Annotated in this window: 57 protein-coding genes and 1 riboswitch (1 of these 58 only partly in view); of the genes, 27 read left to right on the plus strand and 30 right to left on the minus strand. The window is 49.4% G+C overall.

Features of this window, described 5'->3' with window-relative positions; translation table 11 throughout:
- The first annotated feature begins 607 nt into the window (after positions 1–607).
- The 3 genes from MAQ5080_RS15570 (at position 608) to MAQ5080_RS15580 (ending at position 2,153) form a co-directional block, all read left to right on the plus strand.
- The gene (locus MAQ5080_RS15570) at positions 608–1,156 is read left to right on the plus strand and encodes a hypothetical protein (protein WP_067212865.1); all 549 of its coding nucleotides are present in this window, start codon (positions 608–610) and stop codon (positions 1,154–1,156) included.
- A 98-nt stretch (positions 1,157–1,254) separates the two neighbouring features.
- Positions 1,255–1,686 (plus strand): GNAT family N-acetyltransferase, encoded by a 432-nt coding sequence (locus tag MAQ5080_RS15575; RefSeq protein WP_067212862.1) that lies wholly within the window; start codon positions 1,255–1,257, stop codon positions 1,684–1,686.
- A gap of 248 nt (positions 1,687–1,934) precedes the next feature.
- A complete protein-coding gene (locus MAQ5080_RS15580) occupies positions 1,935–2,153 on the plus strand; it encodes a DUF6500 family protein (RefSeq protein WP_067212859.1) in 219 nt (72 codons plus the stop codon).
- A gap of 502 nt (positions 2,154–2,655) precedes the next feature.
- On the opposite strand, the gene thiE is transcribed toward MAQ5080_RS15580, so the two are convergent.
- From thiE to thiD, 7 genes are read right to left on the minus strand one after another with little or no spacing between them, the layout of a single operon-like run.
- Positions 2,656–3,279: a thiamine phosphate synthase gene (gene thiE, locus MAQ5080_RS15585; RefSeq protein WP_067212856.1), complete on the minus strand. Its 624-nt coding sequence runs from the start codon at positions 3,277–3,279 to the stop codon at positions 2,656–2,658.
- Positions 3,280–3,298: 19 nt separating this feature from the next.
- A complete protein-coding gene (gene thiM, locus MAQ5080_RS15590) occupies positions 3,299–4,093 on the minus strand; it encodes a hydroxyethylthiazole kinase (RefSeq protein WP_067212853.1) in 795 nt (264 codons plus the stop codon).
- Positions 4,090–4,764 carry a thiaminase II gene (gene tenA, locus MAQ5080_RS15595; RefSeq protein ID WP_067212849.1) on the minus strand — a complete coding sequence of 225 codons (675 nt, stop codon included), beginning with the start codon at positions 4,762–4,764 and terminating at the stop codon, positions 4,090–4,092. Before tenA ends, thiM begins: the two co-directional genes overlap by 4 nt.
- A 9-nt stretch (positions 4,765–4,773) precedes the next feature.
- On the minus strand, positions 4,774–5,724 hold the full coding sequence (locus MAQ5080_RS15600; protein WP_067212846.1) for an ABC transporter substrate-binding protein: 951 nt from the start codon (positions 5,722–5,724) through the stop codon (positions 4,774–4,776).
- 15 nt (positions 5,725–5,739) lie between these two features.
- Entirely contained in the window at positions 5,740–6,480 is a 741-nt protein-coding gene (locus tag MAQ5080_RS15605; protein ID WP_067212843.1) for an ABC transporter permease, read from the minus strand.
- Positions 6,473–7,222 (minus strand): ABC transporter ATP-binding protein, encoded by a 750-nt coding sequence (locus MAQ5080_RS15610; protein WP_067212841.1) that lies wholly within the window; start codon positions 7,220–7,222, stop codon positions 6,473–6,475. The genes MAQ5080_RS15605 and MAQ5080_RS15610 overlap by 8 nt, the downstream gene beginning before the upstream one ends.
- Before the next feature lie 4 nt (positions 7,223–7,226).
- Entirely contained in the window at positions 7,227–8,036 is an 810-nt protein-coding gene (thiD, locus tag MAQ5080_RS15615) for a bifunctional hydroxymethylpyrimidine kinase/phosphomethylpyrimidine kinase (RefSeq protein ID WP_067212837.1), read from the minus strand.
- A 71-nt stretch (positions 8,037–8,107) separates the two neighbouring features.
- A riboswitch (TPP riboswitch) is annotated at positions 8,108–8,206 on the minus strand.
- A gap of 1,379 nt (positions 8,207–9,585) precedes the next feature.
- On the opposite strand from thiD, the gene MAQ5080_RS15620 reads away from it, so the two are divergent.
- Complete coding sequence (locus tag MAQ5080_RS15620; protein ID WP_067212834.1) at positions 9,586–10,122, plus strand: GNAT family N-acetyltransferase; 537 nt, start codon at positions 9,586–9,588, stop codon at positions 10,120–10,122.
- 415 nt (positions 10,123–10,537) lie between these two features.
- Here the strand turns inward: MAQ5080_RS15620 and secB are convergent, their stop codons facing one another.
- Genes secB through MAQ5080_RS15635 form a run of 3 tightly spaced genes read right to left on the minus strand, consistent with a single transcriptional unit; the run spans position 10,538 to position 11,706 of the window.
- Positions 10,538–10,999 (minus strand): protein-export chaperone SecB, encoded by a 462-nt coding sequence (gene secB / locus MAQ5080_RS15625; protein WP_067212831.1) that lies wholly within the window; start codon positions 10,997–10,999, stop codon positions 10,538–10,540.
- Positions 11,000–11,016: 17 nt separating this feature from the next.
- Complete coding sequence (gene grxC / locus MAQ5080_RS15630) at positions 11,017–11,274, minus strand: glutaredoxin 3 (RefSeq protein ID WP_067212828.1); 258 nt, start codon at positions 11,272–11,274, stop codon at positions 11,017–11,019.
- Positions 11,275–11,289: 15 nt separating this feature from the next.
- Positions 11,290–11,706, minus strand: coding sequence for a rhodanese-like domain-containing protein (locus MAQ5080_RS15635; protein ID WP_067212825.1), 417 nt, complete (start codon positions 11,704–11,706; stop codon positions 11,290–11,292).
- A gap of 98 nt (positions 11,707–11,804) precedes the next feature.
- Here MAQ5080_RS15635 and MAQ5080_RS15640 point away from each other — a divergent pair, with 98 nt between their 5' ends.
- A complete protein-coding gene (locus tag MAQ5080_RS15640) occupies positions 11,805–12,434 on the plus strand; it encodes a hypothetical protein (protein ID WP_067212822.1) in 630 nt (209 codons plus the stop codon).
- A gap of 39 nt (positions 12,435–12,473) precedes the next feature.
- Here the strand turns inward: MAQ5080_RS15640 and MAQ5080_RS15645 are convergent, their stop codons facing one another.
- Entirely contained in the window at positions 12,474–13,280 is an 807-nt protein-coding gene (locus MAQ5080_RS15645) for a DUF1338 domain-containing protein (RefSeq protein ID WP_067212819.1), read from the minus strand.
- A gap of 202 nt (positions 13,281–13,482) precedes the next feature.
- Here MAQ5080_RS15645 and MAQ5080_RS15650 point away from each other — a divergent pair, with 202 nt between their 5' ends.
- From MAQ5080_RS15650 to MAQ5080_RS15670, 5 genes are all read left to right on the plus strand, one after another.
- Positions 13,483–14,469 carry a LysR substrate-binding domain-containing protein gene (locus MAQ5080_RS15650; protein WP_231870863.1) on the plus strand — a complete coding sequence of 329 codons (987 nt, stop codon included), beginning with the start codon at positions 13,483–13,485 and terminating at the stop codon, positions 14,467–14,469.
- A 91-nt stretch (positions 14,470–14,560) separates the two neighbouring features.
- Positions 14,561–16,090 carry a 2,3-bisphosphoglycerate-independent phosphoglycerate mutase gene (gene gpmI, locus MAQ5080_RS15655; RefSeq protein WP_067212816.1) on the plus strand — a complete coding sequence of 510 codons (1,530 nt, stop codon included), beginning with the start codon at positions 14,561–14,563 and terminating at the stop codon, positions 16,088–16,090.
- A 15-nt stretch (positions 16,091–16,105) separates the two neighbouring features.
- Positions 16,106–17,239, plus strand: a complete 1,134-nt coding sequence (locus tag MAQ5080_RS15660) for a murein hydrolase activator EnvC family protein (RefSeq protein ID WP_067212813.1) — start codon at positions 16,106–16,108, stop codon at positions 17,237–17,239.
- A 25-nt stretch (positions 17,240–17,264) separates the two neighbouring features.
- Entirely contained in the window at positions 17,265–18,542 is a 1,278-nt protein-coding gene (locus tag MAQ5080_RS15665; protein WP_067212810.1) for a S41 family peptidase, read from the plus strand.
- Positions 18,542–19,474 (plus strand): divergent polysaccharide deacetylase family protein, encoded by a 933-nt coding sequence (locus MAQ5080_RS15670; RefSeq protein WP_082861153.1) that lies wholly within the window; start codon positions 18,542–18,544, stop codon positions 19,472–19,474. Before MAQ5080_RS15665 ends, MAQ5080_RS15670 begins: the two co-directional genes overlap by 1 nt.
- Before the next feature lie 95 nt (positions 19,475–19,569).
- On the opposite strand, the gene tsaC is transcribed toward MAQ5080_RS15670, so the two are convergent.
- The 5 genes from tsaC to glnA form a co-directional block, all read right to left on the minus strand.
- Positions 19,570–20,127 carry an L-threonylcarbamoyladenylate synthase type 1 TsaC gene (gene tsaC / locus MAQ5080_RS15675; protein WP_197464642.1) on the minus strand — a complete coding sequence of 186 codons (558 nt, stop codon included), beginning with the start codon at positions 20,125–20,127 and terminating at the stop codon, positions 19,570–19,572.
- Positions 20,128–20,212: 85 nt separating this feature from the next.
- Complete coding sequence (locus tag MAQ5080_RS15680) at positions 20,213–20,593, minus strand: DUF3461 family protein (protein WP_067212807.1); 381 nt, start codon at positions 20,591–20,593, stop codon at positions 20,213–20,215.
- 145 nt (positions 20,594–20,738) lie between these two features.
- Positions 20,739–22,166, minus strand: a complete 1,428-nt coding sequence (gene ntrC, locus MAQ5080_RS15685) for a nitrogen regulation protein NR(I) (protein WP_067212804.1) — start codon at positions 22,164–22,166, stop codon at positions 20,739–20,741.
- Positions 22,167–22,175: 9 nt separating this feature from the next.
- Positions 22,176–23,282, minus strand: coding sequence for a nitrogen regulation protein NR(II) (glnL, locus tag MAQ5080_RS15690; RefSeq protein ID WP_067212801.1), 1,107 nt, complete (start codon positions 23,280–23,282; stop codon positions 22,176–22,178).
- A 235-nt stretch (positions 23,283–23,517) separates the two neighbouring features.
- Positions 23,518–24,924: a glutamate--ammonia ligase gene (glnA, locus tag MAQ5080_RS15695; protein ID WP_067212798.1), complete on the minus strand. Its 1,407-nt coding sequence runs from the start codon at positions 24,922–24,924 to the stop codon at positions 23,518–23,520.
- A 332-nt stretch (positions 24,925–25,256) separates the two neighbouring features.
- Between glnA and thiI the strand changes: the two genes are divergently transcribed.
- The 4 genes from thiI (at position 25,257) to dtd (ending at position 31,135) form a co-directional block, all read left to right on the plus strand.
- Positions 25,257–26,708: a tRNA uracil 4-sulfurtransferase ThiI gene (gene thiI, locus MAQ5080_RS15700; protein ID WP_067212794.1), complete on the plus strand. Its 1,452-nt coding sequence runs from the start codon at positions 25,257–25,259 to the stop codon at positions 26,706–26,708.
- A 266-nt stretch (positions 26,709–26,974) separates the two neighbouring features.
- Positions 26,975–28,561 (plus strand): methyl-accepting chemotaxis protein, encoded by a 1,587-nt coding sequence (locus MAQ5080_RS15705; protein ID WP_067212791.1) that lies wholly within the window; start codon positions 26,975–26,977, stop codon positions 28,559–28,561.
- Between the two features lie 196 nt (positions 28,562–28,757).
- Complete coding sequence (gene typA / locus MAQ5080_RS15710; protein ID WP_067212788.1) at positions 28,758–30,575, plus strand: translational GTPase TypA; 1,818 nt, start codon at positions 28,758–28,760, stop codon at positions 30,573–30,575.
- A gap of 125 nt (positions 30,576–30,700) precedes the next feature.
- The gene (gene dtd, locus MAQ5080_RS15715; protein ID WP_067212785.1) at positions 30,701–31,135 is read left to right on the plus strand and encodes a D-aminoacyl-tRNA deacylase; all 435 of its coding nucleotides are present in this window, start codon (positions 30,701–30,703) and stop codon (positions 31,133–31,135) included.
- A gap of 520 nt (positions 31,136–31,655) precedes the next feature.
- Here the strand turns inward: dtd and tatC are convergent.
- From tatC to MAQ5080_RS15760, 9 genes are all read right to left on the minus strand, one after another.
- The gene (gene tatC, locus MAQ5080_RS15720) at positions 31,656–32,420 is read right to left on the minus strand and encodes a twin-arginine translocase subunit TatC (protein WP_067212783.1); all 765 of its coding nucleotides are present in this window, start codon (positions 32,418–32,420) and stop codon (positions 31,656–31,658) included.
- Between the two features lie 21 nt (positions 32,421–32,441).
- Positions 32,442–32,822, minus strand: coding sequence for a Sec-independent protein translocase protein TatB (tatB, locus tag MAQ5080_RS15725; RefSeq protein ID WP_067212781.1), 381 nt, complete (start codon positions 32,820–32,822; stop codon positions 32,442–32,444).
- Between the two features lie 3 nt (positions 32,823–32,825).
- Positions 32,826–33,044 (minus strand): Sec-independent protein translocase subunit TatA, encoded by a 219-nt coding sequence (gene tatA, locus MAQ5080_RS15730; RefSeq protein ID WP_067212778.1) that lies wholly within the window; start codon positions 33,042–33,044, stop codon positions 32,826–32,828.
- Positions 33,045–33,055: 11 nt separating this feature from the next.
- On the minus strand, positions 33,056–33,388 hold the full coding sequence (locus tag MAQ5080_RS15735; protein ID WP_067212777.1) for a phosphoribosyl-ATP diphosphatase: 333 nt from the start codon (positions 33,386–33,388) through the stop codon (positions 33,056–33,058).
- A 16-nt stretch (positions 33,389–33,404) separates the two neighbouring features.
- Positions 33,405–35,048, minus strand: coding sequence for a ubiquinone biosynthesis regulatory protein kinase UbiB (ubiB, locus tag MAQ5080_RS15740; RefSeq protein ID WP_067212775.1), 1,644 nt, complete (start codon positions 35,046–35,048; stop codon positions 33,405–33,407).
- A 2-nt stretch (positions 35,049–35,050) separates the two neighbouring features.
- Positions 35,051–35,803, minus strand: coding sequence for a bifunctional demethylmenaquinone methyltransferase/2-methoxy-6-polyprenyl-1,4-benzoquinol methylase UbiE (ubiE, locus tag MAQ5080_RS15745; RefSeq protein ID WP_067212773.1), 753 nt, complete (start codon positions 35,801–35,803; stop codon positions 35,051–35,053).
- A 100-nt stretch (positions 35,804–35,903) separates the two neighbouring features.
- Positions 35,904–37,430 (minus strand): GGDEF domain-containing protein, encoded by a 1,527-nt coding sequence (locus tag MAQ5080_RS15750; RefSeq protein ID WP_067212772.1) that lies wholly within the window; start codon positions 37,428–37,430, stop codon positions 35,904–35,906.
- A gap of 20 nt (positions 37,431–37,450) precedes the next feature.
- Positions 37,451–38,080: a thiol:disulfide interchange protein DsbA/DsbL gene (locus MAQ5080_RS15755; protein ID WP_067212769.1), complete on the minus strand. Its 630-nt coding sequence runs from the start codon at positions 38,078–38,080 to the stop codon at positions 37,451–37,453.
- A 165-nt stretch (positions 38,081–38,245) separates the two neighbouring features.
- Positions 38,246–38,848 carry a c-type cytochrome gene (locus MAQ5080_RS15760; protein ID WP_067212765.1) on the minus strand — a complete coding sequence of 201 codons (603 nt, stop codon included), beginning with the start codon at positions 38,846–38,848 and terminating at the stop codon, positions 38,246–38,248.
- A gap of 197 nt (positions 38,849–39,045) precedes the next feature.
- Between MAQ5080_RS15760 and yihA the strand changes: the two genes are divergently transcribed.
- On the plus strand, positions 39,046–39,684 hold the full coding sequence (gene yihA / locus MAQ5080_RS15765) for a ribosome biogenesis GTP-binding protein YihA/YsxC (protein WP_067212762.1): 639 nt from the start codon (positions 39,046–39,048) through the stop codon (positions 39,682–39,684).
- A 76-nt stretch (positions 39,685–39,760) separates the two neighbouring features.
- Here the strand turns inward: yihA and gshA are convergent, their stop codons facing one another.
- Entirely contained in the window at positions 39,761–41,311 is a 1,551-nt protein-coding gene (gene gshA, locus MAQ5080_RS15770; RefSeq protein ID WP_067212759.1) for a glutamate--cysteine ligase, read from the minus strand.
- 199 nt (positions 41,312–41,510) lie between these two features.
- Between gshA and MAQ5080_RS15775 the strand changes: the two genes are divergently transcribed.
- The 3 genes from MAQ5080_RS15775 to MAQ5080_RS15785 all read left to right on the plus strand — a co-directional run bounded on the left by MAQ5080_RS15775 (position 41,511) and on the right by MAQ5080_RS15785 (position 45,143).
- The gene (locus MAQ5080_RS15775; protein ID WP_156496597.1) at positions 41,511–41,954 is read left to right on the plus strand and encodes a hypothetical protein; all 444 of its coding nucleotides are present in this window, start codon (positions 41,511–41,513) and stop codon (positions 41,952–41,954) included.
- A 9-nt stretch (positions 41,955–41,963) separates the two neighbouring features.
- Positions 41,964–42,551, plus strand: a complete 588-nt coding sequence (locus tag MAQ5080_RS15780) for an SCO family protein (RefSeq protein WP_067212753.1) — start codon at positions 41,964–41,966, stop codon at positions 42,549–42,551.
- A 324-nt stretch (positions 42,552–42,875) separates the two neighbouring features.
- Positions 42,876–45,143, plus strand: a complete 2,268-nt coding sequence (locus MAQ5080_RS15785) for a TonB-dependent receptor domain-containing protein (RefSeq protein ID WP_067212749.1) — start codon at positions 42,876–42,878, stop codon at positions 45,141–45,143.
- Positions 45,144–45,218: 75 nt separating this feature from the next.
- Here the strand turns inward: MAQ5080_RS15785 and hisF are convergent, their stop codons facing one another.
- The 3 genes from hisF to hisB are packed head-to-tail and all read right to left on the minus strand — an operon-like array spanning position 45,219 to position 47,287.
- Positions 45,219–45,992: an imidazole glycerol phosphate synthase subunit HisF gene (hisF, locus tag MAQ5080_RS15790; protein ID WP_067212746.1), complete on the minus strand. Its 774-nt coding sequence runs from the start codon at positions 45,990–45,992 to the stop codon at positions 45,219–45,221.
- A gap of 21 nt (positions 45,993–46,013) precedes the next feature.
- Positions 46,014–46,676, minus strand: a complete 663-nt coding sequence (hisH, locus tag MAQ5080_RS15795) for an imidazole glycerol phosphate synthase subunit HisH (RefSeq protein ID WP_067212742.1) — start codon at positions 46,674–46,676, stop codon at positions 46,014–46,016.
- Positions 46,677–46,693: 17 nt separating this feature from the next.
- Complete coding sequence (hisB, locus tag MAQ5080_RS15800; protein WP_067212739.1) at positions 46,694–47,287, minus strand: imidazoleglycerol-phosphate dehydratase HisB; 594 nt, start codon at positions 47,285–47,287, stop codon at positions 46,694–46,696.
- Positions 47,288–47,473: 186 nt separating this feature from the next.
- Here hisB and MAQ5080_RS15805 point away from each other — a divergent pair, with 186 nt between their 5' ends.
- The 4 genes from MAQ5080_RS15805 (at position 47,474) to MAQ5080_RS15820 (ending at position 52,301) form a co-directional block, all read left to right on the plus strand.
- Positions 47,474–49,681 (plus strand): AsmA family protein, encoded by a 2,208-nt coding sequence (locus MAQ5080_RS15805; RefSeq protein WP_067212736.1) that lies wholly within the window; start codon positions 47,474–47,476, stop codon positions 49,679–49,681.
- Between the two features lie 9 nt (positions 49,682–49,690).
- The gene (mutY, locus tag MAQ5080_RS15810; RefSeq protein WP_067212733.1) at positions 49,691–50,755 is read left to right on the plus strand and encodes an A/G-specific adenine glycosylase; all 1,065 of its coding nucleotides are present in this window, start codon (positions 49,691–49,693) and stop codon (positions 50,753–50,755) included.
- Between the two features lie 41 nt (positions 50,756–50,796).
- On the plus strand, positions 50,797–51,951 hold the full coding sequence (gene chrA / locus MAQ5080_RS15815; protein ID WP_067212730.1) for a chromate efflux transporter: 1,155 nt from the start codon (positions 50,797–50,799) through the stop codon (positions 51,949–51,951).
- 65 nt (positions 51,952–52,016) lie between these two features.
- Positions 52,017–52,301, plus strand: coding sequence for an oxidative damage protection protein (locus MAQ5080_RS15820; protein WP_067212726.1), 285 nt, complete (start codon positions 52,017–52,019; stop codon positions 52,299–52,301).
- A gap of 822 nt (positions 52,302–53,123) precedes the next feature.
- Here MAQ5080_RS15820 and MAQ5080_RS15830 read toward each other — a convergent pair.
- Complete coding sequence (locus MAQ5080_RS15830; RefSeq protein WP_067213452.1) at positions 53,124–53,552, minus strand: flagellar basal body-associated FliL family protein; 429 nt, start codon at positions 53,550–53,552, stop codon at positions 53,124–53,126.
- Positions 53,553–53,697: 145 nt separating this feature from the next.
- Here MAQ5080_RS15830 and MAQ5080_RS15835 point away from each other — a divergent pair, with 145 nt between their 5' ends.
- The 5 genes from MAQ5080_RS15835 to trmB all read left to right on the plus strand — a co-directional run.
- On the plus strand, positions 53,698–54,189 hold the full coding sequence (locus MAQ5080_RS15835) for a disulfide bond formation protein B (RefSeq protein WP_067213449.1): 492 nt from the start codon (positions 53,698–53,700) through the stop codon (positions 54,187–54,189).
- Between the two features lie 199 nt (positions 54,190–54,388).
- Complete coding sequence (locus tag MAQ5080_RS15840) at positions 54,389–54,859, plus strand: Rsd/AlgQ family anti-sigma factor (RefSeq protein ID WP_067213445.1); 471 nt, start codon at positions 54,389–54,391, stop codon at positions 54,857–54,859.
- Positions 54,831–55,820 (plus strand): WD40 repeat domain-containing protein, encoded by a 990-nt coding sequence (locus MAQ5080_RS15845; protein WP_067213442.1) that lies wholly within the window; start codon positions 54,831–54,833, stop codon positions 55,818–55,820. Before MAQ5080_RS15840 ends, MAQ5080_RS15845 begins: the two co-directional genes overlap by 29 nt.
- A gap of 14 nt (positions 55,821–55,834) precedes the next feature.
- A complete protein-coding gene (locus tag MAQ5080_RS15850; protein ID WP_067213439.1) occupies positions 55,835–56,230 on the plus strand; it encodes a DUF423 domain-containing protein in 396 nt (131 codons plus the stop codon).
- An 80-nt stretch (positions 56,231–56,310) separates the two neighbouring features.
- A protein-coding gene (gene trmB / locus MAQ5080_RS15855; protein WP_067213435.1) for a tRNA (guanosine(46)-N7)-methyltransferase TrmB crosses the window boundary here: on the plus strand, positions 56,311–56,421 show its 5' end (the start). Its footprint extends 603 nt past the window's final position; 111 of the gene's 714 nt are visible here — the first part of the coding sequence; the start codon lies at positions 56,311–56,313; its stop codon lies off the right edge, out of view.

A 56,421-nucleotide genomic window follows, 5' to 3' on the forward strand; every position in this document is an offset into this window, starting at 1 on the left:
TTCTTTGATGACAGATAGATGTTCGATAAGAGTCACGGAATGAAGCCTGTTTGATGAACTAATAAGCGCTACAATACAGGTTTTGGCAGGTTTGAAGCTAGTTCTTCAAAGTATGCTCGCGCCCTGAGTTCTAATCATCTTAAAGGGGCAGTTATTAATAGAGAGGCTGGTTAGAAAGTTTATTCTATCTCGTTTTCCAAACCCTGAAGCATTTGAGAAAACTCCATTTACAGCTGCTCATTGCATCGCAATAGGCGAGAGCATGTGCCTCAAAAACAAAGAACCAGAGTGGCTTTGGAGGCAAGTAAAAGAACTTAATAGCATCCGAAATAAACTTGCACACAATCTTGACTATGGAAGTGTAGAGCCTCGCGTTAAGAGCTTTATTTCTACGATTGCCAATGCTCAGAATCTAGAAAATCGGACTATAACTAGTGCGATAGCGAGGCTGTATGGCATGCTTAAAGGGCTCTGCGATTTATCTCAGAGCGATGATTTCCGAGCATTCAAAATGTAACAAGCGCATGTTGTCGGACAGGTTTTCAGTTGTGCTCTAAAGCAGCCGCAAATTCGGGCGTTAGTTGCTTTAAGAATAATAGGTAAATGCATGGATGAGAAGTTGGTATCTTTTGACCTCGAAACAGATCTAGTTACATCGTTGCGGTGCTTACTTGAGGCTTTGTCTCAAATTGAAAGAGGGCGAAACACATATTTCAAATGGGCAGTGGTCTACGGGCATAACTCACTTCAATCGGCAATGTGCTTAGCTCTCATTACATCGGACTCACGCCTCGTTAGGAAAAGAGATAAGGGTGATTTAGATAATATCGAATGGCTTTACGAAAAACTGCTGAAAGAAGACTTTCTTCCTTACATGGGTAGCCACGTCATTGATAGTCAGCGATTTGAAAAAGAAAAAATTAGTCGTTTGCAGACAGTTAGGAATACATTCATACATCAACATCCATCACTCTACATTTTTACGTTCAATGAATTAGTAGAGTTAATCCATATTTCTATTGACCTAGTTGGTTTCCTAGTCAATGAAAGTGAACGTCTAGCGATAAATTGGCACATACAATCTCAAATAAAGGATTTAGTGAGTGAGTTGAGCACGCAATTAACAAACTGTTCAAGAGAGGGACGCAACGCATAGCATTTTCACTATGCGTTGGTTTTAGTGTTCAGGGTAGTATGCGGCTTCGGTATTGTGTCGCCCACCAGTTAAACAGGCATTACCAATCCGGTTTAGTAATGAATATTGAGATTGTACAAAAAGCAGATCACCTTAAGCTGCTAGAAGTCTGGGAAGCGTCGGTTAGGGCTACGCATGATTTTCTGGCTGAAGAGGATCTACAGGAGTTAAAGCCGTTAATTCTGGACCAGTGTTTTGACGCAGTTGATTTAAGGTGCGTTAAAAACGGTGATGGTGAGATTCAGGGATTCTGCGGAGTGCATGACGGTAATATAGAGATGTTGTTCATCTCACCTGATGCGCGTGGCAAAGGAATTGGCTCCAAGTTGGTGGCCTACGCGATCAAAGAGCAGGAGGCATCAAGGGTTGATGTAAACGGGCAGAATCATCAGGCGCTAGGTTTTTACCTGCATATTGGCTTTAAAGTTACAGGACGTTCACCTCTTGATGGTCAGGGAAAGCCTTATCCGCTGCTACATATGACGCTATAGCGCAGCATTTAAGACGGATTAGCAATGTTTGGTGAGGCCTATCCCAGTTCCCGCGCACAGCGCGGTCCTACAAGAGGCAGCGTTAACTTGATTGCTTCCAAGCCTGATAGATTGCTTCCCCGAACGGAGTCGGGTCGTACAGGAGGCAAAAAAACCATAAAAAATCCGATTAAGCTACTCTAATCTGATTCTGAGCCTCAAGCTCCCGTTTCTATTCCTTATTCACCCACCAACAGGCCAACAGCACCATGACCCCAACCCTCAAAACCAAAATCCTTGAAGTCTGTGACAAAAAGATTGCCGCTAAAGGTGAGAACGTTGGCATTTCGTTCTACGCGTTTTTCAAAAACAAAAACGACGATCCTGAGCTGCTGATGGAAGCCGCGGAGTGGTGGATTAGAACCCATCAGTTAGATCATTTTGAAAAGGCGGTAAAGATCAAAGCTCTAGTTCAAGCTGGCAGATAAGCAGTTCCCGCACAGCGCGGTCCGACAAGAGGTTGCGTTAAATTGATTACCTCGAGGCCTGGTAGACAGCTTCCCCGAGCGGAGTCGGGTCGTACGGGACTTTATCCCTTCAATATTTCCAGTGACCATAGACTTGATCACGGTTCCATGCGTTTGATTCGCGCTGACGGTCGAGGGAGGTACGACCGAAGATGTGCGCAAGCGAATTGAATTGCATGGATGTTCTTGGCCAACAAATGCAGGCGCTAATACTGATTGTTGCAGAGATAGCTAGATTATTCCCGCGCGCAGCGCGGTCCTACAAGAAGCGGCGTTAATACTGATTGCCTTCAAGCCTGATAGATCGCTTCCCCGAACGGAGTCGGGTCGTACAGGACTTTATCCCTTCAATATTTCCAGCTTCCAACCTACAAAAGTTGGAGTCAAAATGACCGCTGCCGATGATGCTAGGCTAGGCGTTCCCGTGCGAAGCGCAGCTGGATAGCTTGATCACTTAGGATTATCAACGACTGCTTTGAATAATCTCCCGCAACATTTTACTGGCCTTTGTCACATCGTCTGCATGGCTAATCGCTGATACCAGCGCAATACCGTGCACGCCGGTGGCGGCGATGTCAGCAAGGTTGTCGTGACGAAGACCACCAATGGCGACGATGGGCTTATCGTAAAACGCTAAGGCATCGTTGAGGCCTTCTAGGCCCCAGTGATACTGGGTGTTGGTTTTCGTAGGTGTCGGGTAGATGGCGCTTAAGCCAATGTAATCAATCGGCAGTTGCTTGGCTTCTTCAAGCTGCTGCCAGCTTTCAATCGACAGTCCTAAGATTTTCTCTGGTCCTAGCAGGCGTCTAGCGTCCAGCGCTGGCATATCCGTTTGTCCAAGGTGCACGCCATCGGCGTTTACGGCTAAGGCAACATCGACCCGGTCATTGATGATCAGGGGCACTTTGGCGGCTTGTAAAATGGGCTGAATGGCGCGTGCACGGCGAATAAAGTCGCGCACGTCGTGATGCTTTTCCCGCAGTTGCACCATGGTCACCCCGCCAGCAACGGCTTGTGTGACGACCCGTACCAAGGTGTCGATATCTTGGTTGTCGTCGGTAACGAGATAGAGTTCGTAGGGTGACATGGTGTTTCCTTTTAAAGTATTAAGACAGTTGCGACAGCTTTAAACGCTTGCTCAGGGTCTCGGCATCGAGATTATACAAGGCATCGAGCAAGGCGGCCTGTAAGCTACCTGGGCCGTTTGCCTGTTCGGCGGCGATTTCGCCTGCCACACTCATCACTGCGGCCGCGGCCAAACCACTGGTTTCGCCAATCGCGGCAAACGCCCCTGTGATGGCACTGAGAGAACAACCTGTACCGGTTACTCTCGTCATCATCGGATGACCATTGTTAAGGGTGTAAATACCCTCAGCATTGACTATGTAATCGGTCGCGCCCGAAATGACGACTTGAGCTTGGTATTGCTCAACCAGCTGTTTGGCCGCGTCCAAGGCGGCATCGCTGGCGTCTTGTGAATCGACGCCTTTGCCCTGCGATGTCTGTCCCGCTAAGGCAATGATTTCCGAGGAATTACCGCGAATAATCAAACGCTCAGCCAGTGCGGCCAAGTGGCGGGCGCTATTGGTGCGAAGGCTGGTTGCGCCACAACCGACTGGGTCGAGCACGACCACTTTACCCGTGTCATTGGCTTGCTCCACGGCAAAGGTCATACGCTCAATCCAAGTACGATCTAAAGTACCGATATTGATCACCAAGGCTCCGGCAAAGGCCATCATTTCGGCCATTTCTTCACGGGAGTGGGCCATGATCGGCGAGGCGCCAATAGCGAGTAACGCATTGGCTGAGTTATTCATCACCACATAGTTAGTGATGTTGACCACTAAAGGCGCTTGCTCACGCAGTTGCGCCAGTGCTGTACCAATATCCTTTACATTCATAGCTGGGCTCCCGATTGGTTAAGGCCTTGCTGCCAGAAGGCGATTTCCATACGTGTGGCGGTGCGGAACGTGTCAATCAGCTGCTGACCCTTTTGGCTGTTTAGATCGATATCCGCAAGCAGTTTATTAAAGTGCGCTGCGCCATGAGCCACGTGCGTTTGAAAGTCATCACTGCTGTAGAGCTTGAGCCAAGTTTGGTAAGGGTTACCTTCCCAAACGGTGGTAGACTGATGTGCCAACTGGCGACCAATCGCAGCGTAGCCGATGGAGCAAGGGGCGAGGGCAGAATAGAGGCTAACCAAGTCACCACTCATGCCAGCGTCCAAGACAAAACGTGTGTAGGCCACGGTGCCGAAGTCCTCTGGTTCTTGCTCCATGTCCTGTTCGCTAATACCCCATTGCTCGCACCATGCCACATGGTGGGCGATCTCGCTGTTAAGCAGGGCATGAACCGTCGGTAGGGCTTGGCGCATATCCTCTAGGCTGTTGGCTTTATAAATAGCCAAGGCATAGGCTCGCACATAATGCTTTAGAAACAAGAAATCCTGTTTCAGATAATGTAGGAAGCTTTGCTTGTCTAAGGTTCCAGTTGCTAGCTGCTGCACAAAGTCGTGTTCAGTGTAGGTGTGCCATTCCTGCTGGCAAGCATCGATCAGATCTTGATACTGCATAACAGGCTCCTAGTTTAGGCTTGGCACGTAGTCTTTGGCTTTTGGTAACGACTCGATAATGCCATGCTCAAACATAAACTCGGCGTAGTCATCGTAGCGCGCCAGATCAATGGCCGCTGGGCGCAAGGCAAAGCGCGTTAGGGTGTCTTTCCAAGCGAGAGCATTCAGCTCGTTATCTAGGGTGTCTGGCGCGTAGGCGATAAATTCTTCCCAAGCGGCTTCTGGATGGTTAACGATGTAGGTGGTGGCTTTTTCTAGGGCGCGGTTAAAGGCTTGAATAGATTCCTTGTCATAGGTTTCGCTGTTCGCCACAAACACCAACTCATCGTAGGCTGGCACGCCGTGTTCCTCTGGGAAGAATGCTGTCGCGGCGTAGTTTTCAAGTTTTAGCTGATTGGTTTCAAAGTTACGCAAACCACCCCAAATCGCATCCACCTTGCCAGACGCTAGTGACGCCGATAACGACCAACCCACGTTAATGATGTCGACTTCGTCCCACATCACACCATGGTGTTTTAACATGGTGCCGACCGTGGCTTCTTCGGTGCCAGCAATGGCGATGCCGATTTTTTTGCCTTTTAAATCGGCTGGCGACTCAATCTGGCTGTCATCCATCACCATCAAAGTATTCAGCGGCGTGGCGATCAAGGTTGCAGAACGAATCAAGGGCAAGCCCGCTGCCACATCAATGGTCAACGTTGGCTGGTAAGAAATCGCCATATCCACTTTGCCCGCTGCAACCAACTTAGGCGGCATGCTTGGGTCAGCAGGCTCTTGGATGGTGACTTCTAAGCCTTGCTCAGCAAAGTAGCCTTTTTCTTGGGCAATCACGATTGGGCCGTGGTTTGGATTCACAAACCAATCGAGCATCAACGACAGTTCATGATCGGCTGCGAACAAGGAAGAGCTGGCTGAAAGGCCGAGCAGAGCGGTAGTACTGAAACGAGTAAAGGTGTTCATAGAAGTCATCCATCCTTATTGAGAATGCCAAGGTAAAGAGCGTTTTAATAACCAGTCGACGCTGAAGTACAGGGCGACTGAAAACAGAGAAAGAATAAACAGCGCGGCGAACATTTCATCGATGCGCATGCGCGCGTTGGCTTGCAGCATCAAGTAACCAAGGCCCGCGCTAGAGCCGACCCATTCACCGACCACCGCCCCAATGGGGGCAACCACAACAGCGACGCGCAGCCCTGAGCCTAAGGCTGGTAAGGCGGCAGGTAATTGAATATGCCAAAGGGTGCGCCAGCGATTGGCGTTAAGGGTTCGTGCTAAATCCAGATAGCCAGCTGGGGTACTGCGCAGGCCGTCGAAGCAGCAGGTGGTCACAGGGAAGAAAATAATAATCGCCGCCATGGCGACTTTTGAGGCGATGCCATAGTCGAGCCAGAGCATTAAGATGGGCGCAATAGCAAACACCGGAATCGCTTGGCTGGCGATCAGGATCGGCAGCAGCCATTGCTTAACCGGGCGAAACAACAGCATCAGCAAGGCAAAGCACAAACCAATGCTGACCCCAAGGGCCAAGCCGATCAGAATCTCTTGGGCGGTCACCCAAGTATGTGACCAGAGCATTGGCCAGCGCGTTAACAGCACATCCAATACCGCTAGCGGTGAGGGCAGGATAAAGCTGGGCAGCGACCAAAGACTGATAGCCCCTTGCCATAAACCGAGGATAACAAGCGTCGCCGTGATGCCCCGTAGCCAGTTAGCCATGCTCACCTCCAAGACGACGTAAGATATAGGTTTGTAGTTCGGCGCTGCGCTCATCCAATTGGCGCGGGGGATCTGTGTGTAAATCCGGCAATAGATGCGCGCTCGCCGGTGTCCCTTCCATCACATAAATCTGATGACCTAGGCGCACCGCCTCTTGTGGATCATGGGTCACCAGCAACACGGTTTTGCCTTTTAGTAGATCAAATGACAGACTTTGTAGTTTATGGCGCGTGACCGCATCTAAGGCAGAAAACGGCTCGTCCATTAACACAATCGGCCGCTCTTGCAGCAGGGTTCTGGCTAAGGCGACCCGTTGGCGCATACCACCAGAAAGGGCATGGGGGTATCGCTCGGCGTGCTCCCTAAGGCCGACTTTTTGTAGCAGTGACAGGGCTTTAGCGCGAGTGTCCTGGGACAATGAGCGCCCCTGTAAACGCTCGGCGATGCAAACGTTATCGAGCACCGATAACCAAGGCAGCAAGAGATCTTGCTGCGCCATATAGGCGATATTGCCAGACAACCCTTGGCCGTCGGCCTGGATGTCCCCTCGCCACTCGGCATCCTCTAAAAGCCCAGCGAGCTTTCTTAAAATGGAAGTTTTGCCACAACCACTTCGTCCTAATAGACAGGTCCATTGCTGCGCTGGCAGCTGCATCACCAAGTCCTGCAAAACAGGTTGCGCTTGTTTGGTGGGGTAGCGCAGGGCATTTACTTGAATGGAAATCGCGAAGCCTTGGCTCATAGGCTTAACGCTGCCATTGGTAAAAGTGGTTTACAGGGCCGTGACCTTGACCCACTGGCAATTGATCCGCGGCGGCAATGGCACCGGTTAAATAGTCTTTTGCCTGTTGCACCGCCGCTGTCAGATCCGCCCCTTGGGCGAGGTAAGAGGCAATCGCTGACGACAGGGTACAGCCCGTGCCGTGGGTGTTCTGAGTGGAAATACGAGCCGTGGTGAAGGTCTGCACATCGCTGTTGCTTAATAGCCAATCCGTGCTGTCTGGCAATTCGGCAAGGTGACCGCCTTTTAACAGCACTGCCGCAGTGGGCAATTGTTGTAAAGCTGGAATCAGATCCAGTACCGCTTGTTCAGTGTGGGGCACTTCGCTATTTAACAGTGTCGCCGCTTCAGGAAGGTTAGGCGTGATCAAGGTCGCCAAAGGCAGTAGCTCTTCGATCAGGGTTTGAATAGCCGTTTGCTGCAGCAATAAATCACCACTGGTCGCCACCATCACAGGGTCGAGCACAATCTGCTTCGGCTGGTACTGGCGCAGTTTGCGCGCCACTAACTGAATGATCTCAGAGTTGGCCAACATGCCGATTTTGACCGCTTGCACATCCAAATCAGAGAACACAGCGTCTAATTGAGCTTCAATATGAGGCAAAGGAATGGCATGGACATCGGTGACCCCAAGGGTATTCTGCGCCGTGGTTGCGGTGATCACTGTGCAGGCATAACCGCCTGTGGCAGAGATGGCTTTAATATCGGCTTGGATGCCAGCACCACCGCCACTGTCTGAGCCTGCGATGCTGAGTGTAATAGGAGTGTGAGTCATATGGTTTCCCTTAGAGCGCAAGGGAAACAGGGGCAAGATGCACAGGGCATAGACGTACTGCAGTACGCAATAAAGCTGTCCCCATAGTTCCCTACGCCAGTGCTAACTGAATCAGGTTCAACGGGTCTCGCTTAAGCGATCTCAGCATTACTGCTCCCCGACTATGTAGTCACGATGGTATCAGCTCTTCGCCCCCGACACTAGCAACCTCATTAGCTCTCGATTTCTGTAGGACCGCGCTGCGCGCGGGAACCCCTTTGCATCCTCATCGGTAGTAAGTATTCACCCCAGCTTTTGTAAGCTATGGAGCTTCCATGCAATTCAATTCGCTTGCGCACATCTTCGGTCGTGCCTCCCTCGACCGTCAGCGCGAATCAAACGCATGGAATCTCTATCAAGTCTGAAGTTATGGGAAACACTGTAGGGATACAGCCCTGTACGACCCGACTCCGTTCGGGGAAGCGATCTCGAATTCTGTAGGACTGCGCTGTGCGCGGGAACCTTTAACGCCAGCTTGTGTAGGGAGTGAGCTTCCATGCAATTCAATTCGCTTGCGCACATCTTCGGTCGTGCCTCCCTTCGACCGTCAGCGCGAATCAAACGCATGGAATCTCTATCAAGTCTAAAGTTATGGGAAACACTGTAGGGATAAAACCCTGTACGACCCGACTCCGCTCGGGGGAGTGATCTCGCATTCTCTGCAATAATCATCATTAGCTCCGGTCCTTGTAGGACCGCGCTGTGCGCGGGAACTTTTAGCGCTAGCTTACGTAGGGAATGAGCCTCCATGCAATTTAATTCGCTTGCGCACATCTTCGGTCGTGCTTCCCTCGATCGTCAGCGCGAATCAAACGCATGGAATCTCTGTTATGTTCGAAGTAATTAAAAGCATTGAAGGGATACAGCCCTGTACGACCCGACTCCGTACGGGGAAGTGATCTCGCATTCTCTGCAATAATCATCATTAGCTCTCGATTCCTGTAGGACCGCGCTGTGCGCGGGAACCTTTAATGCCAGCTTTTGTAGGCTATGGAGCTTCCATGCAATTCAATTCGCTTGCGCACATCTTCGGTCGTGCCTCCCTTCGACCGTCAGCGCGAATCAAACGCATGGAATCTCTATCAAGTCTGAAGTCGTTGGAAACATTGAAGGGATAAAGCCCTGTACGACCCGACTCCGTTCGGGGAAGCGACCTATCAACCTCAGCAATAATCATTAGCTCCGGTCCTTGTAGGACCGCGCTGTGCGCGGGAACCTTTACCCCAGCTTTTGTAAGCTATGGAGCTTCCATGCAATTCAATTCGCTTGCGCACATCTTCGGTCGTGCCTCCCTCGACCGTCAGCGCGAATCAAACGCATGGAACCTCTGTTATGTTCGAAGTGATTAGAAGTATTGAAGGGACAAAGTCCTGTACGATCCGACTCCGTTCGGGGAAGCGATCTTGAGTTCTGTAGGACCGCGCTGTGCGCGGGAACCGATAAAGTCAGTGCTTGTTGGGCTAAGATATAATGACTCTTCAATAAGGCTATGTGGTGTAAAAGGTGTCCTATGATGTATCAAGCTCTTAGTACCTCTAACCAAGCAGAGTTGGTCGAGCTCTTTTCGTCAGTGTTTAATGCCTCAGAAGGCGAACAGGAAGGGGCGATGTTGCGGCAACTGACGTCGCAGTTAGCGGCGCTGATTGATCATGATGCGGTGATGGCTTTCGGGGCGTATGAAGAGGGGACGCTTATTGGAGCAATTTTCTTTTCTCGTCTGCAGTTTGAGTCTCCTGTTTCTGTGTATATGTTATCGCCAGTGGCGGTGGCGACGGAGCAACAAGGTCAAGGGGTTGGGCAGGCCTTAATTCAGCATGGCTTGGAGATACTGAAAGAGCGCGCTGTCGAGGTCGCTATCACTTATGGTGATCCCGCTTTTTACAGCAAAGTAGGCTTTGCGCCACTGTCAGAGGAGCTAATTCAAGCCCCTGTGAAATTGTCTATGCCATTTGGTTGGCTGGGGCAATCCTTGTCTGAAAAGCCGCTTCCTAAGCTAAGTGGCCGTCCACTATGTGTGGAGCCATTCAATGATCCAAACTTATGGTGAGCTTTCCTATGTACGACCCGATTCCAATCGGGGAAAACGATCTCACATCCTCAGCGATAATCTCAATTAACCCTGATCTCTGTAGGGCTGCGCGGTGCGCGGGAATTTACCTGCAGTTTCAGCGACAGTCAGTATTAACGCCTGCATCTGTAGGCAAATGAGCTTCCATGCAATTCAATTCGCTTGCGCACATCTTTGGTCGTGCCTCCCTTCGACCATCAGCGCGAATCAAACGCATGGAAGCTTTATCAAGACTGAAGTCATTGGAAACACCTCATGAAAGGCATTTGTGGGAGTTGATAGTTCGCTTCCCCGAGCGGAGTCGGGTCGTACATGAGGCAAAACACAGCCCACAAAAAAATCCGATTGAGTTACCCCAATCGGATTTTTTATTGAAACCTTAAAGCCGTCGCGATTATTGAGTCGCTTCAGCCGTCTCGTTTTGTTGTTTCTGTAGGTTTTCTAGGTACAGCGCATCGAAGTTGATCGGAGCAAGCATCACTGGGTTGAAGCTGCCTTTAGTGATCACTGAGTCTATAGTTTCACGGGCGTATGGGAACAGTGTACCTGGGCAGAATGCGCCTAGTGCGTGGTGTAGTTGGCGCTCTTCGAAGCCAGAGATAGTGAATAGGCCACCTTGCTGAACCTGTACAAGGTAAGCAGCTTCGCCGTTGTTTTTCACGTTCACTGTGATGTCTAGTACCACTTCGTATAGGTTTTCACCTACTTGACGGCTTTTAGTGTTCAACTCAAGGCCTACTTCAGGCTTCCACTCTTCTTGGAATACAAGCGGAGAGCGTGGTGATTCAAATGACACGTCTTTTAGGAAGATACGTTGAATTTGTAGTTGTGGTTGAGCTTGGTTTTCTTCAGCCATGATAGTTCCTTGGTGTTTTAATTAGAGGCCAGCAGAGCATCAAGCTCGCCAGCATTTTCGAGCGCAAATAGGTCGTCGCAACCACCTACATGACGGTCTCCAATCCAGATCTGAGGTACCGTGTGACGGCCGCTTTTTTCCATCATTTCTTGGCGTAAAGCGTGGTTGCCGTCAACTAGAATCTCGCTGAAGTCCGCTTGCTTATATTGCAATAACTGCTTTGCTCGAAAGCAAAATGGGCAGTAGTTGCTAGAGTAAATTGTGATGTTAGCCATTGCGGACCCCTTAAATTATTTCTTCACTAGCGGTAGGCCAGCATTTTGCCATTCTGTGATGCCGCCTTGCAGCTTGTAGACATCAAAGCCTGACTTGATCAGCTCTTTCGCGCTAGAGCCGGCTGTCATACCCGTTTTACATACTAGGATGATGGGGGATGATTTGTATTTTTCTAGGGTACCTGCCGAATCTTTCAGTTTTGCTGAAGGAATGTTGATCGAACCGGTTAGGTGGCCTGTGCGAAATTCGTTCGCTGGACGGATATCGACGACTACGGCGTCTTTATCGTTGATCAAGTTCGTTGCAGCATTGGTCGACAACGCGCGTGCACCACCACGTGTTTCCACGAAAATCAGTGTTGCTGCGATGAAAACGAAGACCGCGACCATTTCCCAATGGTTTAAAGAAAATTCAATTAGTTGGTTCATCATTTGGATTCAAGCCTATAAAAAAACTGCGAAGCATTATACACGGTGAGGGAAAAGGGTACATACTAGCAAACCAGCACAGTAGAAATGGAGTGGTAGCGGTGTTTCACAAGAGTATAAAGGGCTTTTGTTGCATTCTTTTGATCGCAAGCTTGGTTGCCTGCAGTGGCGCGCCCTCGAAAAAGGAATTTAAAGCCGCTCGCAATCAGCAACAGTATGAGTTAGCGAGCTTATTAGAGACGCTGTGGCAGCGGGCACATGTTATTCCTACCTTGCAACAGGGCGCACCACTGATCAGTACTGCAAAAGCTGGGCAAGACGCCATTAATCAACAGAATCAACATAACATCGCCTTGGTGCGCACCGAGTTGGCCAAGCTCGACGCGGAACTTAAGGAGCGCAAGCGTCAACCAGAAACGGGGGATATGGCGCAGTTGATGGCCCTGTCGATTCAGGACGGTGGCCAAACGACCTACAGGGCAGAACCTTTGATCCTCTATCGTGGCGAGCAAAGCCGCTGGCGCTTGCTGTCCGAGCAAGGGGCTGAAGTATGGCTGAATGTGATCTGGAACGAACAGGGAACGTTGTATATGGAAGGGCAAGATATTGAGGACCTTAGTCCGAGCAGTCCGGATACGCCAAGAGTCTTTCAGGTGTTCTATTACGGCGGTAAGGTGCTGGCACAAGCGGCCTTGACCATCGAACTACAAACCAAAGTGCCGCGTTTATAGCGCGGCACTGTGTTCTGCTACTCCCGTCAAATAGTGCTATCAGCTCGCCGTGTTGGTGGAATCAAAAATCTTGTCGGCATTGCCTTCAATAAAGCTGTCAAACAGTTCGCCGTTAGGCTGTTGGTGGCGCAGGGCAAACTCATAGAAACAACTTGGAATAATACGCGTTTCAGCGCCTGCAAAGGTAAATTCGATCTTATCCGCCATGGTTGAAGATTGTTCCAAGTACAACTCAGGGGAGCCTTTAATCAAGCCTCCGGTTTGGTTCAAGGTGTAGCCTTCATCCAATAACAGCTGATTCACTGCTTCGATGGTGGGCGTTTGTGTCAGGTGGTTAATACTCACAGTAAAGTGGTTCGCTTGCATGCCCATGGTGCTGAGCCAAGCCGCGTACTCACTGTGTTTTTGCAGGGTCAGGTAGTCTTGCTCGGCGATCGGTTGCCAGAGGCATTTTGACCAGAATATTTCCGGCCCTTGCACCACATCGTCTGGGATCTGTGCGACCAGTTTATTAATGATGGCTTGGCAGTCTTCAGGTAGCTCTTCTGATAGCAGCTCAGATAAGAAAATCTTTGGTGCATCCGCTTGGCTTTGATGTTGGTAGCAACGGGCTTTCAAGTGCTTGTTTTCAAAACGAAACGCGCCGTAAGCAGAGTAGCCGAGGCTCGCCAGTACGGGCTCTAATTTCTCTAACGCAATCGGCGAATGGGCAAAGGTACGAAAGGCGATGTGATCGTTGATCACAGTTTCTCCGCGCTGTTTGAATAACGCTTGAATGCGCTGAGCTTGTGGGGTAACGCGAGTGTAGACCTCCCACAGGGAAGCAAAAAACTGATCGACTGACATGGCAAGTCACTCCTACTGATGGCTCCTCGTATTCTTTCAATGTAAGTGCTCTGTGCCGACTTGGCAAAAGTTTAAAACGCATCGATTGATGCGAAAAAGTCATGCTTGGTCGGTTTGACAGGCTGGGGGCATGGCGTCAGGTGAGGGCGGAATGGCATGGGAAAGTTTGGAGGTTTTCGACATAAAAAGCGAGGAACCCAGAATGACAGCAGCTTGCTTTCGCGTCACAATGGCTGAGTATTTCAATTTTATGTACAGTCATTTTTCCAATAAGTATAACTACGGTCGCCCGATGCGGAGATACATTCCATCCTCAACGGCTTTAAAGTGTTTTGAAGCCTCTGTTAGACACCTAAGCTTTACCCGAGCTGCGCAGGAGTTGCACCTTACCCAGAGTGCGGTCAGCCGACAAATTCGTAATCTTGAAGAGTTTCTGTCGCGCGATTTGTTTATTCGGCTTAATAAACGTCTAGTGCTGACCAGCACAGGCGCGGCCTACTACAAAGAAGTGGTGCCACTGCTGGATAGTATGGAGAACGCTAGCTTGCGTATGCTCTATCGTGAAGATGAAAAGACCACGTTAACCATTTCCGCCTTACCCACCTTTGCTTCCTATTGGCTGATGCCAAAATTGGCCGAGTTTGCTAAGTCTCACCCACAGTTTCAGGTCAAGGTGCGCTCGTTAGACGATGCGGTTAAGTTTAACCCAGAAGCAGTGGACATTATCTTGCATTACGGTGGGGATCATTGGCCGCGAGCAGTGAGTCATCACTTACTCGGTGAGAGCGTGGTTGCGGTGTGTTCTCCAGCGCTGATCGAAGGGCAAGGCCCACTTGAAGTGGAAGATGTACTGTCTTATCCGTTACTGCATCTATCGTCACGCATTCATGCTTGGCCCGATTGGCTAGCGGCCCATGATTTGGAAAGCGGCTCTTTGGCCGGTCCTGCGTTTGCCCACTTCCATATGTTGCTGGAAGCCGCTAAGCACGGAATGGGAGTTGCCATTATGCCGACCATTATTGCTGCGCAAAGCTTGGCTAATGGTGAATTGATTGCGCCTTTTAGTGCCGCGATTGAAACCCCTCATGAGTACCTGTTGTCGTACCCAGCGGACAAAGCAGACCTTGAGCAGGTGGTGACTTTCCGTGATTGGTTATTGGCTCAAGCGAGTGTAACGAACGAGAATTAATCTTGCTGGCAACGTCTGTTATCTGTGACGAAAGTTAAGGCTATGTTAGTATCTAACCAACTGTCTAAGTTACCTATCGGGATGAGCACTTATGAACAAAAAAACTACGGCATTGTTTATTTTGGACGGTTGGGGCTACAGCGAAACCTCAACATCAAACGCCATCGCAGCGGCACATACGCCCAACTGGGATAAGCTTTGGAGTGAGCGCCCACATACCTTGATCAAGACATCAGGTATGGCTGTGGGCTTGCCTGACGGTCAAATGGGTAACTCGGAAGTCGGTCATATGAACTTAGGTGCTGGTCGCGTGGTGTACCAAAACTTTACGCGCATTGGCAAAGCCATTGAAGACGGCAGTTTCTTTGATAATGAAGCACTCGTGACAGCGGTCGATAAAGCCGTTGCCGCAGACAAAGCGGTGCATATTTTAGGCTTACTCTCCTCTGGTGGTGTGCATTCTCATCACGAACAAATTATGGCCATGTGTGAATTGGCGGCGAAGCGTGGCGCCAAGGCGATCTACGTACACGGCTTTACCGATGGTCGTGACACGCCACCACGTTCGGCGCATACACCGATTGCACAACTTGAGAACAAACTGAAAGAGCTTGGCGTAGGTCGCATTGCTACCTTGATTGGCCGCTACTTTGCCATGGACCGTGACAATCGCTGGGACCGTGTCGAGCAAGCTTACAATGCCATTGTATTAGGCGAAGGCGCTTACCAAGCAAGCCGTGCTTTTGATGCCATTGATGACGCCTACGATCGTGATGAAAACGATGAGTTCGTCAAAGCGACGATTATTGGCGAGTCGATCAAAGTCGAAGACGGTGATGCCGTGGTGTTTGCTAACTTCCGCCCAGACCGTGCTCGTCAATTGACCCGTGCTTTTACGGATGTGGACTTCTCTGGTTTTGAGCGTAAAGCGACGCCAGCGTTAGCGGGCTTTGTGACCTTTACTGAATACGCTTCCAATATCAACGCCGCGGTAGCTTTCCCGCCAGAAGCGTTAAGCAACACCCTTGGTGAAGTGCTGTCGAAAACCGGTAAGAAGCAGCTGCGGATCGCGGAAACGGAAAAATACGCCCACGTCACCTTCTTCTTTAACGGTGGGGAAGAAGCGGTATTTGATGGCGAAGAGCGTGAGTTGATCCCATCTCCTGATGTGGCGACCTACGATCTGAAACCTGAGATGAGTGCCCCCGAAGTCACTGACAAATTGGTCGAAGTCATCGAAGCGGGCAAATACGACACCATTATCTGTAACTTTGCTAACGGTGACATGGTTGGCCACAGCGGTATCTTCGATGCGGCGGTGAAGGCGGTTGAAGCCGTCGACCTATGTCTTGGTCGTATTCTAGCTGCGCTAGAAAACAACGGCGGTCAGTGTCTAATTACCGCCGACCATGGTAACGTTGAACAGATGTTGAGCGATGATGGTTCTCAGCCACTGACGTCGCACACCATTGAGCCTGTGCCGCTTGTGATGGTTACGCCAGAAGCGAGTTGGTCACTGAAAGAGGGTGCTTTGTGTGACATTGCGCCAACGATCCTAGAAATGATGGGCATGGATGTACCAGCTGAAATGACTGGCCACAGCCTGCTTGTACGTTCGTAAACGAAGGGAATCCTTATGGGTTTAAAAGCCTGTTTGTTGATGCTCACGGTACTGCTGTCCAGTGTGAGCTGGGCGGCGGAGCCACAGACACCAGAAGAAGCACGTCAACAGATCCAAGCTTTGCAGCAGGATTTGAGCAAGTTAAACGGCTGGCTCAAAGACCTGAAAAGTGAGCGCTCAAATGTAGAGCAACAACTAGAAAGCAAAGAGCAAGCGATCCAAGACCTGTCCAAGCGTATTCTGGAGTTACAACAAAGCTTAGAGAAAGGCGCTGCTCAATTGCAAAACTTGCAAACCCAGCAGCGCAGCTTGCAGCAAAGCATTCAACAGCAATACCAACAGATAGCCGCCCAACTTCGGGCGGTTTATCGTTCTGGTAGTGACGAAGGTTTAAAATTCCTGTTGGACGACTTACCGGCAGACGAAAGCATGCGTCTGATCCACTACAACCGCTATTTCTCCACCGCCCGTCAATCACTGATCAATGGCTTTGCCTCAGAAGCGGATGACCTCAACTTAGTCGAAAAGAGTATCCGCAGCCAGCGGGCGCAAATGGCGCAAGAGCAAAGCGACCTTGAGAAACAACAAGCGCGTATCCAAGATGAGCAAGCCCAGCGTCAAAAACTGTTGGCAAAAATTGAAACGGATTTGAATTCTGGTGATCAAAGAGCTCAGCAGATTAAGAAAAACCAAGCGCAGATGCAGGCGCTGTTGAAACAACTGGAAGCGGCATTAGCGGATATACGTATTCCTGACCAAGACACACCTTTTAGTAAGCAAAAGGGAAAGTTGATTCCACCTCTTAAAGTGATTAAACGCTTACCGGATAATTCGCAAATTAACCTCGGTGGGGTGACCTTAGCGGCCCAAAATGGCGAAGAGGTGCGTGCCGTGCACCACGGTCGAGTGGTGTTTTCGGATTGGATGCGCGGTTTTGGATTTCTGTTGATCTTGGACCATGGCAGTGGCTACATGTCCCTGTACGGCTATAATCAGAGCCTATTAAAAGATGTCGGGGAATGGGTCAACGCTAACGAAATCATTGCCACAGCGGGCAGTTCCGGTGGCCGTCCTGAGAATGGACTGTTTTTTGCGATACGACACAATGGCCAGCCTTTGGCACCGATCAACTGGTTAGGCAAAGGCTAGAAAGCTTTATAAGAAGGAATGGAATATGGTTGCTATCAAGCGTCACCTAATACTGGGGGTTAGCGCTCTATTGCTGAATCAGACGTGGGCGGCTCCTGAGCCAAACACTGAGAGTGCTCCCATTCCCTTGGCGCAAATTCAAACCTTTGTGGAAACCTTTGAAACCATCAGTGCGGGCTATGTTGAGCAGCTCAACGATGAAGCCATCCTTAACAAAGCTTTAAAAGGCATGGTGTCGTCCCTCGATCCGCATTCCGAATACCTGACCAAAGCCGAAGTCCAGGACTTCGACGACCAGACCTCGGGCAACTACGCAGGTATTGGTGTCGAAGTGGAAATGGTCGAGCACAAGTTAACCGTGGTGTCGCCGATCGACGATTCGCCAGCGGCCAAAGCGGGCATTAAAGCAGGCGATGTGATCATTCGCATTGATAAGCAGCTGGTGTCCGGCATGAGCCTGCAAGAAGTAGTGAATTTGATGCGCGGAAAAATTGGCAGCTCAGTGCTGCTAGATGTCGATCGTGATGGGCAAATTAAACAGTATTCCATTAAGCGTGCCGAGATCGAAGACAGCAGTGTTAGCAGCGAATGGCTGGGCAATGACATTGCTTACATCCGCATTAGTCAATTTTTAGGCAATTCCGCTAGGGAGTTCCGTGAAAAACTGGAAGCCTTACAGGCGGAGTCAGAGATCAAGGGGCTGATCTTGGATTTGCGTAATAACCCAGGCGGGGTGTTACAAAGCGCCGTTGGCATTGTCGATACCATGGTCGATGACGGTTTGATTGTTTACACCGATGGTCGTCATGAGTACTCGAAAAGCCAGTTTAAAGCCAGCCAAGCAGGGACCATGTTAGCCAGTGCGCCATTGGTGGTGTTGGTCAATGAGGGCTCTGCATCCGCCTCTGAGGTGTTGGCAGGCGCGATTCAAGATCATCAGCGTGGCTTGGTATTGGGCACTGAAACCTTCGGTAAAGGTTCGGTGCAAACCGTGGTACCTCTGAGCAGCGGTGCGGCGGTGAAGTTGACCACCGCACTCTATTACACGCCGAATGGTCGCTCGATTCAGGCGCAAGGCATTATGCCAGACATGGTCATTCCTGAGGCTAAGGTTGAAGTCGAAAAAGGCCGCTTCTTTATCAAGGAAGCCGAGCTAAAAGGCCACTTAGGCAATGGTACTGGCGGCAAAGAACGCACCAGTTCCGATGTGGACAGCAAGCTGAATGAGCTTGCCATGAGTGATTTTCAATTATTCCAAGCGCTTTCCATTCTCCAGAGCGCCCAGCAGTTTTTGGTTAAGTAATGCAACAAAGCTTTTCAAGGTGGGGCTTGGCCGGTTTGTTACTGGCCAGCTTCCATGCTCCTCTGCATGCCGATATTGAGGATGCAGAATCGATTCCATTTCCCGTTCTAGACGCTACACCTTCTGACAAGAGCAGTGTATTTCCCTATCTGACTCCGCGCTCAGATGATGCCCCTCAATGGCCGCCACTGTTTAAGTCACCAGCGCCTGAGACGCTGCCAAGGGGGCCTGTTGCCAGCAAACGCATTGCACCGATGTCAGAGATGGACGCGTTACCCGCTCCGCCTAAGATTGCGGTGATTATTGATGATGTGGGCTATAACCGCCGTGGTATGGAGGAAACGCTGGCGTTGCCACTGCCAGTGGTCCTAGCCATCTTGCCGGAAACTCCCTATGCCAAGAAAACCGCTCAGCGTGCGCACTTACAGGAGCGTATTACCATTTTGCATGCGCCCATGGAGAACGAACGTGAACTGAAGCTGGGGCCTGGCGGTTTGTATGTGCGTATGGAGGAAGAAGAGTTTAAGCAAACACTCAGAGCGGACCTCGACAATGTGCCCTATGTAAAAGGGGTCAACAACCATATGGGGTCCTTACTCACCACCCAGGGCCAGCATATGGCTTGGGTGATGGATATTATGACTGAGCGCTCACTATTTTTCATTGATAGCCTCACCAGCGCGCAAAGTGTCGCCCATACTCAGGCCAGCGAACGTGGCATTCCTACCCTGATTCGCGATGTGTTTTTAGACAATGTGCGTACTGAAGAAGCCATTCATCGACAATTCCAGCAGTTGTTAACGCGGGCTCATCAGCGTGGTTCTGCGGTTGCCATTGGCCACCCTTATCCTGAAACCACTGCGTATTTGCAGCAGCGCCTGAATCAGCCGCTTTCGGCGCAATTAGTGACCATTGATCACTTGCTGAAGTGAGCTAGCGCGGCGTCACGCAGTGGCTGAAGGCTCTCGCTTCATCAAAAGACAGGGCAGGGAAAGGCTGAGGCATTTCCCTGTGCGAGAGTGTTAGCTTAAGCGCGAAATTGCTTGCCGGATAACAGGTCCAGCACCTGTGATGGTTGCGCCTCTTGCCCTAATGAGGCATCAAAAATGGCATCCAAGGCATCACCAAAGTAAGCTATGACTTCTTCTTTGGAACGTGCAGGGTCAAGGCCCGCTGGGTTTGCTGAGGTTGAGACTAACACGCCATCGTAGGCGCAGCACAGATCTTGTACTGGCTCATGTTGGCTTAAGCGAATCGCTACGCCGGGGTGTTGCCCACGTACCCAATCTGGGGTGATTAAGGTATCTGGCACGACCCAAGACGTCGGACGCTCGGTCACGGAAATAAGACGTGTGAATTCGGCTGGCTCGAGGATTTCTTGCCAAGGGCTAAGGTGTTGCGCTGCACCAGCAATTAAGATCAGGCCTTTTTCAACTGGGCGCGACTTGAGCGCTAGGATGCGCTGCACGGATTGTTCGTTAAATGGATCGCAGCCCAACCCCCATACTGCTTCAGTGGGGTAAGCAACCACTCCACCTTGGCGTAAGATGTCTGCTACTTGTGCTGCATCAGAGGTAATCAGCATGAGTGTTCTCCGTTATTTTTTAATGCACGGAGTGTAAAACTTTCCTCGAAAAACGGCCATACGCGGTATGACCGTCACAACAAGATTAGGACATTTTCTCGATTTTTTCTTTGATTTCGCTGATTTTGTTCGCCACCACTCGTTCTAGGTGCTCAAGTTCATTGAGTAGGTCTTCTTTGCTTTGTTTGTCTTCAAACTCTTGGCCTAGTAAGCGACTCAGTTCGTCTACCGCACGCAATACCACCAAAGAAGGTTCACTGACTTCACGGTATTGTTGTTTACCGCCATCCGCTAACACAGTGCGGGTTGCACGGCCAAACTTGAACTTCTTACTTTTTGGTAGCAAAGAGCCTTTTTCACGACGATAGTAGATCTTTAATACATCAAAACCACCTTCGTAACGAAGGGTGTATTTTTCGATATTATCGAAGCTGGTGATGCCCATCGACTCGAGTGTTGGGAACATAAAAAAGTCCTTATGTGAATGACGTGTTGAGACTCTTTATGTAATGAGATTGTTGCCAGAAAAGCAAGTAAAACTAGGGGCTATTTGACTAAAAACGACGTCATGGCGGGGCTCGCCATGACGTGTTTGTGTGGCAGGTTAACGCTTATTCGTCATCGTTATCTGAATGATCAATGCCCAATTCTTTGATCTTGCGGGTAAGCGTGTTGCGTCCCCAACCCAGTAACAAGGAAGCATCACGGCGACGACCAGCGGTATGGGTGAGTGCGGTTTCGATCATGATGCGTTCAAACTTGGGTACCACCTGTTCTAGAATGCCTTTCTGGCCACCGCTTAAAGCGCTGTCGACCCAGTTTTTCAAAGCGTCTTCCCAAGAGCCAAATGGGCGCTCTGAAGGTGGTGTGTTCAATAGCTCTGGTGGCAGGTCTTCGATCAAGACTTCGCGACCAGAAGCCATGACGATCAACCAGCGACAGGTGTTCTCCAACTGACGTACGTTGCCTGGCCAATCCAAACGGCTCATATAGTTTTCCGTGTCTTTGGTCAGTATTTTCGGTTCCACGTGCAACTCTTCTGCAGCGCGACTTAAAAAGTGACGTGCCAGCTTGGGAATGTCTTCACGACGTTCCGCCAGTTTTGGCAGATGGATACGGATGACGTTCAGGCGGTGGAATAAATCTTCGCGGAACGAGCCCTTGGTGACCAGGCCTTCAAGGTCTTGGTGGGTCGCGGCGATGATGCGCACATCCACTTTTACTGGGGTATGACCGCCAACACGGTAGAACTCACCATCGGCCAGTACACGCAGCAAGCGGGTTTGTGTTTCCGCTGGCATATCGCCGATTTCATCGAGGAATAGGGTGCCGCCATTGGCCTGTTCAAAGCGTCCACGGCGTTGCGTATTGGCGCCGGTAAAGGCGCCTTTTTCATGGCCAAACAGCTCAGACTCGATCAAGTCATGGGGAATCGCTGCCATGTTTAACGCAATAAAAGGATTGGACGCCCGAGGACTGTGACGGTGTAGTGCTTGGGCAACCAGCTCTTTACCAGTACCGGATTCGCCATTGATCAAGACAGTGATGTTGGAATTGGCGAGACGGCCGATGGCACGAAATACTTCCTGCATCGCTGGTGCTTCGCCGATGATTTCTGTTTGCGCCAGGGGCTCGGCCTCTTCGGGAATTACTTCTGGCTTAGATTTGTTATGGTGCAAGATGGCACGCTTAATCAAGCTGACCGCTTCTTCCACATCGAATGGCTTAGGGAGATACTCGAAGGCACCACCTTGGTAAGAGGCTACGGCACTCTCTAGGTCTGAGTGGGCCGTCATAATGATCACTGGAATGTAGGGGTGATCCTTCTGTAGTTGGCTCAGCAGGGTTAGACCATCCATTCCTGGCATGCGGATATCGCTGATGATCACAGTTGGCTGTTCTTTGCCAATCATGTTGGCTAACGCTTCCGCGGATTCAAACAGGCGGCATTGAATGCCTTCTTGTTCTAAGGTTTTCTCGAGTACCCAACGAATTGAGCGGTCATCGTCGACGATCCATACCGTTTCTTGTTGTGACATGTGTTCCTCCTAGCCCGTCACCGATGTTTCAATCGGAATCAGGATATTAAATTCTGTACGCTCTGGTTGGCTGTTGCATTCAATAATGCCGTTATGCTGATGAATCACGGACTGGGCAATTGAAAGCCCTAAACCGGTGCCATCTGGGCGTCCGCTGACCATGGGGTAGAACAGCGTTTTCATAATGTTTTCTGGAATCCCTGGGCCGTTATCAACAATGCTGAGTCGGCACACTAAGCGGTGGCGCTTAGCACCAATAGTGAATTGGCGTAGGGTTCGTGTGGAAATCGTGATCTGTTTGTGATCGTTGTCTGTTTGATTAATCAAGGCCTGCATAGCGTTGCGCATGACATTGAGAACAGACTGAATTAACTGTGATTCATCGCCAATGATGTCTGGGATACTGGGGTCATAATCCCGTACCAGAGTGATTTGGCCCTCTGATTCCACAGAGATCAGTTGGTTTACACGCTCAATGACACGGTGGATATTGAGTGCTTGATACTGTGGCAATTGACGCGGGCCTAAGAGGCGGTCGACCAAATCACGTAGACGATCTGATTCTTCAATAATGACCTGGGTGTAGTCTTTTAGCCCTTCATCATCAAACACGCGGCTGATCAGCTGAGCGGCACCACGAATGCCCCCTAGTGGGTTCTTAATTTCATGGGCTAAGCCACGAATCAGTTCTTTGCTGGTTTGGTGGTTGGCGATGAGCTCATCCTCTTGCGAGATACGCTTCATGCGGTCGCGTGGATGTAATTCGATCAACAGGCTGTCGGTGTTATTGAGTGCCCCCATGACTGGCGTGACGTTGTAGTCACACAGCAGCGTCTTGCCGGTAGTGAGGGTGATCTCGGCTTCACGCTTGGTAAAGGCATGACCGGATTCAATCGCAGCCAATAGGGCGCTGCGACTGGCATCGTCTTCGTTGAAGGCGGACGCTAAATCCTGACCGTAGATGCGTCGGCGGCTGACCTCAAGCATCATCTCTGCAGAAGGGTTGAGGTACTCAATACAGAGTTCTCGATTAAGCTGCAGTACGGCAGTTGATAAGTGATCGATCAGTAAGCTGTACACCAGAAGTGCCTCTTGGAATTTTAAATTGGGTGCCATGTACGCGCCATTTCGGAGCAGTAATATGGCTATATCGCTTTTATGTTTAGAGTTATTGCAAAATACGAACCAACATTGGGCAAAGTGCAAACCCTTTATTTATCTAGCCTTATTAGTAAGTTATAGCAAATAAGTGCGTCAAAATGGTGCGTAATGTTTTTGTTGCTTAATAATGAGGCAAAAAAAAGCCCCAACATAGGTCGGGGCTTTCGTGTGCGTTTAAGCGACTTGCTGATTAGCAGCTGTAGTAAAGATCGAACTCGATTGGGTGAGTTGTCATGTTTACTTTTTCAACATCAGCTTGTTTAAGCTCGATGTAAGCATCGATCATGTCGTCAGAGAATACGCCGCCTTCTGTTAGGAAAGAACGGTCAGCATCTAGGCAAGAAAGAGCTTCTTCTAGGCTGCTTGCAACAGTCGGGATCAATTTACCTTCTTCTGGTGGAAGATCGTAAAGGTCTTTGTCTGCAGCATCGCCAGGGTGAATCTTGTTTTTGATACCGTCGATACCAGCCATTAGCATTGCTGCGAATGATAGGTATGGGTTAGCGGTTGGATCAGGGAAACGAGCTTCGATACGCTTACCTTTTGGAGAAGAAACGTATGGAATACGGATAGAAGCAGAACGGTTACGTGCAGAGTAAGCAAGCATAACTGGTGCTTCGAAGCCTGGTACAAGACGCTTGTAAGAGTTAGTTGAAGCGTTTGTGAACGCGTTCAATGCTTTAGCGTGCTTGATGATACCACCGATGTAGTAAAGCGCCATTTCAGATAGGCCAGCGTACTGATCACCAGCGAATTGGTTTTCGCCTTCTTTCCAGAAAGATTGGTGAACGTGCATACCAGTACCGTTGTCACCAACGATTGGCTTAGGCATGAATGTCGCAGTTTTACCGTATAGGTGAGCAACGTTGTGTACACAGTACTTAAGTACTTGAACTTCGTCGGCTTTCTTAACTAGTGTGTTGAATTTAACACCGATTTCGTTCTGACCAGCAGTTGATACTTCGTGGTGGTGTACTTCAACAGAAAGACCCATTGCTTCCATTGCGTTACACATAGCAGCACGGATTTCGTGGTGAGAATCAACTGGTGGTACAGGGAAGTAACCGCCTTTAACACGTGGACGGTGACCCGTGTTACCGCCTTCGAAAGATTTGTTAGAAGACCAAGCTGCTTCTTCAGAGTTGATTTCAACGCCACAGCCAGACATGTCTGCGTGCCATTTAACGTCGTCGAAGATGAAGAATTCTGGCTCAGGACCGAAGAACGCAGTGTCACCTAGACCAGTAGATTTTAGGAATTCTTCAGCGCGTAGTGCGACAGAACGTGGGTCACGGTCGTAACCTTGCATTGTAGAAGGCTCGATGATGTTACAACGAACGATTACAGTCGCTTCTTCAGTGAATGGGTCCATGATAGAAGCTTCGTCGTCTGGCAACATGATCATGTCAGACTCGTTGATGCCTTTCCAACCAGAGATAGAAGAACCGTCAAACATTTGACCGTTTTCGAAGAATTCTTCATCTACTTCAGAAGCAGGAATAGTAACGTGCTGCTCTTTACCTTTGAAGTCTGTGAAGCGAAGGTCAACCCAACGTACGTCGTGCTCAGCGATCAAACCAAGTGTCTTGTTTGACATATTTGTTCTCCAGTGTTGTCTAAACGAAATTTCTTTCAGAATTCAATGTTGCTTCAAGATGAAGCGTAATTGCCAAAATGTAAAGCACAAGCTGTGCCAGAATTTTGGGCGTATTTTAAAATCATTGAATTTCAATAAGTTATGGTTCTGTCTTTCGTGTGGGCATTAATGCTTGCACTTAATTGACCCTTATTTAATAAGAGTTTGAACCAATATGGTGCACCGAGATAGTGCAATGTATGATTTTGGTGCACTAATTTGGGGTTGGTTTCAGCGCTGTATGCTTTATACTGTGCGCCCTCAAGTCACTCTGTACGAAAAACACACACCCAATGAAATTTATCGTTAAATTCTTTCCAGAAATCACCATTAAAAGCCGTCCAGTGCGAAAAGCATTTGTGAAACAGCTTCGTCAAAATATCCGCCACGTATTACGTGACCATGATGAAAATGTGACGGTTGCCGGAAACTGGGATTTTATTGAAATCCTGTCAGATCTAGATGAGCAACGTGAAGCCTTTATCGAGTCATTGCGTAACATTACAGGTATCGCACATTTTCAATATGTGCGCGAGTTCCCGCTAACGGACTTAGATGGCATTGTGGAAGAAGCGCTGGTTTCTTATGGCGATGTGTTGAAAGACTCTGTTTTTGCCGTGCGTGTGAAGCGTGTGGGGCAACACCCGTTCACATCGGTGGATGCGGAGCGTCATATTGGTGGGACCTTGAAAGCCCGCTCTGGTGCGTTAGCGGTGCGTTTGAAAGCCCCTGAAGTGTTGGTGCCGATTGATATTCGCGATGACCGCGTGTGGATCATCGAACAGCGTATTGAAGGTCTAGGGGGATACCCGTTAGGTTCTCAAGATGCGGTTTTATCTTTGATTTCAGGTGGTTATGACTCGACAGTAAGTTCGTTTATGACCATGAGCCGTGGTCTGAAAACACACTTCTGTTTCTTCAACCTAGGGGGCGATGCCCATGAGATTGGCGTGAAGCAGGTCTCTCATTTCCTATGGGACAAATACGGTTCTAACTTGGGTGTAAAATTTATCACTATCCCGTTTGAAGATGTGGTCGGTGAGATCCTAAATAACGTCGATAACGCTGAAATGGGTGTTATCTTGAAGCGCATGATGCTGCGCGCCGCATCTCGAGTGATGGAAGGGGTGAGTGCCAAAGCACTGGTGACTGGCGAGAGTATTGCCCAGGTATCAAGCCAAACCCTAGTGAACCTAAAAGTCATCGATCAAGTGACGGATGAATTGGTGATTCGTCCGCTTGTGACCATGAACAAGCAGGAAATCATTGATAAAGCGAAAGAAATTGGTACAGCACCGTTTGCCGCGAGCATGCCTGAGTTCTGTGGCGTGATTTCGGTGAAGCCGACAACTCGTGCCAAAATGCACCGTGTTGAACGCGAAGAAGGCAAATTTAACTTCGAAGTGCTAGATAATGCCGTGAACAACGCCCGCGTCATGTCGATCCAAGACGTAATTGAGGATGTGAACCAGCAATACCAGGGTGAAGTACCGATTGTACGCATGCCAGTAGGCGATGAAATCATCATTGATATTCGCCATCCTGATGAGGTGGAGCGTAATCCAGTCAAAGTGTCAGGCCGCCAGGTAATCAATATCCCATTCTTCACCCTAGGCAATAAATGGTCGAGCTTGGATCAAGAGGCGACCTACTTGCTGTACTGTGGCAAAGGGGTGATGAGCCGTATTCACGCTTCGCACTTGATGTCGAAAGGCAATGAAAACGTCGGTGTGTACCTGCCGTAATATTTCGATGCACCAAAAAAGCGCACACTCAGCGGTGCGCTTTTTATCCTCGTTTAGAGTTTACCCCTGCTTTTCTGAACACCCCCCTAATTCCCCATCGAACCCTTCTTCGCGGCAGCGTTCATATAGCGCAAAATTATTAACCGTTCGTGTAGGTCAGCAAATTGTATGAGTTAAATGCACTCATTATGATTTTAGTCATGGTCGCGCTTTACTCTCAGGATACACTCGTAGTCCTTATTTTTTGCTTGATAGTGGGTAGGGATATGTCATTTCAGCAGCAAGGAACAGAGCGAAAGTTAGATAAAGAATCCAACATTTTATCGATTACCACCCCTGACAGTACTATCACATACGTCAATAAAGAGTTTGAAAGCATCAGTGGCTTCGACTCCGAAGAGGTGCTGAATCAGTATCACAACATCATTCGTCACCCAGATATGCCCAAGGCGGCTTTTGCCGATATGTGGCAACACTTACAAGCCAAGCAATCTTGGATGGGAGTGGTGAAAAACCGTTGCAAAGACGGTGGCTACTATTGGGTCGATGCTTACGCTAGCCCGGTGGTGGTGGATGATAAGGTGGTGGAGTATCAATCGGTGCGACGTGCGCCCAGCCAAGCCGTTCAGCAGCGTGCGGAAAACCTTTATCAAGCCCTCAATAGCGGCTCTGAGCCAAGTAAAAAGCTGCCTAAAAAGCCGCTGCTCAGTTTCCCTATACGTTGTGTATTAGCGCTGATTAGTTATTTTGTTGCTTCAAACGTGATGGCCAGCCAATTGGATGGGGGCTTGCTGTGGGGCGCCAATGCCGTGTGTTTCACTTTCCTACTGGCACTATTGTGGTGGTGTTATCAGCCTTTAAACTTGGCCATTCAGCGAGCTAAAAATGTCTCGGACTCCAATTTGGCAGCCTATGTGTACACCGGGCGTACCGATGAAGCCGGCTTTATTCGTCTTGCCTTGACGCGCCTGCGTGGAGAGACCGCAGCGGTGGTCGGTCGTATCACCAATTTCTCTCTGTTATTAAGAGAAAAACAAAACGAGGTGTGTGCCAGTGTGTTGGCCAGCGAGCGCGCGTTAGACGAACTGTCGAAGGATTTTAGCTCGATTGAGCAGGCTACAGACGATATGGTGGCCGCGGTTGAAGAAGTGGCACAAGCCACACAGGATGGTACGACGGTGACCGAAGCCGCTTTTGCGACCATGAGTAATGGTCAGCAGGCGATTAGCACAGCTCGCGAAGCGATGGATGCGGTGCGCGCGCACATCAACCAAGCCAATGATGAATTAGAGCGCCTGCATGCAGACAGTGAAGCCATCAGCTCGGTGGTCGGTGTGATTCAAGAAGTGGCTGAGCAAACCAATTTGTTGGCCTTAAATGCCGCCATCGAAGCAGCCCGTGCAGGAGAGCAGGGTCGTGGTTTTGCTGTGGTCGCTGATGAAGTACGTAGCCTTGCGACACGTACTTATAAGTCCACCGAAGCCATTATCGGGGCCATTGAGCGTGTGCAGCTGGGCTCCTTTGCAGCGTGTGAGAAAATGGCTTCAGCCGTCACGGCAGTAGAGCGTACTCACGAAGAGTCCATCAGTGTTGAGCATGCGGTCACTGAAGTGCGTGAAGGTTTGGATCAGATCCACCAAAACGCGATGCAGACGGCGGCGGCGATGAACCAGCAAAGCGCCGCAGCGATGCAGATTAATCAACGAATCGCTAACGCAGTCACTGTCACCGCAGGCATCGTTGAGAAGTGTCGCGATAACTCAGGCGCTTGTGATGAGTTATATGATTTGTCGGAAAAAATGGAAGGCCTTGCCCAGCAATTCTGGCGTCAGGTGACACGTCCTAAAAATTAATCCCATACGGATCGGTTAAAGTTTGCGCAGATACTTTTTTTGTATTTTTTCGGGAACTTCATAGGAAGTTCATAAAGATAAGGGTACAATTGCGCGAATTTTACTCCGAATGAAGAACGAAACTGATTTTAAGCGCACCGTTCCCGCTTAGTTTCGATCCCCCTCATTCCCTGTCGCATAATGCAGAGAAATATTAATGTCTATTGATATCAGTAAGTTACGTAACGTCGCGATCATCGCGCACGTTGACCATGGTAAAACAACGCTGGTTGACCAGCTTCTAAGTCAGTCAGGTACACTGGACCGTAAAGAAATGGGTTCAGAGCGTATCATGGACTCAAATGACCAAGAAAAAGAGCGTGGTATCACCATCCTAGCGAAAAACACCGCTATTAAGTGGAATGATTACCGCATCAACATCGTGGACACACCTGGGCACGCCGACTTCGGTGGTGAAGTAGAGCGTGTAATGTCGATGGTTGACTCTGTTTTGCTATTGGTTGACGCGGTTGATGGCCCAATGCCACAAACTCGCTTCGTAACTTCTAAAGCATTCGAGCGTGGCCTAAAACCAATCGTTGTTATCAACAAGATCGACCGTCCAGGCTCACGTCCTGATTGGGTAATGGATCAGGTATTTGACCTATTTGACTCTCTTGGTGCGACAGAAGAGCAGCTAGACTTCCCTGTTATCTACGCTTCAGCATTGAACGGCTTGTCTGGTAACGATCCAGAAGCGCTAGAGGACAGCATGGAACCTCTATACCAAATGATCGTAGACAACGTGCCTGTGCCAGAAGTTGACCCAGAAGCACCGTTCCAAATGCAGGTTTCTGCATTGGACTACGATAGCTACGTAGGCGTTATCGGTATCGGCCGTATCACGCGTGGTACCCTGTCTCCAAACCAACAAGTGGTAGTTAAATCACGTGATGGTAAAGAGCGTAAAGGTAAAGTCCTAAATGTGAAGGGCTACCATGGCCTACAGCGTGTAGACACTGAGCAAGCGGCAGCGGGTGATATCGTATGTATCACTGGTATCGATGGTCTAAGTATCTCTGACACACTGTGTAACCCAGACTGTGTTGAAGCGCTACCAGCATTGACGGTTGATGAGCCAACAGTAAGCATGACCTTCCTTGTGAATGATTCACCGTTTGCTGGTAAAGAAGGTAAATTTGTTACGTCACGTAATATCAAAGACCGTCTAGATCAAGAGTTGATCCACAACGTAGCACTACGTGTTGTTCAAGGTGATTCTCCAGACAAATTTATCGTATCAGGCCGTGGTGAGCTTCACTTGTCGGTATTGATCGAGAACATGCGTCGTGAAGGTTTTGAGCTAGGTGTGTCTCGTCCTGAAGTAGTTCAGAAAGAGATCGACGGCGTTATCCAAGAACCTTACGAGCAAGTGGTTATTGACGTCGAAGAGCAGCACCAAGGTGCAATCATGGAAGAGCTTGGCCTACGTAAAGCTGAGCTAACGAACATGGAGCCAGATGGTAAAGGCCGTGTACGTCTTGAGTTCATGGTGCCTTCTCGTGGCTTGATCGGTTTCCGTGGTCTGTTCCTAACGCTGACGTCTGGTTCAGGTATCATGACTTCTATCTTCGATCACTACGGTCCAGTGAAAGAAGGTGACATGTCTGGTCGTCAAAACGGTGTATTGATCAGTATGGTGAAAGGTAAGACATTGTCTTACGGTCTATTCAACCTTCAAGATCGTGGTCGCCTATTTAAAGGTCACGGTGAAGAAGTATACGAAGGTCAAATCATCGGTCTGCACTCACGTGCTAACGACCTAACGGTTAACCCGACGAAAGCGAAACAGCTAACGAACGTACGTGCTTCTGGTACGGACGAAGCGTTGACGCTAACACCACCTGTTCGCCACACACTTGAGCAAGCGCTTGAGTTTATCGAAGACGATGAATTGGTAGAAGTAACGCCAGAAAGCATCCGTCTACGTAAGAAATTGTTGACTGAGAACGAGCGTAAACGCGCAGGTCGCTAATACGTTATCGAGCAGCAGCAAATAGACCGCAAGGTCTTGAGCGGAATGAAAGCGCCTTAGGGCGCTTTTATTTTGCCTGCGATTTGTGTAGAACAGTCTGCGCTTGAAGTAATAGGAGTAAACAGATGAAAGTCTTAGTACAGCGTTCATTAGCCGCTAAAGTTGAAGTGGACGGTGAAGTGGTGGGTGCCATTGATCATGGGCAAATGGTATTAGTAGGCATCGAACGTGGGGATACGGAAGCGGATACGCAGCGCCTTGCCGATAAGCTTTTAAAGTACCGCATGTTCACCGATGCAGACGGCAAGATGAATCTCAACGTGCAACAAGTGGGCGGTGGTGTATTGCTGGTGTCTCAGTTCACTTTGGCGGCAGAGACGAAAAAAGGCCTGCGTCCTGGCTTTTCCTATGCCGCAGAGCCTGCTGAAGGTGAGCGCCTATTTAATGACTTTGTTGCGAAAGTGCGCGCGCAATATGACAAGGTCGCAACAGGGCAGTTTGGTGCGGATATGAAGATTCAATTTACCAACGATGGCCCAGTGACCTTTATGTTGGACTAACACGACTCGGCTCCGTCCGGGGAAGCAAAGGCTTTATCGCGGGGGACAACTCGCTCGTACGACCCGACTCCGTTCGGGGAAGCAAAGGCTTTATCGAGGGGGACAACTCGCTCGTACGATCCGGTTTCGTCCGGGGAAAGAAAGGCTGTATCGCGGGGTGCAACCCGCTCGTACGACCCGGCTTTGTCCGGGGAAGCAAAGGCTTTATCGCGGGGGACAACTCGCTCGTACGACCCGGTTTCGTCTGGGGAAAGAAAGGCTGTATCGCGGGGTGCAACCCGCTCGTACGACCCGGCTTTGTCCGGGGAAGCAAAGGCTTTATCGCGGGGGACAACTCGCTCGTACGACCCGGCTTTGTCCGGGGAAAGAAAGGCTGTATCGCGGGGTACAACCCGCTCGTACTATTGAGGTCTAAGGCAAAAGCAAAGCTATCAAGCTGCAATCAGGATGATTGCTTGATCGAAATGGGGCCATGGATGGCCCGTTTGAGCGGCGAGATAGCTGCTTTTGCCAAACAGGCTTACGAGGCCTTACTCGCCTCAGTTTCTTCTTCGTCTTCTTCCTCGACTGGCACGCTACGACCAGCCAGCAAACCTAACTCAAACAGCAACCACATTGGGATCGCTAATAGTGTCTGCGAGAAGATATCAGGTGGTGTGATCAACATGCCGACTACAAAGCAGCCTAGGAACACATACGGGCGTTTCTTAGATAAGCTGGCGACTGTGGTCACTCCGGCTTTAATCAGCAGGTAAGTCGCCACAGGGATTTCAAAGGTTACGCCAAAGGCAAAGAACAGCTTGAGCACGAAATCCAAGTAGTTGTTAATGTCGGTCATGACGGCCACTTCGCCAGGACCTACTGAGGTAAAGAAGCCAAAGATCAATGGCAGTACCACAAAGTAGGCAAACGCAATGCCGCAGTAAAACAGAATGACACTGGAAATCAGCAGTGGGATGGCAATGCTCTTCTCTTCTTTATACAAGGCTGGGGCAATAAACGACCAAGCTTGATAGAGAATGTAAGGTACGGCCACTAATACCGCTAAGGCAAAGGTCAGTTTCAATGGCGCCATAAAGGGCGAGGCCACTTCGGTCGCGATCAATGAGCTGCCTTCTGGAAGCAGTGCGCGCAAGGGCTCGGAAATAAACAGGTATAACTCATTGGCTAATGAGTAAAGGCCACCAAACAATACTAAAACGATCAATACCGATTTTAGTAGGCGGTTACGCAGCTCAACGAGGTGTGTCACCAGTGGCGCTTGAGAAGATTCTTCGTGACTCATGTTGGGCGTTCCCAATGCAGATTAAGCTCGAGATTGTGCGTCTTCGTTAGCTTTCGGGGTAGTTGTCTGTGGTTGAGCAACCGTTGCTTCAGCGGACTCATTCGTCGCAGTCGAAGCGCTTTGGGCTTCTGGCTGTGGCTTAGGAGTGGGCTGTGCTTGAGCATCCTGCTCAAACTTGGCTGTTTCACGCATGATGCGCTCATTGGTTTCTTTGATTGAGCGCTGTAGCTCTTCTTGATCAAGCTGTGCGTTGATTTCGCGCTGAACAGACTGGATACTACGACGAATTTTACGAATCCATAAACCGGCTGTTTTCGCTGCCATAGGCAAGCGCTCGGGACCTAAGATGATTAGGCCGACAACGAAAACAACCAGTAATTCTGAAAAGCCGATGTCGAACACGGATTAAGCGCTCTTGTCGTCTTTTTTCTGATCGTCTTGGATCGCCTTAGTTTGATTTTGGCCATCCTTTTTCTCTTCTTCTTCGTCGTTGTTCACGGCTTCTTTAAAGCCCTTCACAGCGCCGCCTAAGTCAGAGCCTAATCCTTTCAACTTCTTTGTACCAAAGATCAAAATTAGGATTGCTAGGACGATTAATAATTGCCAAATACTGATGCCACCCATTTGTGGTACTCCTACTTGTTGCGGTTGGCTTTTTCTTCTAAGCCAGACAAATTAAAACGGCGTGCTAGCTCATCGATAATGTCCTGTGGACCCAAGTCTAGATGAGACAGCATCACAAGTGTATGGAACCAAAGGTCTGCAGTTTCGTAGATAACGTCTTGTTTATCACCCGATACAACGGCGTCTTTCGCCGCAATAATGGTTTCGACGCTTTCCTCGCCAACTTTCTCAAGGATTTTATTGAGGCCTTTTGCATGTAGGCTTGCTACATAAGAGGAGTCAGCGGAAGCAGCTTTGCGTTCTTCTAACGTAGTGGCAAGTTGTGCCAAAACATCAATATTCATTATAGTCTCTCAAATGTTACGGTTTTAATACTAGCAGGTAAATGCCGCCCAGAAACAGAGCCAAGCTCAATATATCCGCCTCAGCAAGATGCGCTAGCGCAATGTTATCGGTAGTAATCCACGCTGCGCCCATGGCCAGTAAACCAAGGAGTTTAAAGGGCATATTGCGACGTGAGCGGCGCATTTCTTTGCGTAGATGATCCATTGCTTCGGTTTGTTCTCGCATGCGCGCTTCCTGTTGTGACAGGTGCGTCATGGTGGAGAACACTAGGTTTGGAATCTGCGGTAAATGGGCGGCCCAGTCTGGGGCTTGCTTTTTCACTTCATCAAATAGGCGACGTGGGCCTACTTGTTCGTTCATCCAGCGCTCAAGGAAGGGTTTCGCCGTGACCCAAAGGTCTAAATCTGGGTACAGCTGACGGCCTAAGCCTTCGATGTTAAGTAACGTTTTCTCAAGCAGCACCAGCTGTGGCTGCACTTCCATGTTGAAGCGACGTGCGGTTTGGAATAAGCCGAGCAGTACTTGGCCAAAGGAAATCTCTTTCAATGGCTTAGCAAACATGGGTTCACAGACACTGCGAATCGCAGATTCAAAAGCATGTACCGGCGTCCCTTTTGGCACCCAACCACTTTCTACGTGTAACTCCGCCACCATGCGGTAATCACGCTTAAAGAAAGCCAGTAGGTTGCGTGCCAAGTAGTTCTTGTCGGCTTCATCTAGGCTGCCCATGATGGCGCAGTCGATGGCGATGTATTTCGGGCGCTCTGGATTCGATGGGTCAACGAAGATGTTGCCAGGGTGCATGTCCGCATGGAAGAAACTGTGTGAGAACACCTGTGTAAAGAAGATCTCAACACCACGCTCCGCCAGCACTTTCATATTGACATTCTGACGACGCAGAGCCGGAATGTCGGCCACCGGGATGCCAGAAATACGCTCCATCACCATCACATTGCGACGGCTGTAATCCCAATAAATCTGCGGCACATAGAGCAGGTCAGAGTCGGTGAAGTTGCGTTGCAATAAGCCAGTATTAGCCGCTTCTTTGGCCAGATCCAATTCATCAAGAATGGTGTACTCGTAGTCTTGTACCACTTCTACAGGGCGCAGGCGTCGACCGTCGGCGCTGGCCTTGGCAACGAAGTGGGCCAACATGTACAGCAGCTTGATGTCTTGGCGAATAGTCTTTTCGATATTTGGGCGGATGACTTTTACCACCACACTTTCACCGCTCTTCAGCGTTGCCGTGTGCACTTGGGCAATGGAGGCAGAAGCCAATGGCGTACGATCGAATTCTTGGAAGATGTCTTCCACGTTTGCGCCAAGTTCTTTTTCGATGATCTTGCAGGCCACATCACCTGGAAATGCCGGTACACGGTCTTGCAGACGTGCCAGTTGGTCGGCAATGTCATCGGGCAATAAGTCGCGACGTGTTGATAGGATTTGCCCAAATTTGACAAAAATGGGACCGAGCGATTCCAGTGCTAGGCGTAAGCGCTCACCACGATTACGCTCAGCTTTTTTTCTGCCAATCGAGAGCAGTGCTCCGACGGTGTATTTTAGGTACCAAGGCAGTAAATGAATCGGAATAAAGGTGTCGAGGCGGTATCGTAACACTGTGGTTACGATCCGCAGAAAACGAGTGGCGCTTTTCCACATGACTAAAACTTAAATCCCTTGTGAAGAGCGACAATGCCGCCAGTCATATTTTGGTAAGTGACACGTTCAAAGCCGACTTCTTCCATCATGCCCTTCAGCGTTTCCTGATCTGGGTGCATACGGATGGACTCCGCTAGGTAGCGGTAGCTCTCTGAGTCGTTGGCAATGATCTTGCCCATAAAAGGCAATAGACGGAAAGAGTACTGATCGTAAATCGTGCTTAGGCATTCCGTTTCCGGCTTGGAGAACTCCAATACCAACAGACGGCCACCGGGTTTCAGAACGCGTTGCATCGACGCAAGCGCTTTAGACTTGTCGGTGACGTTACGCAGACCAAAGGCAATGGTAATGCAGTCAAAGGTGTTATCTGGGAAGGGCAGTTCCTCAGCGTTGGCTTGCACGCATTGTACGTTCCCCACTACGCCCATATTAGCCAGCTTGTCACGACCGACTTTTAGCATAGAGTCGTTGATGTCAGCGAGAATCACTTGGCCAGATTGGCCCACTAGGCGTGAGAATTTCGCTGTTAAATCACCAGTACCACCCGCGATGTCGAGTACCTTTTGTCCCGCACGCACGCCAGATTGGCTAATGGTGTGACGTTTCCAAAGACGGTGGATGCCACCGGACATCAAATCGTTCATGATGTCGTACTTTGCTGCGACAGAGTGGAAGACTTGCGCAACCGCGTCTACTTTCTGATCAGTCGGGATTTCTTTAAAACCAAAATGGGTGGTGTTGTCTTTGTCTTGCATAAAATCTCGTTCCTAATACACCTTTAGGGAGGCGAATAATAAAATCGGCAATAAGGGCTATTGTAACCGTGTCTCTATCTCGGTTGCACGATAAAGCATGTTAATTGTCGCGAATTACTTTATTCCGACCTTGCTCTTTGGCTTGATAGAGGTTTTTATCCGCGCGGCTAAAGAGTTCATCATGGCTCTCTTTACCATTAAACAGGCTCACACCAATGGAAATAGTGATGGAAACGGGGTCGCCATTCATATTGAAAGGCGTGCTTTCGACTACTTTGCGAATGTTCTGGCAGTGCTCGTAGGCTTGTTCTAAAGAGGTCATAGGAAAGATCACCACGAATTCTTCGCCACCATAGCGAAAGACTAGATGCTCTTTCTTCAACACACTTTGGATTTGACGTGGTACTAGGCGTAGCACTTTGTCACCCGCCAAGTGGCCCCATGTGTCGTTGATCTTCTTAAAGTAGTCCACATCACACACGGCAATGCACAGCGCGTGTTGGTTTTTCGCCGCCGAGGTTAACAGTGGGAAAATGGCATCCTGATAGGCGGCGCGATTAGGTAATCCCGTCAGTGCGTCGGACAAGGCCTGGGCAATCTTTTCTTGCATGCTGGAGCGTAAGTGCGAGGCATCTTGCTCCATGCGATTGACCTTGTTCTTAAGGTGAGTAATGGATTGGGCCGCTTGCTTTTCTTGCTCCTGCATCTTGTCTTGGAACAGCGACATGGCTTCCGTAATGGTGTGCATACGATCATTAATCAGCTGTTTCAGCGCATTTAAGTCGGTGGCGTTATGCACATCACTTTTGGTGCTGTTGACGTGATTTTGGAAGGTGTCACCAAACTCTTTACGGTGACTGGTAATGGAGCGTTGCGCTTTATAGTTAGCCACCAGTGAGGCATTAATGCTCGCCAGTTGCTGATTGAGCTGACTGAGATAGAGCGTTAGATCTTCTTGAGTCTTGCCGACCGCGACCATGATAAGGGTAATGACTTCGTCTAGTAGCGCAGGCAAGTGGTTAATGTTGTTGCTCGCGGTTAGGGCGTTCTTTATGTCCACCAGCTGATCACGATAGATATCTGGGAGCGTAATGTTGGTCAGCAAGGCGGCTAGAGTATGACTCACATGGGTCATGATCTCTACGTTGCTTGCTGAAGCCGGAATGTGGTCATTCTTGCGGCGAAACAAACGGCCGATGATGGAGTTGTTTTTAGTGGTTTTGCTGGGCGTCTTGAGGGCACCATGGAGCAGTTGTACGGCTTGCCCTAGCAGCTCAGGCCATTTTGAGGAAGACTGCCAGTGCTTGCGGATTTCCGCTTCAAAGGCTTTTTTCGCCTGCGGTGACATCTGCGCGTCGGGCAGGTCATCGCTCATGTCAATCAGTTCTAATAACTGACTGCGAAAGGATTGCGCACGCGCCAAGCGCTCTTCGTCGTACTTTAAAACCAGTGGTTCGAGGGTTTGCAGAGACGCATTGAGGACTTCGGTGCTTTGTGAACGGCCAAGGTTAGCGCGCACGCTTTGCAAAGTGGTATCCAGTTCAGGATCATTACCTTCAGCCAGCATACTGATACGTGAGATGGCCTTAAGTAAACTTTCAACTGCTTTGTCCTGAACTGGGTCCATTAATACATCCTATATCATTGCTATTTACTCGCTTGGCGCTCTTGCTCGATCAAGTAATCAACCACTGAGTAAATGTTATCGTTGCCACCTGCGGTTGCTGCCGTGACAAGGTATTTTCCGTTAACAATCAAGCCAGGTACACCACGGGCGCCGTAGGCTCTTATTTTAGCATCTGCTTGTGATAGTCGGCTATTTACGGCGAAAGAGTTGTATTGTTTTGTAAACTCGTCCTCAGACACACCGTATTGGGTGAAAAACTCTGCCAATTCGTCTTCGCTGGTCATGCGCTTACGGTCTTGGTGAATGGCATTGAACATGTCTGAGTGCAGCTGTTCTTCAACCCCTAAGATATCCGCCACATGGAACGCTTTGGCATGGGCTAACCAGTTACGGCCAAATACCGCAGGCAGGTATTTAAAGTCGACGTCGTCCGCTAGGTTCTTTTTCCAAGCTTGTGTAAACGGCTCTAGCGCGTAGCAATGTGGGCAACCATACCAGAAGATTTCAACCACTTCGATTTTGCTCGGGTCAGCGGTACGAACCGGATTACTAATAGTAGTGTAACCATTACCGTCACTGTAATCCTGTGCCCAAGCACTGGTGATCGGTAGTAGCAAGGTGACAAATAATGCCGTAAGCAGCTTTTTCATGTAATGCTCCTAGAGTGGTGAGACAATAACATCCACAGGGGGATAATTCCTATAGGATGCTTAAACTTACAAAAAGTTCGTATAGTCGAGCAAGTTTACCTTGTCCCTACAGCAAAAATCCCCCGTGAAGGAGGATTTTGTATCAAGAATACGCAAAGCTGGAGGCTAGTATAGGCCTTGAATGTAGCTTGAAACCGCTTGGATTTCGCGCTCGTTCATTTTAAATGCGATGTTCTGCATGATTTTCGCCGCATCATTGTTACGCTCACCAGACTGGAACAGTTTCAACTGAGAAGCTGTATAGTCGGCATGTTGACCGCTCAATTGTGGGAAGCGTGCCGAGTTTAGACCTTTACCAGCAGGGCCGTGACATGACATACAAGCTGGCACACCTGTCGCTGGGTTGCCATCACGGTATAGGCTTTCACCCGCCGCCACCAAATCTGCATCCGCTTGGCCCACAACCACACTTTGGCTGGCGAAGTAAGCGGCGATGTCGGCCATATTTTGATCGGATAAGCCGTCTAATAGGCCAGCCATCTGAGCCACTGGGCGTGCCCCAGACTTAATATCATTCATTTGTTTTAGTAGGTATGACTCGTTTTGGCCTGCTAGCTTTGGCCAAGTCGGTGCCAAGCTGTTGCCATCGGCTCCGTGACAGGCACTACACACGGCGGTGAGCGGTTTACCTGCGTCAGGGTTGCCTTCAGCGATCGCAACGGAGGTTGCTCCGACTGTTACTAACAAACCGATAAGAACTTTTTTCATTCGCTGCCTCTGATGTGCTTAAGCCGAAGATAATGAACATCTCATTTCTGGCATAAAGATGTTTCGTTTTCTGTTATGCTTACCAGTATGAATTAGGGCACAGCCACATTGAGCCAGTAAGCAGAATGGCTCGCATTATATACAACTGTGCAAAAACTTATAACGCGATACAATTTCTCATTGACTGATATCAATCTATGACGCCATTCGACCCAATCTTTCAATCAGCTTATTTTATTAAAAGTGCTGAAAAACTGTCCCAATGTCCACTTGACCAAGGTCTTGAAGTGGCGTTTGCGGGACGCTCAAACGCAGGTAAATCTACCTCGCTAAACACATTGGCTAACCAGCGCAAGCTGGCACGTACTTCGAAAACACCGGGCCGAACTCAGTTGATTAACTGCTTTGGTCTGAGTGTAGACGATCGTCGCTTGGTGGATTTGCCAGGTTACGGTTTTGCCAAAGTTCCTGTTGCCATGAAGGAAAACTGGCAGGCGCACATGCAAGACTATCTGATGAACCGCCGCTCATTGGTTGGGGTTGTATTAGTCATGGACATCCGTCATCCAATGAAAGAGTTCGATGAAATGATGTTGGAGTGGGCCGCAGCCAATGGCGTTAAAGTACATGCTTTGCTGACCAAGTCGGACAAGCTAAAACGCGGTCCAGCCCAGTCGACCATGCTAAAAGTGAAGAAAGAGATGAAAGCTCGTGGTGTAGATGCCTCAGCACAAACCTTCTCTGGCTTAAATGGTGACGGTGTGGACGAGCTACGTAACAAGCTGGCTGGCTGGCTAGAGCTGGAAAATCCGAATGAGATTCCTGTGAATCTATAGCCGTTAGCGAAAACGCGCGATATAAAAAAAGGGCTTCTGATACAGAAGCCCTTTTTTGTGCTCACTCTAAGCCGCCTTACTGTGGCTGCATGTAGTGTTTTAAGAAGGTATCAAAGTCGACAGTTTCATTGGCTTCAATATCCGCCTGCTGGGCGATCGATTGCTCCGCCCAGTCTTTGAATTGTTGCTCTAGCTCTGGACTGACTTCTTGTGCCAACCAGGCTTGCTGTTGTGCTTTACCAATCGCTAGCATGGCTTCTTGGTAGCTGCCATATTGCTCACATTGTTTCAGCACTTGTGCCGCCGGTAGCGTATCTAGGTTGTCCAGCTTGTTACGCTGCAGTGCCAAACTGTCGGTGTAGGCAAAGTTGCCAGTTTGTTCTGTTAGGAATTGGGCAATCTCTTCCATGTGGGTCAACAGTTCAGACGCTTTGTCACGCAGTGGCAGCGGGCCAAAGCCAAAATCAAAGTGGTCGTCTAGATCGCGACCATGGGTGGCAATTTCCTGTTGCGTCTTGCGCAGTTGCTGGCATTCGTCCGCCCCTAGGCGATCGTCACTGTGTAACATACAGCACATTAAGAAGGTGTCTAAGAAGTACAGGGTCTCAGGCTTCATACCAATCGGTGAGGTTGGGTCCAGGTCCATAATGCGTACTTCGATGTATTCAACACCGCGCTTTTGCAGTGCCGCACTTGGATGTTCACCAGACTCGGTGACACGCTTTGGACGAATATCGCTGTAATATTCGTTTTCGATTTGCAAAATGTTGTGGCTCAGCTGCTTGTATTCACCGTCTACTTTTACACCGATGTTTTGATACGCCGGATAAGGTGTTTGCAGGGCGCCCTTAATCGTATTGATGTAGGTATCGACTTCGTTGTAACACACGAACAGGCCGTCTTGGGCCTTGTTCTGGTAGCCGATGTCACTCATACGCAACGAGGTGGCGCTGGTGCCAGCCCAAGTGTGGTCGCCTAGTGCAACGAGTTTTGCAGGCTTCTTAGGTAAGAAACTGACATCAATGGCAGGTGACGCGCCGAACAGCAATGAAAGTAACCACGACTTGCGACGGAAATTACGAATCAAGGCAAAGTACTGTTGCGACTTAAACTCTTGCAGCGCTTCTGGGGTGCTGATATCGGCACCGCGGAAATCAGCTAGGAAAGTCCAGAAGCTGTCGCTGAATGAGAAGTTGTAGTGCATACCGGCAATACACTGCATGATGCGACCGTAACGGTTAGAGAGGCCTTCGCGGTATACACGTTTTAATTTGCCTGAATTGGATTCGCCATAGTAAGCAATCGGCACTTCGGCATTGTCTTTTAAAGCACACGGCATGCTGCCAGGCCAAAGACATTCATCCATATTGTCCAGCACGCGGTTGGTCATCAGATGGATATCACGTAATTCGCTGATCACCCCCTCAACGGAATCATGTACGCCGGTGATAAACTCCATCAAGGCTTCTGAATAGTCGGTGGTAATCGATGGGTGGGTAAGGGCAGACCCCAAGGCCTTAGGGTGAGCCGCTTGTGAGATTTTTCCAGTCGTCCGTGAAACACGTAGCGCTTCGCGTTCTACACCACGATGAAAGGTAACAGCGGACAGATCGCCACTTTGATTCATGCACTGATCAAGCTTTGTCAGAGCGTCATGTATATTACGCAACAATGAGAGTCATCCTAAATCAGGAAAATAAAGATATTTGAATTGTACAAGGCAATTTAGAAGCACGGCAAGAAAAGCACAAAGCAGTTGCGCAAAGATTACAGATTTAGCCATCTGTGGCATCATAGCCCTGTATCTAGTTGCTTAGGAAATAAGCGTGAAACAATCGTCTTGGATGAGCGTAGCTATCTTGGGGGCGGCGCTGGCTGGGGTATTAGCTTACAGTGCTTGGCAAAATCAGCATTCGCTCACCGCCAGCGCGCTAACCTGTGAGGTAGCGACAGGTGTTTGTGAAGAGAATGAGGGGTGGGCATTAAACTTTTCTGGCCCTATTGTGGTCAATAAAGAGCTGACGCTCACCTTGACAGTGCCTGAATCACTGTCTCAAACGTCATCCTGGCAAGGGCGTTTGGAAGGACGGGATATGTATATGGGAGTCACACCTGTGACATTATCCGCTTCTGCTAAAAGCAATCAGTATCAGGGGCAATTGCGGATCCCGATGTGCACCACACAAAACATGGCGTGGCGACTCGTGTTAGCCCCCAGTGATGGATCTGAGTCGACAGTGACGTATGAATTTTTGATGAGTCAACCGTAGGAATTAAAGATGAAATTAAAACCGATTGTATTGCTGGCCATGTTGCTGACCTTAGCGGTCGTAGGCACCTTGCTAGCCTTACAAAAAACCGAGGGCTCGAATGCTAGCCCTAGCAAAGTGGGTGGGGACTTCACTCTATCAAGTGCGAACGGAGCGGTATCGCTGAGCGACTTTGAAGGCCAAGCCAAATTACTGTTCTTTGGCTACACCCATTGTCCAGACGTGTGTCCGTTGACCCTAGCGAATGTCAAAGTAGGTCTGAAGCAGTTGCCAGAAGCGCTGCGTAACCAAGTCAAAACCATCTTCGTGAGTGTTGATCCAGAGCGTGATACCTTCGACCATTTAGAGCAATACGTGAGTTTCTTTGATCCGAGTTTCGTCGGTTTAACGGGAACAAAAGAGCAGATTGATCAAGTGGTACGCCAGTACGGTGCTTTTTACCGCATCGAAGAAGGTGACGCAAAGAACTACACCGTGAGCCACAGTGCGCGTGTTTATTTGATTGGTAAAGATAACCAGATTAAGCAGTACCTGTATCACGACTCCTCGTCAGAAGAGATTGCCGCGGCGATTAAGAAGCTACTTCAGCCTTCTTAAAGCGTTAGTCTCTCATCTACCTATGCAAAGCGGCTGTTGTAGCAACGACACAGCCGCTTTTTTTGCTTTCAACCTGACTCAAAACGACAGCTAATTAGCCATATTGATACTATTAGCTAAAAATAATGCAAAAGATTATGAGAATTGTTTTCATTATCTTTGTAAATGCTCTATCATCTCCCGCAATTGTGCATTTTTAACGCCATCTCTATGACTGGTTCTTGCGATTTGTGCTCAAAAACGCAACTACCATGACCAGTTATACGATCGCGACTAAGTTACTAACCCCTTGAAATATAAATGTTAAAATTAAGGAGATTGCGGATGCGTTTGCGCCCTCTAGCAGCTTCGATCAGTTTGATTGTGGCTTCCGGATACACCATGGCGAATGACATTGCCTTACCGACCATTACTGTTGAATCGGCAGCAGGGGTGGAGCAAAAATTGACCGATGCACCGGCGAGTGTGTCGGTCATCACGAAAGAAGACCTCGATAAAAAGCCTTACATGACGTTGCTTGATGCAGTATCGGATATCGAAGGTGTTGATGTGGGTGAAACTCGTGATAAAACCGGTCAAGGTGGTGTGAGCATCCGTGGTATGGGGGCAGACTATACGTTGATCTTAATCGACGGCCGCCGTCAAAATAACATTGGTGATCTGTACCCGAATAATTTTGGTGGTAACCAATTCAACCATATTCCACCCAAGGAAATGGTGGAGCGTATTGAAATTATCCGTGGCCCAGCTTCCACCTTGTACGGTGCCGACGCTATGGGTGGCGTGATTAACATCATTACTAAGAAGGTGGGCAGCGAATGGGCCGGCTCAGTGACGCACAGCCGTACCTTTGAATCGAACGCTGATTATGGCAACGATGACACCACCGAGTTTGCTTTCAGTGGTCCTATTATCGAAGACAAACTAGGTCTGGGCATCCGCGGTAGCCTATATAACCGTGATGGCTCTAACCCACAATACGCGGCCGACTATGACCCAAATGGTGTCGAGCATAATCGCTCACTTGGCTATGGTCGTGGCGGTCGTACCGTAGACAACGAGAACACTAACTTAGGGCTTCGTCTGGATTACCTGATCGATGAGCGCCAAACGGTTACCTTCGACTACGAAACCTCAAACCAAGAATACGACAACACGCCACAAGATGGTAATAACCCGCTTGGCACCACCGACAGTGTCGATCGCCTACCACGTTCTGGTTATGCCCTAGACCAAGAATTTGTGCGTGATCAATTCTCGATTCGCCATGAAGGCAAATGGGGCTTTGGTAACAGCGATATCACCTTGCATCATATTGAGACGAGCAATAACGGCCGTACATTGCCGTTAACCGGTGATGAGAAACTGCTTTATGATCAAATGATTGCGGATAATGGCGGCGTCAAAGATGGCATTGAAGATCAGCTTGAGTCGACCTTTCTGCCACGACCACAGCGTGTCATGGAAACCCGCCAAACCACTCTGGATGCTAAATTTGACAGCCTAGTCGGTGACCATCTATTGGTATACGGCGGTCAGATCATGGAATCCGAAATGGAAGACGGCGTGTTTGGCATGGACAGCAGCGGTGGTCAACAGGCGGGTAAGGTACAACCCCATAATCAATGGTCTTTGTTCGCCGAGGATAACTGGGATATCACTGAAGATGTGACCTTAACAGGTGGTCTTCGTTACGATGATCATGAAGTCTTTGGTGGTAATGTTAGCCCTCGTGCTTATGCGAACTGGCGTGTGAATCCTGCTTGGACCATTAAAGGTGGTGTCAGCACGGGCTATAAAGCGCCCAAAGCCAGTGACTTATTCCCAGGGATTACTGGCTTTGGTGGTCAGGGAACACGTCCTTTTGTGGGCTCGCCGGAGCTTCAGCCTGAAACCAGTGTCAATACTGAAATCGCCGCTTACTTTGAGCACCCTGAAGGCCATAACTTCAATGCCACCATCTTTAGCAACCAGTTTAAAGACAAGATTGCCCGTGGTGATGGCCTAGATTGTGCCGCACAGACCGGCGAATTAGCTTATGTTTGTGATACCTGGGGCGCGACGAGCCTATCGCAAAAGACCAATATCGATCGTGTTGATATTAAGGGGATTGAGCTGGCGGGTCGTTACCGCTTTAACGAGGCCTGGTCGTTGCGTGCCAACTATACCTACACTGACTCAGAGCAGAAGTCTGGCTCTAATGCTGGGAAACCATTAAACGACACGGCTAAGCATATGGCGAATGCGACCTTGGATTGGCAAGTGAATGAGCAGTTTAATACGTATCTAACGGCGGAAATGCGCTCTAAGCGTTACCGTGGTAGCCCAGGTCGTGGCTGGGATTCAAATGTTGAATACCCTGAATACTACAAGGCCTACACCATTTTCCACTTAGGCGCTGCGTATGAGCTGAATGACACCTTTACCTTTAATGCGCGTGTGAACAACTTATTGGATGAAGACTTCACCAGCTATCAAACGGTTTACACAACCGAAGACGGTGGTGCGACCTGGGAATCGAACTACATCGATGACTACAACCTGAAAGCGAAAGCACGCAATGTTTGGTTGAGTGTGACAGCGAAGTTCTAAGGGTAGTACGACGCTAAGAATAAAAATGGCCGCATGATGCGGCCATTTTTTATGCAAACAGAAACAGCTTATAGCTTAGAGGCGCATTTCAATGCCGGCCGCTTGCATGGTTTCTTTTGCTTCTTGGATCGAGTATTCACCAAAGTGGAAGATACTCGCTGCCAAGACTGCGTCGGCTTTGCCTTCGGTCACGCCGTCAACCAAGTGTTGTAGGTTGCCGACACCGCCAGAAGCAATCACAGGCACATGCACGGCTTCACTGATGGCGCGAGTAACGCCTAGATCAAAGCCGTTTTTCGTGCCATCACGGTCCATACTGGTCAGCAAGATTTCACCTGCGCCCAAATCAACCATTTTCTTAGCCCATTCGACCGCGTCTAGACCAGTAGGCTTACGACCGCCGTGGGTAAAGATTTCCCATTTGTCTGGCTCGCCTTCGGCGCTGACTTTCTTGGCATCAATCGCCACAACGATACATTGTGAGCCAAAGCGCTCTGCGGCTTCACGAACAAACTCAGGGTTAAATACCGCAGCGGTATTGATGCCCACTTTGTCTGCGCCGGCATTCAGCATGCGACGAATGTCTTCACAGGTACGAATGCCGCCGCCTACGGTTAGCGGAATAAAGACTTCCGCTGCAATCGCTTCTACCATGTGTACAGTGGTTTCGCGGTCATCAGAACTTGCCGTGATGTCCAAGAAGGTGATTTCGTCAGCGCCTTGTTCGTTGTAGCGCTTAGCTACCTCAACTGGGTCACCGGCGTCACGGATATCAACGAATTGAACACCTTTTACAACGCGGCCATTGTCCACGTCTAGGCACGGAATAATACGTTTAGCTAATCCCATTGTTATTTCCTATTCAGTGGACTAAGGCTTGCCATCCCAATGGATGAAGTTCTTGTATAGCTGTAGGCCATCTTTGTGGCTTTTCTCTGGGTGGAATTGCACCGCAAAGACGTTATCGCGTGCTAGGGCAACGCAGAAGTCGTGGCCGTAGTTACAAGTACCTGCTACTTCGTCTTTGTTGGTCGCTACGATGTAGTAGCTGTGCACAAAGTAGAAACGTGCGCCGCTTTCGATGCCTTCCCAAAGTGGGTGGTTCATCGTTTGCGTCACTTGGTTCCAGCCCATGTGTGGCACTTTCAGTTTAGTGCCATCAACGTCTTTGTGGTCATTGCCAAAGAACAGGGCATTACCTTCAAAGTGGTTCAAACAATCCACGCCGCCGTTTTCTTCACTGTGGGCCATCAAAGATTGAATACCAACACAGATCGCTAAGAATGGCTTCTCCGCCATGGCTTTTTGAATCACTGGGATCAGGCCTTGCGCTTTGATTTCGGCGATACAGTCACGGATGGCGCCAACGCCAGGCAGTAGCACACGATCCGCCGCATCAATCACGGCAGGGTCGCTGGTCACAACAATTTCAGTGTTTTCATCTGCTGCGTGCTCAAGGGCTTTGGCAACAGAGTGAAGGTTACCCATGCCGTAGTCGATGACAGCAACGGTAGACTTAGTTTGTGTACTCATGAGTGAGATCGATCCTATTACAAGCAGCCTTTAGTCGATGGCATTTGTCCCGCCATACGCTCATCTACTTCCAATGCCATACGCAAAGCGCGGCCGAAAGCTTTAAAGATAGTTTCTGCTTGGTGGTGAGTGTTTTTCCCGCGCAGGTTATCCAAGTGTAAAGTTACCTTTGCATGGTTAATGAAACCGTGGAAAAACTCTGAAAATAGGTCAACATCAAAACCACCTACAGAGGCACGTGTGAAAGGCACATGCATCTCTAGACCAGGGCGGCCAGAGAAGTCGATCACTACGCGTGACAGGGCTTCATCTAGTGGTACATAAGCGTGGCCGTAACGGCGGATGCCTTTCTTGTCACCAACCGCTTGATCAAACGCCTGACCCAGCGTGATACCCAAGTCTTCAACCGTATGGTGTGCGTCGATATGAAGATCGCCAACGGCATGAATATCAAGGTCTATAAGGCCATGACGTGCCACTTGATCCAACATGTGATCAAGGAAAGGAACGCCAGTTTCGCAGTTAAATTTACCTGTGCCATCTAGGTTCACAGTGACTTTAATTTGCGTTTCGAGCGTATTGCGTTCGACGGTTGCAATCCGGTTGGACATGTAAAGAGCTCTCCGCTTTGAAATCAGGTTTTCAACCCAGTAAATAATCTATATGAATACTATTATAAAACGTGCAGGGCTTTGCATCTATGCTTTTCATGCCTATTAGCGTGATCGAAAAAACTAATTAAGGTGCTATGATTTGAGAAGTGATCAAATCCTCTTATTTCAAGGTGGGAAATTAATATGGTTTGGGTAAAACGTTTAGGTTTGTTGCTTGCGGCACTTGTGGTACTGATCGTCGCCGCCATTATTTATGTTGTAGTGTTTGTCGACCCTAATCAATTCAAGGGTGAACTGCAGAAAATTGCCAAGGAAAAAGCCAATGTGAGTCTGCGGATGGACGGTGATATCGCCTGGTCGATTTACCCACAAATTGGCTTAAGTTTGGAAAACTTCGGTGTCTCCTTGGGCAATGATCCAGAGCTGATGAGCTTTTCCAAAGCAGAGTTTGGTGTGCAACTGCTGCCACTGTTTCAGCAGCGTATTGCCGTGGATACGGTGCGTTTAGTGGATCTAACCGCTAATTTGAAAGTGGATAAAAACGGTAACCCAAACTGGCAAGTACAAACAGCAGGCACGACGCCAAGCGCAGAAGCACCAGCGACGGATGCCGCGGCTGATAACAGCTTTACCATCCCTGATATCGCATTGGATGAGCTAGCACTAGTCAATGCTCATATTGTTTATGAAGATGCGCGTACCGGTATGCGATCGGACGTGGTGTCTAATGTCACCTTCAATGATGTTCGCTTAGACGAAGCTTGGCCGATGAAGCTGGATGCCAAGATTACCCAATCGAATCTAGATGGCTCTAATCCATTGACGGCTAACGTGGATTTTGGCGCGGACTTTACTTTATTTGCCGAACGTCAGAGTGTTTCGCTTGCTAATTTAGCCTTGAATGGCTCGGTTAGCGGAGCGTCTTTGCCGGCATCGCCTTTGAATATGAAGGTCAATGTCGCGCAGCTGGACTTCGACTTACCACAAGAAAATGCCGCGTTAGAAGGTCTAACGATTAATACCTTAGGCATGAACATCAAAGGCCAAGTGAATGCGTTTCAAGTATTAACGGCGCCTGAGTTTACGGCGGTACTAGATGTGGCCGAATTCTCACCGAAAAAAGTGTTGTCTCAATTAAATGTCGCTTTGCCAGAGATGGCGGACGATTCGGTGTTAGAAAAGGCCAGTGTGAGCATCGCGGCGGAAGGTTCGACGGATAGCATCAAAGCCCAGCCCATTTCGATCAATTTTGATGACACCACCATTGAAGCGAATGCTTTACTGAACCTATCGCCACTGAATTGGGATATTGCCATCGCCGGTAAAAATCTAGACTTGGACCGTTATCTCCCCCCTGTGCAAGAAGGTGAGCAAGCGGCCACGACGACAGATTCAGGTAGCGCACAACAATCTGCGGATACCGCGGCACAAGATTTGATACCGGTAGACTTGGTTCGTTCATTGAATGGTCACGTTGGCATCGCCTTTGATAATGTCAAAGTGAAGAACTTGCAGCTGGATAAGCTGGAGTTGGATTCGACGCAAACCAATGGCAAGGTACGTATCGCGCCAGCGCAAGTAACCTTGTACGATGGCGTGGCCAAACTGCAAGCTCAGTTGGATGTGACCGGTAGTACGCCGCGTATCAATGTCTCGCCAAGCATCGACAGTGTGCAGATATTGCCATTGATGAAAGACTTTATGGCACTGGAGAAAATCCGCGGTGCGACCAACCTAACGGGTGATCTGAGTACCCGAGGCAACCGTACTGAGGACCTGATCGCCAATCTAAACGGTGATCTATTAGTCAATATTAACGACGGTGCTTTGATCGGTACCAATTACACCGAAATGGTGTGTAAAGGCATCGCACTGGTGCGTACCGAATCGCTTAACGAAGAGTCGTTTAATGAGGACACGCCCTTTGAAACCATGCGTATACCTGCGAAAATCGTCAATGGTCAGGTTTCCACCCCTGGGCTTCGCATGCAGTCGTTAACCCTTGGTGTGACTGGCGACGGTGTGATTTCATTGCCAACGAATACGTTGAAATACGAAACGCGAGTGGCGCTGGTAGGCAGTGGTTTGGATGAGAGCTGTGTGGTTAATGAAGATGTGGCCAATGTGCAGTTCCCAATTGTCTGTGAAGGTAATTTCATGGATGATGCGGCAGGCTTATGTCGTCCTGATGTAAAAGGCTTTGTTAAAGCCTTTGCCGACCAAGAGCTGGACCAAGCCAAAGCCGCGGCCAAGGCGAAATTGGATGCAGAAAAAGCCGCCGCTCAAGCCAAGCTGGATGCGGAGAAAGCGCGCTTAGAAGAGAAAAAGGACGAAGCGAAGCAGGAGCTACAAGATAAGCTGAAAGGCAAACTTAATAACTTATTTAACTAACGGCAGTAGATGACCCCAAAACAAAACTTTGCGCCCCGTGTACTGGAGTGGTTTGACCAGCACGGGCGCAAACACCTCCCTTGGCAACAAAACAAAACCCCTTACCGTGTTTGGATCTCTGAAATTATGTTGCAGCAGACCCAAGTGACGACCGTGATTCCCTATTACGAACGCTTTATGCAGTCTTTTCCGGATGTGTATGCGCTCGCTCGTGCGCCGCAAGATGAAGTGCTGTCACATTGGAGTGGCCTTGGCTATTACGCCCGTGCGCGCAATATGCATAAAGCCGCACAGAAGCTGGTAGACGATTGGCAAGGGGAGTTCCCCATGAGCCAAGAGGGCGTGTGTGAATTGCCTGGGATTGGTCGCTCTACCGCCGCGGCAATCTTATCTATCTCCCGTAATGAATCGCTGGCGATCTTAGATGGCAACGTCAAGCGAGTCTTAGCGCGTTACCATGCGGTGCCGGTTTGGCCGGGTGAGCGCAAAACCGAAGCGGCCATGTGGCAATTAGCGGAAAGCTATATGCCGAGCGAGCGCTGTGGTGAATACACCCAAGCCATGATGGATCTTGGGGCGACGCTTTGTACGCGCTCCAAGCCGCGCTGTGGTGAGTGCCCATTACAAGCTGATTGTGACGGGCTGGCAACGGGGACGCCGACAGATTTTCCTAAGTCGAAGCCTAAAAAAGCGCCTAAACCCGTGCGCACGACACAAATGCTGGTGTTGCGGGACGGTGATCAAGTGCTGCTTGAAAAGCGCCCAGCGACAGGCATTTGGGGCGGTTTATGGAGTTTGCCTGAAGTGGCACAAGAGGATGATGTTGTGCAAGCCGCCGAACAGCGTTTGAGCGTTAATGTGCAGCATGTCATAAGCTTGTCACCGTTTCGTCATACCTTTAGCCATTATCATTTGGACATTGTGCCGTCTGAATTAGCGGTTAAGAACACGGCTATGGTGGCTGAGCAAACAAAGTATCAATGGTTCGAGCTGCAACAAGCATTACAGCTTGGTCTGCCTGCGCCGGTGCGTACTTTGCTGGAAACCCATGAACAAAGACGGCAGCTAATCTAAGCCCTTGATTGGATGATCGAAGAGTAATAAAGGATAGGCGTATGTTTCTGACGATTTTCTGGAAATTTTTGCTGCTCGGCTGTACCAGCTTTGGTGGACCTGCGGCCCATATCGGTTATTTTCGCAAAGAATTTGTCGAGCGTTTGGGGTGGGCCACGGAAGCGGAATACGCTCAATGGGTGGCGCTGAGTCAAATTATGCCAGGGCCAGGTTCCAGCCAAGTAGGCTTCGCGCTTGGCTATCATCGTGGTGGTATTAGTGGCGCCTTAGCTGCTTTTATGGGGTTTACCCTGCCTTCCGTTATTTTAATGTGCGTGTTTGCTGCATTAGGTAGCCAGTTTGCCGAGCATGATGTCTTTCTCGGTATTTTGAGCGCCTTGAAACTGATGGCAGTCGTCGTGGTGGCGGATGCGATCTGGGGCATGGGGAATTCGTTTTGCCAAAGCAAGCGTACGCGTTTAATCGCGATTCTCAGTATGCTGTTTATTTTACTTTGGCCCTTAGGCTTAGGCAGTTTACTACTGGTGTTGCTGGCCGGAGTGGGCGGTGCGCTATGGCTTAAGGATAGCCAAACCAAAGCCTTTAAGAGCCGTATGTCATCACTGGTTGCGTTTAGCGCTTTGGGGCTTTTCGCATTGCTTTTCATTGTCACGGCCTTTATCGAAGGCAGTGGCTGGTTGGCGTTATCCGCTCAGTTGTTCCAAGTCGGCAGCCTAGTGTTTGGCGGTGGTCATGTGGTGCTGCCACTGATGTCGGAGCTGTTGGCTGATCTTGTGTCCACGTCGAACTTGCTGACCGGTTATGCGGCGGCGCAGGCGGTGCCAGGACCGATGTTTACCCTAGCGACTTATGTCGGCGCTGTATCGGCACCAGCTGGACAGATGATTGTTTGGGCCCTGTTGGCCACTTTAGCGATTTTCTTACCTGGGTTACTGCTGATGTTGGTGGGACAACACTTTTGGCAAGGCTTATCCCACTACCCGCGCGTGCAGGGCGCAGTGGTGGCGATTAATGCCGCCGTGGTGGGCTTGTTAGTGGCGACTTTATTGATCCCTATTTTGCCGAGCAGTGTGACCGGTATTTGGCAAGCGCTAGTGGTGATCTTAGCCTTTACGTGGTTGCGTTGGAAAAAGCCCGCGATTTGGCAATTAGTCAGTGTGTTTGTGCTAGGCGGTGTGGTAACGGCGTTGTTCTAAGCGCTTGAAACCTGTAACGTGAGCGCCCATATAACTAGAAATAAACGAAGAATTGAGAGATCAGCATGGCGAACACTGTATTCTGCAAAAAATATCAGCAAGAGATGGAAGGTTTAGAACGTGCACCACTTCCAGGCGCAAAAGGCCAGGAAGTGCTGGAAAACGTATCGAAGCAAGCATGGCTAGAGTGGCAAGCGCTACAAACCATGATCATCAATGAAAAGCATTTAAACCTAATGCAACCTGATACACGTAAGTACTTGTTGGAGCAAATGGATAAATTCTTCAACAACGAAGAAACCGATCGCTTACAGGGGTACGTGGATCCAGGTGATATCCAAGAGCTTTAATCGCACGCTCTTATCAATTAAAAAAGCCGCTAGCAGGCTCTCTGCTAGCGGTTTTTTTAATGCTATCCCTGATGGAATCTTGTGGGGCGTCCCGCCCCGATAAGGTCCTGCTTCCTCGATGGAATCGGGTCGTACGAGCGGTTTGTACCCCGCGATTGAAAGGTCGCTTCCCCGAACGGAGTCGAGTCGTACGAGCGGGTTGTACCCCGCGATTGCAAGACTTGCTTCCCCGAACAGAGTCGGGCCGTACGAGCGGGTTGTATCCCGCGATTGAAAGGCTGTCTCCCCGAAAGGAGTCGGGTCGTACGAGCGGGTTGTATCCCGCGATTGAAAGGCTGTCTCCCCGAAAGGAGTCGGGTCGTACGAGCGGGTTGTATCCCGCGATTGAAAGGCTGCTTCCCCGAACGGAGTCGGGTCGTACGAGCGGGTTGTATCCCGCGATTGAAAGGCTGTCTCCCCGAACGGAGTCGGGTCGTACGAGCGGGTTGTATCCCGCGATTGAAAGGCTGTCTCCCCGAAAGGAGTCGGGTCGTACGAGCGGGTTGTATCCCGCGATTGAAAGGCTGCTTCCCCGAACGGAGTCGGGTCGTACGAGCGGGTTGTATCCCGCGATTGAAAGGCTGTCTCCCCGAACGGAGTCGGGTCGTACGAGCGGGTTGTATCCCGCGATTGAAAGGCTGTCTCCCCGAACGGAGTCGGGTCGTACGAGCGGGTTTTATCCCGCGATTGAAAGGCTGTCTCCCCGAACGGAGTCGGGTCGTACGAGCGGGTTGTATCCCGCGATTGAAAGGCTGCTTCCCCGAACGGAGTCGGGTCGTACATTTACTGAGTCACAAAACTAGCGAACAGTACGTCCATCACAGGTTCCGCCCCAGTTTCTTCTTTAAGTATCTCATTGATGGCGACTTTGGCGTCCGCGCGAGTTTGCTCACGGGCAATGGCGCCAGTGACTTGATCTTTTGTACGAGCACTTAAAAACATGACGATAGCATCGCGTACTAATGGCATATTGGCCAAAATAATGCCTTCTTGGCTGCTGTCGGTACGTAAACTGATTTTGGTTTTGATGTAATGCAAGCGTGGGCCAGAAGCATTGTAGTTCACGATAAAATCGGGGTTTAGCTCAATATAGCTTGGCATAGCGGTTGCGGCTTCGTCCTCCGCCAATGCAATGGGGCTAGCCAAAAAAGCCATAAGGCAAGTTAAAGCGATCATTAGGTGCTTTTTGCCTAGCTGCGCGATGTGCTTCATAGTTCCTCTCTCGAATTCACGTCATTACTCGTTATACTACCCCTCAACCAGTATAGATGGCAGTAGTTCATTGCACTTTCTCTTTATTCTACTGTCTAGATTTTCACTGGTCACTGTTAAGTATTGATAAAAGGAACTTTCCGTTATGGTTGCGTTGTTGTCCGCGCGTCGTTTTCACGCTCTAGTCGCCTTTGCTGCATTCGCTTTGTTAGGCGTAGCATTTTATATGGAGTACCAAATGGGCTTGGAGCCTTGCCCATTGTGTATGTTGCAGCGTATCGCATTTTTCCTAATAGGTGTGTTCTCTCTGATCTCCGCTTGTCGCGCTCAGGCCGCATGGCACAGAAAACTGGCTTGGCCCATTGTTGTGCTCTCTGTGTTAGGGGCCGGATTGGCGGTGCGTCATCTGTATTTGCAAAACCTTCCTATGGAAGAGCTACCTGCCTGTCTACCGGGGTTGAGTTACATGTTTGAAGTGTTCCCTTGGCAAGAGATCATGCAGGCCATGATCATGGGCACTGGGGAGTGCGGTGATGTGTTATGGACCTTTCTTGGCTTGAGTATTCCTGGTTGGACCTTGGTGGCCTTTATCGCCATGGCACTGGTGAATTTAGTCATTGCTTGGAAAGCAAAATGACCGTTGCGATGTTTGATCTGGTTACATAAAGCTAGCAGTTGTTAACAAAAGCTTGTTGCCCCTGTCTTGCAGGGGCTGTGAGATGAGAATATGCTAAAAACATGAAATACGGGTAAAACAGGTACACAAGGATAGTCACGGTGTGTGGCATTGACGCACGAGACGCCATCAAAATAAGAACGTAGTTAGGAGACATGTCATGTTAGAACGTTGTAAAACTGCGCAAGAGCGATGGGGGGGAGTTCATGAAATCATTGACCGCTGGTTACGTTACCGCAAGGCGTTAGTTGAGGCCTTCGTTGCGTTACGCGAGGTCGGTGAATACACCCCAACGGACACGCCAAAAGTTCAGGCATTTTGTGAATTGCTAGTGGACTATGTTTCAACCGGTCATTTTGAAGTCTACGAACAGTTGGCATTAGAGGCGAAAGAGTTTCACGATGACACTGCGCTAGCGTGCTTGCATAAATTGATGCCAGAAATAGCCGTCAACACCAGCATTTTGCTGGAGTTTAATGATAAGTACGACACCAAAGAGCATTGTAATAAGCAGTTGGCAGATCTGCCGTTCTCGTTGCAAGCCGTTGGTGTATTGATGGAAGAACGATTTGTCTATGAAGACCAGCTCATTGAAGAACTGCATGAGGCCCACAGCGAACAGAGTGCTTAGTCGTGGCTTAATAGCGGGGCTGTCCATCGCCCTGCTAAGCGCCTGCTCAGCTGACGATCCTGTTGTTACCAGCTCAATGGCGGTGCAAGGTCTATATTCTGCAGCGCTGAGTGATAATGGTGCAGGATCCTTAATAGGCTCCATACAGCATGGCGGCAGTTATTGGAAAAATACGCCGTCCCAGCGCCTCTATAACTGGAATCATGCCGCAGGTGAAGCCACCCCTTTGATCTCAGTCGATATTGACCCGAGCGGTGACTTTGCGGCGACGGGTGGGGCGCGTACCATGGTGTTGTGGAGCACAATAACGGGACAATCTCTCGGCTTCTGGAACACCCCAGGTGATGTGCGTTCGCTTAAACTCACCCGCAACGGCGACTATGCTTTGGTCGGTATGGACGATCAAACGGCACGTTACTTCGATATCAAAAATGGTGGTATTCGCCAAACTCTTCGTACGGGTTCTATTGTTCGTTCCGTGGATGTGACCCCAGATGGGCGCTATGGCCTAACGGGCGATGATCTCTATCAAGTGATCCTATGGGACTTAAGCACCGGTGAAATCAAACAGCGCTGGCAACTGGACAACAATATTGCAACGGTGAAACTGTCCAACGATGGCGCCTATGTATTTGCTGCGGCTCAGCTTGGCGATGCCAAGGTTTGGTCGGCCTTAACTGGGGCACAAGTCAGCCAAGTGGATACTGGGGCACTGCAGTCGCGCAATGTCACCATTAGCCAAGCCGTGTTCTCCAACTCCAATCGTTTGTTGCTGTTAGGGCAACAGAATCGCCGAGTGAATCTGGTGGAAGTCATGAGTGGGGATGTCACGCGCTCTTGGGATTTGCATCTTAAAGACACTCTGCGGCCCACTGGGGCGGCGGTGTTGGCGTTAGCATTTGGTGCCGGTAATACCTATTACGCCATTGGTAGTAATGGCTATCTCAATGTCCTTCAATAAAGTCTAACTTCACGATGCAATTATCTTCATCTCAACAACGCTGGGGCGCAATTGCGGCCTTTCAAGCGTTTCTTTCTGTGGCGGCGGGGGCATTTGGTGCCCACGGTTTAAAAAATATGGTCGCCGCACACAACTTAGAGTGGTGGCAAACCGCTTGCCAGTATTTGATGTACCACAGTCTTGGCAGTGTGTTGGCCGTTCTATTGGCCTCTATGAGTGTGAAGTTTCTTTGGTCGGTGCGTTTATTTACCTGCGGTAATATATTGTTCGCAGGGTCGTTGGCGCTGATGACGTTAACGGATATTCGCATCCTAGGAGCGGTGACACCGATCGGTGGCGTCTTGTACTTGGCTGGTTGGCTAGTGATGTTGAAAGGCTTTCTACACACTTCTGTGCCTTCTAAGTCCTAAGAAAGCGGTGAATTAACAGACATTTTTATTCGATTTTAGTACCATACGCGCCTAAATTTGAATTTGAGACTGTCAACTCCATGCAAGACGAACAGAACCCAACTAATCCAGACATTAAACATCGCAGAATTCGCAGTTTCGTTGTACGAGGTGGTCGTATGACGGAAGGCCAACAAAAAGCTTACGACGCC

The sequence above is a fragment of the Marinomonas aquimarina genome (assembly GCF_900089755.1).
In the GTDB taxonomy this organism is placed as follows: Bacteria; Pseudomonadota; Gammaproteobacteria; order Pseudomonadales; family Marinomonadaceae; genus Marinomonas; species Marinomonas aquimarina.

Bases quoted from the DNA above. Each gene is read 5' to 3' on its own strand.
- ubiB (WP_067212775.1), bottom strand. From the start codon at position 35,048: ATGTGGAAAAGCGCCACTCGTTTTCTGCGGATCGTAACCACAGTGTTA.
- MAQ5080_RS15850 (WP_067213439.1), top strand. From the start codon at position 55,835: ATGCAATTATCTTCATCTCAACAACGCTGGGGCGCAATTGCGGCCTTT.
- MAQ5080_RS15665 (WP_067212810.1), top strand. From the start codon at position 17,265: ATGGTTGCTATCAAGCGTCACCTAATACTGGGGGTTAGCGCTCTATTG.
- chrA (WP_067212730.1), top strand. From the start codon at position 50,797: ATGTTTCTGACGATTTTCTGGAAATTTTTGCTGCTCGGCTGTACCAGC.
- thiE (WP_067212856.1), bottom strand. From the start codon at position 3,279: ATGTCACCCTACGAACTCTATCTCGTTACCGACGACAACCAAGATATC.
- hisF (WP_067212746.1), bottom strand. From the start codon at position 45,992: ATGGGATTAGCTAAACGTATTATTCCGTGCCTAGACGTGGACAATGGC.
- dtd (WP_067212785.1), top strand. From the start codon at position 30,701: ATGAAAGTCTTAGTACAGCGTTCATTAGCCGCTAAAGTTGAAGTGGAC.
- MAQ5080_RS15735 (WP_067212777.1), bottom strand. From the start codon at position 33,388: ATGAATATTGATGTTTTGGCACAACTTGCCACTACGTTAGAAGAACGC.
- MAQ5080_RS15805 (WP_067212736.1), top strand. From the start codon at position 47,474: ATGGTTTGGGTAAAACGTTTAGGTTTGTTGCTTGCGGCACTTGTGGTA.
- tatC (WP_067212783.1), bottom strand. From the start codon at position 32,420: ATGAGTCACGAAGAATCTTCTCAAGCGCCACTGGTGACACACCTCGTT.
- thiI (WP_067212794.1), top strand. From the start codon at position 25,257: ATGAAATTTATCGTTAAATTCTTTCCAGAAATCACCATTAAAAGCCGT.
- secB (WP_067212831.1), bottom strand. From the start codon at position 10,999: ATGGCTGAAGAAAACCAAGCTCAACCACAACTACAAATTCAACGTATC.
- MAQ5080_RS15605 (WP_067212843.1), bottom strand. From the start codon at position 6,480: ATGGCTAACTGGCTACGGGGCATCACGGCGACGCTTGTTATCCTCGGT.
- MAQ5080_RS15780 (WP_067212753.1), top strand. From the start codon at position 41,964: ATGAAATTAAAACCGATTGTATTGCTGGCCATGTTGCTGACCTTAGCG.
- glnL (WP_067212801.1), bottom strand. From the start codon at position 23,282: ATGGCACCCAATTTAAAATTCCAAGAGGCACTTCTGGTGTACAGCTTA.
- MAQ5080_RS15830 (WP_067213452.1), bottom strand. From the start codon at position 53,552: ATGAAGCACATCGCGCAGCTAGGCAAAAAGCACCTAATGATCGCTTTA.
- MAQ5080_RS15575 (WP_067212862.1), top strand. From the start codon at position 1,255: ATGAATATTGAGATTGTACAAAAAGCAGATCACCTTAAGCTGCTAGAA.
- typA (WP_067212788.1), top strand. From the start codon at position 28,758: ATGTCTATTGATATCAGTAAGTTACGTAACGTCGCGATCATCGCGCAC.
- MAQ5080_RS15705 (WP_067212791.1), top strand. From the start codon at position 26,975: ATGTCATTTCAGCAGCAAGGAACAGAGCGAAAGTTAGATAAAGAATCC.
- MAQ5080_RS15570 (WP_067212865.1), top strand. From the start codon at position 608: ATGGATGAGAAGTTGGTATCTTTTGACCTCGAAACAGATCTAGTTACA.
- MAQ5080_RS15840 (WP_067213445.1), top strand. From the start codon at position 54,389: ATGTTAGAACGTTGTAAAACTGCGCAAGAGCGATGGGGGGGAGTTCAT.
- MAQ5080_RS15580 (WP_067212859.1), top strand. From the start codon at position 1,935: ATGACCCCAACCCTCAAAACCAAAATCCTTGAAGTCTGTGACAAAAAG.
- MAQ5080_RS15650 (WP_231870863.1), top strand. From the start codon at position 13,483: ATGACAGCAGCTTGCTTTCGCGTCACAATGGCTGAGTATTTCAATTTT.
- MAQ5080_RS15680 (WP_067212807.1), bottom strand. From the start codon at position 20,593: ATGTTCCCAACACTCGAGTCGATGGGCATCACCAGCTTCGATAATATC.
- ubiE (WP_067212773.1), bottom strand. From the start codon at position 35,803: ATGCAAGACAAAGACAACACCACCCATTTTGGTTTTAAAGAAATCCCG.
- MAQ5080_RS15660 (WP_067212813.1), top strand. From the start codon at position 16,106: ATGGGTTTAAAAGCCTGTTTGTTGATGCTCACGGTACTGCTGTCCAGT.
- grxC (WP_067212828.1), bottom strand. From the start codon at position 11,274: ATGGCTAACATCACAATTTACTCTAGCAACTACTGCCCATTTTGCTTT.
- hisH (WP_067212742.1), bottom strand. From the start codon at position 46,676: ATGAGTACACAAACTAAGTCTACCGTTGCTGTCATCGACTACGGCATG.
- ntrC (WP_067212804.1), bottom strand. From the start codon at position 22,166: ATGTCACAACAAGAAACGGTATGGATCGTCGACGATGACCGCTCAATT.
- tsaC (WP_197464642.1), bottom strand. From the start codon at position 20,127: ATGCTGATTACCTCTGATGCAGCACAAGTAGCAGACATCTTACGCCAA.
- MAQ5080_RS15635 (WP_067212825.1), bottom strand. From the start codon at position 11,706: ATGATGAACCAACTAATTGAATTTTCTTTAAACCATTGGGAAATGGTC.
- glnA (WP_067212798.1), bottom strand. From the start codon at position 24,924: ATGTCAAACAAGACACTTGGTTTGATCGCTGAGCACGACGTACGTTGG.
- MAQ5080_RS15845 (WP_067213442.1), top strand. From the start codon at position 54,831: ATGAGGCCCACAGCGAACAGAGTGCTTAGTCGTGGCTTAATAGCGGGG.
- MAQ5080_RS15620 (WP_067212834.1), top strand. From the start codon at position 9,586: ATGATGTATCAAGCTCTTAGTACCTCTAACCAAGCAGAGTTGGTCGAG.
- tenA (WP_067212849.1), bottom strand. From the start codon at position 4,764: ATGCAGTATCAAGATCTGATCGATGCTTGCCAGCAGGAATGGCACACC.
- thiM (WP_067212853.1), bottom strand. From the start codon at position 4,093: ATGAATGTAAAGGATATTGGTACAGCACTGGCGCAACTGCGTGAGCAA.
- MAQ5080_RS15750 (WP_067212772.1), bottom strand. From the start codon at position 37,430: ATGGACCCAGTTCAGGACAAAGCAGTTGAAAGTTTACTTAAGGCCATC.
- MAQ5080_RS15645 (WP_067212819.1), bottom strand. From the start codon at position 13,280: ATGTCAGTCGATCAGTTTTTTGCTTCCCTGTGGGAGGTCTACACTCGC.
- MAQ5080_RS15835 (WP_067213449.1), top strand. From the start codon at position 53,698: ATGGTTGCGTTGTTGTCCGCGCGTCGTTTTCACGCTCTAGTCGCCTTT.
- MAQ5080_RS15600 (WP_067212846.1), bottom strand. From the start codon at position 5,724: ATGAACACCTTTACTCGTTTCAGTACTACCGCTCTGCTCGGCCTTTCA.
- MAQ5080_RS15820 (WP_067212726.1), top strand. From the start codon at position 52,017: ATGGCGAACACTGTATTCTGCAAAAAATATCAGCAAGAGATGGAAGGT.
- thiD (WP_067212837.1), bottom strand. From the start codon at position 8,036: ATGACTCACACTCCTATTACACTCAGCATCGCAGGCTCAGACAGTGGC.
- yihA (WP_067212762.1), top strand. From the start codon at position 39,046: ATGACGCCATTCGACCCAATCTTTCAATCAGCTTATTTTATTAAAAGT.
- MAQ5080_RS15755 (WP_067212769.1), bottom strand. From the start codon at position 38,080: ATGAAAAAGCTGCTTACGGCATTATTTGTCACCTTGCTACTACCGATC.
- MAQ5080_RS15610 (WP_067212841.1), bottom strand. From the start codon at position 7,222: ATGAGCCAAGGCTTCGCGATTTCCATTCAAGTAAATGCCCTGCGCTAC.
- MAQ5080_RS15760 (WP_067212765.1), bottom strand. From the start codon at position 38,848: ATGAAAAAAGTTCTTATCGGTTTGTTAGTAACAGTCGGAGCAACCTCC.
- gpmI (WP_067212816.1), top strand. From the start codon at position 14,561: ATGAACAAAAAAACTACGGCATTGTTTATTTTGGACGGTTGGGGCTAC.
- MAQ5080_RS15785 (WP_067212749.1), top strand. From the start codon at position 42,876: ATGCGTTTGCGCCCTCTAGCAGCTTCGATCAGTTTGATTGTGGCTTCC.
- mutY (WP_067212733.1), top strand. From the start codon at position 49,691: ATGACCCCAAAACAAAACTTTGCGCCCCGTGTACTGGAGTGGTTTGAC.
- hisB (WP_067212739.1), bottom strand. From the start codon at position 47,287: ATGTCCAACCGGATTGCAACCGTCGAACGCAATACGCTCGAAACGCAA.
- tatA (WP_067212778.1), bottom strand. From the start codon at position 33,044: ATGGGTGGCATCAGTATTTGGCAATTATTAATCGTCCTAGCAATCCTA.
- MAQ5080_RS15670 (WP_082861153.1), top strand. From the start codon at position 18,542: ATGCAACAAAGCTTTTCAAGGTGGGGCTTGGCCGGTTTGTTACTGGCC.
- gshA (WP_067212759.1), bottom strand. From the start codon at position 41,311: ATGAATCAAAGTGGCGATCTGTCCGCTGTTACCTTTCATCGTGGTGTA.